This is a genomic window from Micrococcus sp. CH7 (assembly GCF_001595485.1).
Classification (GTDB): Bacteria; Actinomycetota; Actinomycetes; order Actinomycetales; family Micrococcaceae; genus Micrococcus; species Micrococcus luteus.
On sequence record NZ_LOSQ01000021.1, the window covers coordinates 217,941 to 259,920 of the forward strand.

The window sequence follows — 41,980 nt, forward strand, 5'->3', positions numbered from 1 at the left end:
GCGGGCGGACCACTTCTCCCTGCGACGCAGGGTCTGGATCTGGGCCACCACCTCGGGGTCGAGCTGGGCGGGAGAGCGTCGTGGCCGGCAGGAGCGGTCTTGCAGTCCTGCCTCGCCCTCGGCGCGGTAGCGGGCCACCCAGGTGGCCACCGTGGGGCGGCTGACGCGGAACTCGGCGGCGACATGGGCTTGGGGGATCCCGTCGTGCAGGTGGCGGTGGACCATCCTGAGACGGCCGGTGGGGGTCAGGGGTGCGTTAGCGTGGGTCATGAGCGGGCTCTTTCCAGCGGATGGGTTGTTGAGGAACTTCCATCCTGCCGGGCGGGGCCCGCTCGTCTCATCTCAGCCCGGGCCTCGTGCCAAGAACCTCATGACCCACAACATCTAGACGGGTGCGGTCCCGCGCGCGGATGCGGGTGGGCCCGGTCTCAGGCTGCGCCGGGGGCGGTCAAGCCGAGGGCGAGCCAGACGACGACGGCGCCGGCGGCGGCCAGGCCCCAGCTGGCGAGGGAGCCGATGAGGAACTCCTCCGCGCGCGAGCCGGCTCCGCGGTCCGCCGAGATCTCCGGGAAGCGCACGATGCCCTTGGCCGCCATCAGGGCCGCGATCACCGGATAGGCCTGCGCGAGCCCCAGGACGACCATGAGCAGTCGCTCCATGGGCCCGATGTAGCGACCGCCGCGCAGGCCGTCGGCCGCGGGGTCCGTGGGCGCGGCGGACGGCACGGTCGTGGGCTCCGCCGCGGGGTCCTCCGCCTCCTCGTCGCCCCCGTCGGCGGACCGGCCCGCCAGGGCGAGGACCGCGCGGGTGACCCGGTTGCCGGTCTCGGTCAGCGCCACCGCCACCGCCGGCAGCGTGAGGGCCGGTGGCGCGGAGCGCAGGCCCGCGGGCGCCAGGGTCGACTCGAGCACGGCCACCAGGCCGACCGTGGCCACCACCGCGACCACCCCGAGCGGCCGGTCCGGGTGCAGCCACGTCCAGCCCATCAGCAGGCCGAGGGACACCAGGCCGCCGCCCACCGCGACGGCCACGCCGGTCGGCGCCAGCACGGCCACCAGCACCGCGGCGAGGACGGCGGCCACGGCCGCGCCGGCCCGGGCGAGCCACCGCCGCCGGGGGGCGGGCCAGGCGCCGGGCAGGACGGCGTCGAGCAGGTCGTGCAGCCCCAGGGCGAGCAGTGCGAGGGCGGTCACGGCGCGACCTCCGTCGCCGCGGCGGCGAGCTCGGCGTCCAGCTCGAGCAGCCGGCCGATCCCGGACCGCGCGACGGTCTGCGACACCGCGGACTGCGTGATCCGCTCCGCCCGTGCGGCCTCCGCCTGGGTCGCCCCGCCCAGCAGGGCTGCGGCGATCCGGCGTTCGCGGGCCTTGAGCCGGCCGAGGACGTGGTCGCGCAGCAGGGCGAGCCCGTCCACGGCGGCGGTGAGGGACGGGTCCGCGGCACGGAAGGCGGTCGCGGCGCCGGCGGCCCGCTCGTGCGCGTGCTCGACGGCCTCGCGGGCCCGATACCAGGCCGTGCCGTCCTCGATGCCGTCTCCGCCGGCGTCCAGGGCCCGCCGCTGCCCCAGGCCGATCCCGAAGCGCAGGTCGAGGCCCGGGGGCAGGGCGAGCGTGACGCGGACGGTCAGCCGGAGCGCGTCCGGCCAGGTGCGGTGCAGCGCCTGGAACTCGTCGCCGACGCTGGCCCAGGCGGGGCGCAGCGGCGGGACGTCCTGTTCCGCGGCCGCGAAGGCGGCCAGGATCTGCTCCTGCGCGCGCTCCCGGTCCGGGAGGGCGCGGGAGCCGACGATGTCCGCGATCACGGCCGCGACCGGGGGTGCTGCGCTCATGGCGTCACACTATCACTGATATGACGACATTCATCAGTGTTTTCATAACACCCTGGGTCGGCATCATGCCGGGTGGTCACTGCTCCCGCTTCATCTGCCGCAGCTCCTTCTTGAGCTCGCCGACCTCGTCGCGCAGGCGGGCGGCGAGCTCGAACTGCAGGTCCGCCGCCGCCTGGTGCATCTGCTTCGACATCTGCTCGATCAGATCGGCCAGGTCCTTGGCGGGCAGCGACGCCGGGTCCACCGCCGGAGCCTCGGTGCCCTCCCCTGTGGTCGCGTCCCGGTCCAGCGAGCTGAGGCCTCGGTGGCCCATGCCGAAGTCGAACCCGGACTTCACGCCGCCCATGCCCTTGAGGAAGTCGGCGGTGTCCGCGTCCTCCCGGGCCAGCTGGTCCGTGATGTCCGCGATGCGCTTGCGCAGCGGCTGGGGGTCGATCCCGTGCTCCTCGTTGTACGCGATCTGCACGGCCCGGCGCCGCTCGGTCTCGTCGATCGCCCGCCGCATGGAGTCCGTGACGTTGTCGGCGTACATGTGGACCTCGCCGGAGACGTTGCGGGCGGCGCGGCCGATGGTCTGGATGAGGGAGGTGGTGGAGCGCAGGAACCCCTCCTTGTCCGCGTCCAGGATCGCCACGAGCGAGACCTCGGGCAGGTCCAGGCCCTCGCGCAGCAGGTTGATGCCCACCAGCACGTCGAAGGTGCCCTTGCGCAGCTCCCGCAGCAGCTCCACGCGGCGCAGCGTGTCCACATCCGAGTGGAGGTACTCGACCTTCACCCCCGCCTCGAGCAGGTAGTCCGTGAGGTCCTCGGCCATGCGCTTAGTCAGCGTGGTCACCAGGACGCGCTCGTCCTTGGCCGTGCGCACGCGGATCTGCTCGAGCAGGTCGTCGATCTGCCCCTCGGTCGGCTTGACCACCACCTGCGGGTCCACCAGCCCGGTGGGCCGGATGATCTGCTCGACGTAGCCGTCCGCCTGGCCGAGCTCGTAGGCGCCCGGCGTCGCGGAGAGGTACACGGTCTGCCCGATCCGCTCGAGGAACTCGTCCCACTTCAGCGGGCGGTTGTCCATGGCCGAGGGCAGGCGGAAGCCGTGCTCCACGAGGGTGCGCTTGCGGGACATGTCCCCCTCGTACATCGCGCCGATCTGCGGGATGGTCACGTGGGACTCGTCCACCACGAGCAGGAAGTCGTCCGGGAAGTAGTCCAGCAGGCAGTGCGGGGCGGAGCCGGCGGGACGGCCGTCGATGTGGCGCGAGTAGTTCTCGATGCCGTTGCAGTAGCCCATCTGCTGCATCATCTCGAGGTCGTACGTGGTGCGCATGCGCAGCCGCTGCGCCTCGAGCAGCCTGTCCTGGGACTCCAGCTCCTGCAGCCGCTCCCGCAGCTCGTCCTCGATGGTGGTGATCGCCCGGCCCATGCGCTCGTCGCCGGCCACGTAGTGCGAGGCCGGGAAGATGTACATCTCCTCCTCCTCGCGCACCACCTGGCCGGTGAGCGGGTGCAGGGTCTGGATGGACTCGATCTCGTCCCCGAAGAACTCGATGCGCACCGCGAGCTCCTCGTACATGGGGATGATCTCCACGGTGTCCCCCCGCACCCGGAAGGTGCCGCGGTGGAAGTCGACGTCGTTGCGCACGTACTGCATCTGCACGAACCGCCGCAGGAGCACGTCCCGGTCCATCTCCGCACCGCGGCGCAGGGTGACCATCTGCTCGATGTACTCCTCGGGCGTGCCGAGGCCGTAGATGCAGGAGACGGTGGCCACCACGATCACGTCCCGCCGGGTCAGCAGCGCGTTCGTGGCCGAGTGGCGCAGCCGCTCGACCTCCTCGTTGATGGAGGAGTCCTTCTCGATGAAGGTGTCCGTCTGCGGGACGTACGCCTCGGGCTGGTAGTAGTCGTAGTAGGAGACGAAGTACTCGACCGCGTTGTTGGGCAGCAGCTCCCGGAACTCGTTGGCCAGCTGCGCCGCGAGCGTCTTGTTCTGCACCATCACCAGCGTGGGCCGCTGGAGGCGCTCGACGAGCCACGCCGTCGTCGCCGACTTGCCCGTGCCGGTGGCGCCCATCAGGACGACGTCCTTCTCCCCCGCCTCCACGCGCTCGGCGAGCTCGGCGATGGCCTTCGGCTGGTCACCGGAGGGCTGGTAGGGGGAGATGACCTCGAACGGGGCGACGACGCGGTTGATCTTCTGGGCCAGGCTCATGGCAGAACCCTACGTCGCGCCCCGGACACCCCGGCGGTCAGTCCGCCGAGGGCTCAGCCGCGCCGGGGGCGAGGAACCGGTCCCACACCTGGTTCGCCACGGACGCGAGCCGCTCGAGGTCGGCGTCGTTGACGATGACCACGTCCGCGACGGCGCGCCGCTGCTCGTCCGTGGCCTGGGCCGCGATCCGCGCCTCGGCGTCCGCGCGGCTCATGCCGCGGTCCTCCACCATCCGGCGCAGGCGCTCCTCGAGCGGGGCCTCCACCACGATCACGAGGTCGAACGCGTCCGCCTGCCCGGTCTCCACCAGCAGCGGCACGTCCTGGACCACGACGGCGTCCGGCCCGGCCTCGGCGACGATGCGCCGGGCCGCAGCCCGGATCCGGGGGTGCACGATGCGGTTCAGGCGCTGTCGGGCGCCCTCGTCCCCGAAGACGATGCGGGCCATCTCGACGCGGTCGAGCTCACCGTCCGCGGTGATGACGCGGTCCCCGAACTCGTCCTGGACGGCGGCCAGCCCGTCGGTGCCCTTCTCGAGGACCAGCCGGGCGAGGGCGTCCGAGTCCACCAGGAGCGCGCCACGCTCCTGCAGGACACGGGCCACCGCGGACTTGCCGGCGGCGATCCCGCCGGTCAGGCCCACATGGACGCGCGGCCGTTCGGCCACCGGGTCGGTCTCGGTCATACGCGCTCTCCTCGGGCGGCCTCGAGCTGAGGCTGGATCTTGGCCTCCCAGTATGCCCGGACGGCCTCCTGCAGGTCCTCGAGCGAGCCGTCGTTCTCGATCACGGTGTCCGCGATCTCGGCCCGCTCCTCGTCCGCCGCCTCCTCGTCGATGAAGGCCCAGGCCCGCTCGCGGGTCATGTCGTGGGACTCCATGAGCCGGGCGACGCGCACCTCGGCGGGAGCGGAGACGGCCAGCACCTGGTCGAAGTCCTGTCCGGAGCCGGTCTCGGCCAGCAGGGCCAGGTCGACCACCAGCACGGAGTCCTCGCCGATCTCGCGGGCCCGGCGGTTCGCCTCGTCGCGCACCGCCGGGGAGACGATCTCGTACATGCGCGTCCGGGCGGTCGAGCTCTCGGTGGTGAGCCGGTTGAGGGTGCGCGCGTCCAGGGTGCCGTCCGCGCGGACGATGTCCTCGCCGAAGACCGAGCGGAGCTCCTCGAGCACGGGGTTGCCGGGCACGAGGATCTCCCCCATCAGGTCGTCGAACTCCACGACGACGGCGCCCAGCCGCTCGAGCTCCGCGCCGACCTCGGTGCGGCCCGCGGCGATGCCGCCGGTCAGGCCGACGGTGACGAGGGCCTTGGCCGCGTCGATGCGCTGCTGGTGCCACGTCTTCGGGGTGTGCGTGTCGTTCTCCGGCTCGGTGCCGACCTCGAACTCGGGGCGGATCACGAAGTCCGAGACGTCCACGCCGTCCTCGGTGGCGCGGCGGCGGTACTCCTCGACCGGCAGCACCTGCTTCCACTGGCGGGTCCGCATGGGCCGCGCGGCACCCGCGTCCTCGCGCAGGGCCTGCAGCAGCAGTGCGGCCTGCGTGACGGTGATGAGCAGGATGGGCAGGCCGATCACGATGATGACCTCCTGCAGCGCCGCCAGGCCGTTCTCGCCCGCGGTGAGGATGATGGCCGCGCAGACCGCGCCGATGGACACGGCCCAGAACACGGACTGGCGGCGGGGCGCGGCATCCTCGTGGCCATTGGCCATCGCGTCCATCACGAGCGCGCCCGAGTCGATCGAGGTGATGAAGAACAGCGTGATGACCACGAGCGCCACGACCGCGGCCACCGTGTAGAGCGGCGTGCCCTGCAGGTGCTGGAACAGGGCGGCCTGGACGTTGCCGTCGGTGACGATCGTCTGCGTGAGGTCACCGCCCTGGCCCGGCGCCGGCGCGGTGGCGCGGTCCGACTGGAACGCGGAGTAGCCGTAGATGCCCATCCAGATGATGACGAACGCCGTGGGCAGGCCGAGGCCGGCCATGATGAAGGAGCGGATGGTGCGGCCGCGTGAGATGCGGGCGAAGAACATCCCCACGAAGGGCGCCCACGTCACGGTCCAGGCCCAGTAGAAAACGGTCCAGTCACCGGACCACTGGCCCGAGTTGTACGTGTCGTTGTAGGTGGAGAGCACGGGCAGCATGGAGGCGTACTCGCCGATCGCCTGCACGGTGCCGCGGATGACGTCCATGCTGGAGACGGCCCACATCAGGACGTACACGAGCAGGGCGATCGCCAGCAGGATGTTGGCGTAGGACAGCCGCTTGACGCCCTTGTCCATGCCGACCAGCACGGAGGCCGTGCCCACGGCGGTGACGACGGCCAGGATGAGCGCCTGGACCCAGCCGGCCACGGGGGTGCCCAGCACGTAGTTCATGCCCGCGTTGATCTGCAGGGCGCCCAGGCCCACGGACACGCCGAGGCCGAACACGGTGGAGACCACGGCGATGATGTCGATCGTCTTGCCGATGGGGCCGTGGATGCGATCGCCGAGGAGGGGCTGGAAGGCGGAGGACACGCGCGGGGGCAGCTTGCGCTTGTACGTGAAGTAGCCGAAGCACAGGCCCGGGACGAGCAGGATCGCCCACATGTGGATGCCGAAGTGGAAGTTCGCGATCGCCATGGCCTCCGAGGCCGCGCGGTCGGAGAACGGCTCCGTCCCCGCCATGGGCGGGTTGGCGTAGTGGTTCATCGGCTCCGCGATGCCCCAGAACATCAGCACCGCGCCGACGCCGGCGGCGAACATCATGCCGAACCAGGTCAGGCCGGAGTACTCCGGCACCGCGTCGTCGTCGCCGAGCTTGACCCGGCCGTACCGGGTCACGGCGAGGATGAACAGGAACGCCACCAGCAGGGTCAGGCTGAGGGTGTAGATCCAGCCGACGTCGTAGCGCAGCCAGCTCGAGACCACGCCGAAGGCCGCCTGGACCGGGCCAGGGAACAGGCCCATCGCGGCGGTGAAGAGCACGACCGCGGCGGCCGAGCCGAAGAAGATCGCCGGACTCGTGCGGAGCCCCAACGTGTCGTGCAGGCGAGTGAGCGGGGAAGTCATGAGTCTCCCGGGACAGGGTCGTGGGAGGCCCGCGGCGGCACGCGTGCTCGCTCACCGGTGGGCCGGTGCCGGGTGGCACGGTCTTCCACTGTACCGAAGCTCACGTCCGGGCTCGACGGCGTGCCCGTCCTCGGCCAGCCCCTAGGGTGGGGTCATGCCCGATCCCGCCCCCGCCCCGACCGCGCGCTGCACGGTCCTGCCGGCGTCCGCCCGCGACCCCGACGGCTGGCTGGAACGGGAGGTGGAGATCCGCCGCAGCCGCTTCCTCACCTACCTCGGGCGCGTCGAGGACGAGGCGCAGGCGCGCGAGATGGTCGCCGTCCTGCGGCGCCGGCACCACGACGCGCGGCACGTGTGCAGCGCGTTCGTCCTCGGCCCCGCCCGGGACCGGATGCGCTCCAGCGACGACGGCGAGCCCGCCGGCACGGCCGGCGTCCCCATGCTCGAGGCCGTCCTCCAGCGCGAGACCGCGCCGGGCCGGACCGACCTGACGGACGTGTGCGCCGTCGTCGTGCGCTGGTTCGGGGGGATCAAGCTGGGCGCCGGGGGCCTGGTGCGCGCCTACTCGGACTCGGTGTCCGGGGCACTCGACGCCGCCCCGCTGCGCACCCGCTCCCGGCTGGCCCTGCTCGCGGTGGAGGCGCCCCACACCGACGCCGGCCGGTGGGAGAACGAGCTGCGCGCGGCGGGCGTGTCCGTGCTGGAGGCGAGCTACGGCGCCGCGGGGGTCCGCCTGACGGTCGGCGTGCCGGACACCGAGGAGGACCGCGCGGTGTTCGCGGCGCGGCTCGCGGACGTCACGGCCGGCGCGGGCCATGCGGAACGGATGGGAGAGGACTGGGTGGACCATGAGTGAACCGCTGCCCCGGGGGGTCACCCCCGATGTCGCCCGCGGCGGGCTGCCGGACGACCTCACCGCGGGCGTGGACTTCGCGGCGCTGGACCGGTGGCCGCTGCCGCCCGAGCCCGACCGTCAGGCCCACGACGCGGCGGACCTGCTCCTGCTCGACACCCTGGCCGGATGGATCGCGAGCGGGCACGTCCCCGGCCCGGTGGCCGTGCTGGAGGACCGGCACGGCGCCCTGACCCTGCCCCTGCTCACGGCCGGTCACGACGTGCGGGTCCACCAGGACGACGCCTCCGCCGAGCGCTCGCTGGACGCGAACCTCGCCGCGTGGCGCGCCTCCGGTCGCCTCGGCGGGGAGACGGGCGAGCTCGAGCGGACGGCCACCCCCGAGGAGGCGGCCCGGGGAGCCCGGACGGTCCTGTTGCCACTGCCGCGCTCCATCGACGAGCTCGACCGGCTGTCCCGGATCGTGGCGGCCGCCGCCGACCCCGGCGTGGTCCTGCTGGCCGGCGGCCGCGACAAGCACATGAGTCCGCGCATGAACGCGGTGCTCGGCGCGGCGTTCGAGGACGTCGTCGCCGGACGGGGACGCCGCAAGGCGCGCGTGCTCACGGCCCGGGGCCCACGTCCCGGCGTGACCCCCCGGCCGCCGGAGGAGGCCGACCGCGACGTCCCCGGCGTGGGGCGCCTGCACCTGGTGGCCCACGCCGGCACCTTCGGCGGAGCCGCCGCCGACCCGGGCACCCGTCTGCTGCTCACCTCGCTCGCCGACGACCCGCGCCCGCCGGGGCGCGCCGTGGACCTGGGGTGCGGCAACGGGCTGCTCTCGGTCGGGGCGGCGCGGCTGTGGCCGCACGTCACCGTGCTGGCCACCGACCAGTCCGCCGTGGCGGTCGCCTCGACGCTCGCCACGGCCCGCGCGAACCGCGTGGCGGACCGCGTCCGGGCCGTGCGCGACGACGCCCTGACCACGTGGCCGGACGGGACGGAGGAGTGCGTGCTCCTGAATCCCCCGTTCCACGACGGCAACGCCGTGGACCCCTCCGTGGCGCACCGGCTGGTGGCGGCCGCGGCGCGGGTGCTGGAGCCGGGCGGCCGGCTGTGGTGTGTCTGGAACTCGCACCTGCGGTATCGGCCGATGTTGGAGGAGCTCGTCGGGCCGTCTCGGCAGACGGCGCGCGACCGCACGTTCACCGTGACGGTCTCCGAGCGCCGCTGAGCGCGGCCGTCGGGTCCCGTCCGCTCCCCCACGGCCAGCCCCCCGGGACGCGACGACGCCCCGCCCCTCCGGAGGGAGGGACGGGGCGTCGGGTGCTCGGCGCGGGCCGTCAGGGACGGTCACGCACCGCGGCGATCAGTTGCCGGTGAGCTTCTCGCGCAGGGCGGCGAGGGCCTCGTCGGAGGCCAGGGTGCCGCCGTCCGAGGACGGCGCCTCGGAGGAGTAGGACGAGCCGCCCAGGCTCGCACCGGCGTCGGCGCCGGCGGTGGCCTCCTCCTGGAGGGAGCGGCGCACCTGCTCCTTGTGGGCCTCCCAGCGGGCCTGAGCGTCGCCGTACTGCTGCTCCCAGGCGGCGCGCTCGGCCTCGAAGCCCTCCATCCACTCGTTGGTCTCGACGTCGAAGCCCTCGGGGTACTTGTAGTTGCCCTCCTCGTCGTACTCCGCGGCCATGCCGTAGAGCGCCGGGTCGAACTCGGTGCCCTCGGGGTCCACGCCCTCGTTGGCCTGCTTGAGGGACAGGGAGATGCGGCGACGCTCGAGGTCGATGTCGATGACCTTGACGAACAGCTCGTCGTTGACCGACACGACCTGCTCGGCGGTGTCGATGTGGCGCGAGGCCAGCTCCGAGATGTGCACGAGGCCCTCGATGCCGTCCTCCACGCGGACGAACGCGCCGAACGGCACGAGCTTGGTGACCTTGCCCGGCACGACCTGGCCGAGGGCGTGGGTGCGGGCGAAGAGCTGCCACGGGTCCTCCTGGGTCGCCTTCAGCGACAGGGAGACACGCTCGCGGTCCATGTCCACCTCGAGGACCTCGACGGTGACCTCCTGGCCCACCTCGACGACCTCGGACGGGTGGTCGATGTGCTTCCAGGACAGCTCGGAGACGTGCACGAGGCCGTCCACGCCGCCCAGGTCCACGAAGGCGCCGAAGTTGACGATGGAGGACACGGTGCCGTTGCGGACCTGGCCCTTCTCCAGCTTGTGGAGGAAGTTGGAGCGGACCTCGGACTGGGTCTGCTCGAGCCAGGCGCGGCGGGACAGGACCACGTTGTTGCGGTTCTTGTCCAGCTCGATGATCTTCGCCTCGAGCTTCTGGCCGATGTAGGGGGCCAGGTCGCGCACGCGGCGCATCTCCACGAGGGAGGCCGGGAGGAAGCCGCGCAGGCCGATGTCGAGGATGAGGCCGCCCTTGACCACCTCGATGACGGTGCCCTCGACGACGCCGTCCTCCTCCTTGATCTTCTCGATGTCGCCCCAGGCGCGCTCGTACTGGGCGCGCTTCTTCGAGAGGATCAGGCGACCCTCCTTGTCCTCCTTGGTGAGGACCAGGGCCTCGACGGTGTCGCCCACGGCCACGACCTCGTCCGGGTCCACGTCGTGCTTGATGGACAGCTCGCGGGACGGGATGACGCCCTCGGTCTTGTAGCCGATGTCGAGCAGGACCTCGTCGCGGTCCACCTTGACGACGGTGCCCTCGACGAGGTCGCCATCGTTGAAGTACTTGATGGTCGCGTCGATGGCGGCGAGCAGGTCCTCGGCAGAGCCGATGTCGTTGATGGCGACCTGCGGGGCGTTGGAAGTGGTGGTCATGTAGGAGGGACTCCGTTGGGATCGGGGGTCACGTCGGGATCGATGCCGCCGGTGGGCGGCATCCGGGCACCAGAGGGGCCCACCCGGCGTGGGTCGTGATGGACATGTATCAAATGCGCACGAATGTGCTCGTCCAGCGTATCAGAAGCCGACGAGGGTGTGCAGGGGTCGGCTGGGTCGCACAAGCCCGTCGAACGCCTCCGCCGCGCCGGCCCGCAGCTCCGCCACGACACCGGCCTCCGCCAGCACCGCGGCGCCGGCCCCGCGGGAGTGCCCGCCGAGCCAGAGCGCGGAGAACCGGGCAGCGTCGAGCCGGAGTCCCGCGCCCAGGCCCACGGCGTCGGCCGCGGGGCCCAACCGCTCGGCGGCGCCGCGCCCCTGGCGGACGGTGAGCCGCCACGTCCCGTCGATCGCGCCGAACGCGTCCTCGACGGCGACGACGACCTCCCCGTCGCCCGCCCAGCCACGGGCCGCCATGGCGGCGGGCAGGTTCAGGACCCGCAGGTACAGGTCGTCGGAGCCGCGGTGCCGACTCACCCGCCGCTCGTCGACGAAGAGCGCCTCGAGCCAACCGGGCTCGGGCGCGCGGCCCCACTCGATCCGCTCGACCAGGTCCAGCCGGGCCAGGTGGTGGACGAGCCCGCGCCGCGCGTCGGCGGTCGCCGCGAGGAACGCGGTGACGGTGATCGTGGGCGGCTCCTTCTCCCAGCCCTCGAACCGATACAGCGCGACGCCCTGGACCCGCCCGTCGTCGTCGCGGTGGACCGCCGCGTACAGCCCCGAGCCGCGCCCCTCGTTCCGACTCGCCTCGCGGTCCTCCCAGCGCGGCACGCTGAACGAGATCCGCTGGACCGAGCCCGGGGTGGCCGGCAACACCCGCCCGTACAGCTCGTCCACGAGGCCGGGGATCTCCCGCGGCTCCTCGACCGTGACCCGCCCACCGGCCGGGGCGCCCGTGAACGCGGGGGCGCCCGAGACGTCGATCCGCACGGCGTGCCACCGGGTGGCGGCCCCGAAGCCGAAGCGGCCGTAGATGGCGGCCTCGGTCGCGGTCAGGGCGGCCGCGCACAGGCCGGCGTCGCGGGCGTCCGCGAGGGACCTGAGCATCATGGCCCGCAGCACGCCGCGCCGGCGGGCGTCCGGCGAGACGGTCACGTCGGTGATCAGCCACGCGTCGGCGGTGCGGCCGGGCCACGTGGTCAGCGGCTGCACGAAGTCCTCGAAGGTGGCGGCGGGGCGGCGGGCCGCCGGGTCGTCCCCCGGCGCGTAGACGCCGAGCCGGCGCCGTCCGTCGGCCGCGTGGGCCTCGAGCTGCTGGCGGAGCGCGGCGCCCGTGGGCACCGTCTCGTAGAAGCCCCGTTCGACCGCGGCCGCGAAGTGCGATGCGGCGGGGTCCTCGGGGCCGAGGACCCCGAGGTCGCGCAGCGCGAGGCCGTACTCGCCGAGCCGGTCCTCGGCGGCGTCGGCCAGCCGCCGCAGCGACGGACCCTCCGGCGCGTCAGTGTGCGGCGTCATGCCAGCTCCTTCCCTGGCCGACGTGCACGTCGAGCGGCACGGAGAGCTCGGCGGCCCGGCCCATCCGCTCCTTCAGGAGCGCCGTGGCCTTCTCGAGCTCGGCGGCCGGGACCTCGAGGATGAGCTCGTCGTGGACCTGCAGCAGCAGGCGCGAGGCCAGCCCGTGCTCCTCGAGGCCGGCCTGCACGTCGAGCATCGCGCGCTTGATGATGTCCGCGGCCGAGCCCTGGATGGGGGCGTTGAGCGCGGCGCGCTCGGCCATGTCCCGCAGCTGACGGTTGTCCGAGCTGAGGTCCGGCAGGTAGCGGCGGCGCCCCTCGATCGTCGAGGTGTACCCGTCCTGTCGGGCCTGCGCGACGACGTCGCGCAGGTAGTCGCGCACGCCGCCGAAGCGGTCGAAGTAGCCCTTCATGAGGCCGCGCGCCTCATCCACCGAGATCTTCAGCTGCTTGGACAGCCCGAAGGAGGACAGCCCGTAGGCCAGGCCGTAGCTCATCGCCTTCACCTTGGCGCGCTGCTCGGCGGTGACGTCGTCCGGGTCCACCCCGAACACCTGCGAGCCGACGAACGAGTGCAGGTCCTCGCCCTCGCGGAAGGCCTGGATCAGCCCCTCGTCCTCGGACAGGTGCGCCATGATGCGCATCTCGATCTGGGAGTAGTCGGCCGAGAGCAGCACGGCCTGCTCCCCGGCCACCTCGTCCGCCACGAACACCTCACGGATGCGGCGGCCCGCCTCGGTGCGCACCGGGATGTTCTGGAGGTTCGGGTGCAGCGAGGACAGTCGGCCCGTGGCGGCGGCGGTCTGCGAGTAGGTGGTGTGGATGCGGCCGTCCGGGGCGACGGTCTCGAGCAGCCCCTCCACGGTCTGCCGGAGCTTCGTGGCGTCACGGTGGGCCATCAGGTTCTCGAGGAACGGGTGCCGGGTCTGCTCGAGCAGGTCCTGCAGCGAGTCCACGTCCGTGGAGTAGCCGGTCTTCGTCTTGCGCGTGCGCGGCATGTTGAGCCGCTCGAACAGCACCTCCTGCAGCTGCTTGGGCGAGCCGAGGTTGACCTGCATCCCGCCGGTCTCCTCCGCGACGGACGCCCACGCGGACTCCTTGGCGGCGTCGGCGGCGTCGGTGAAGTCCTCGCGCAGGCCGGTCAGGGCGTCGACGTCGACGGCGATGCCGGTCAGCTCCATCCGGGCGAGCAGCCGCGAGAGCGGGATCTCGAGCTCCTGCAGCAGCCGCTGGGCCCCGCGGTCGAGCACCTGGGGCGTGAACTGGGTGGAGAGACGGCGCACCACCCAGGCGGCCCGCACGGCGTCCGCGGCGCGGGCCGCGCGTTCGGCGGCGGCCTGACCCCCGTCGAGGTCGAACGTCCCCTGCGCCCGCTGCTGAGCGGGCTCGCGCGGGGCGGTGAGGGGGGTGTGCAGATGCGCCTCCGCCAGCGCCTCGAGCGAGGTGTCCCGCCGGTCCGGCTGGATCAGGTAGGCCGAGAGCAGCACGTCGTCCACCACGCCGTCCAGGGCCGCGTCCGGGCCGAGCCCGTCGCCCTCGGTGGGCGCGGCCAGCGCCTTGAGGGTGCGCTTGAGGTCGTGCACGGCCTTGGCCAGCCCGCCCTCGCCGAGGGCCTCGCGCACGGCGGCGACCAGCGCCGGGTCCGGGGCGTCGCCGTCGAGGGTGACGTGCAGGCCCGCGTGCTCGCCCACAAGCGCGACGCCGACGGGCGTGCCGAACGTGCCGGGCACGGGCACCTTGCGGCGGGGCAGCAGGGCCGGGCCCTCGACGTCCACGTGGACGCCGAGCAGGTTGCCGGCCTCGGCGGCGAGGAAGGCGCGCACGTCCTCGGCCGTCGTCGCCTCGGTGAACTCCGGGGCGGCCTCGACCTCGGGGGGCGGCGCGTCCTCGCCCACCCGCTCGCCGAACACCTCGAACACGCGCTCCCGGATGCGGTTGAACTGCAGCGCGTCGAACAGCTCCTCCACGGGCTCGCGCTCGGGCATCTCGAGCCGCATCGCCTCGAGCCCGATCGGCAGGTCGAGGTCGCGCACGAGGGCGTTGAGGCGGCGGTTGCGGCGCACGTCCTCGAGATGCTCGCGCAGCGCCTCCCCCTTCTTGCCCGTGATCTCATGCGCGTGCGCCAGCACGCCGTCCAGGTCCCCGTACTGCTTCAGCCATTTCGCGGCGAACCCGGGGCCGACGCCGGGCACGCCGGGCAGGTTGTCCGCGGCCTCGCCGACGAGGGCCGCGAGCTCGGGGTACTGGGCGGGGGCGACCCCGTACTTGGCCATGACGGCGTCCGCGTCCATCGGCGGGATGTCGGAGACGCCCTTCTTGGGGTAGAGCACGGTGGTGCGCTCGGAGATGAGCTGGAACGCGTCCCGGTCACCGGAGACGACGACGGCCTCCCACCCCGCCTCCTCGGCGCGCGCGGACAGCGTGGCCACGATGTCGTCGGCCTCGTAGCCCTCCAGCGTGAGCGTGGGGATGCCCAGTGCCTCCATGACCTTCACGGTCAGCTCGATCTGGCCCGCGAACTCCGCGGGCGTCTCGGAGCGGCCGGCCTTGTACTCCCCGTACTCCTCGGAGCGGAACGTGGGCCCGGAGAGGTCGAACGCCACGGCCACGTGCGTGGGCCGCTGCTGCCGGATCATGGTCAGGAGCATGGCGGTGAAGCCGTACACGGCGTTCGTGTGCTGGCCCGTGTCCGTGGCGAAGTTCTCGGCGGGCAGCGCGTAGAACGCGCGGAACGCCATCGAGTGCCCGTCCAGGACCAGCAGCCGCTGCGGGGCCTCTGGGGTCGGATCTGCCGCCATGGGTGCTCACGTCTCCTCTCGGCGCGCGGCGCGGGGCGCGCCGGTCGCGTGTGCCAGCCTAGTGCTCATGAGTGAGCACACCGAGACCACCCCCGCCGCCTCCGAGCGCGTGTACCGCCCCGGCGTCACCCCCGAGCTGAGCCCCGCCGAGCTGGAGGCGGCCTGCGCCGAGGCCGGTCTGACGCCCGAGCTTGTCACCGCCCTCGGCGGCGCGGCGATCAGCCCCCTGGCCCAGAAGATGGGTCTGCGCTTCCTCGAGCTCACGGCCGAGCGAGCCGTCGCCACCCTGCCCGTCGCGGGCAACGAGCAGCCCGTCGGGCTGCTGCACGGCGGCGCCCACCTCGTGCTCGCCGAGTCCCTGGGCTCGATGGCCGCGAAGATCCACGCCGGGCCGGACCGCAACGTCGTCGGGGTCGAGATCAGCGCCACGCACCACCGGGCCGTCCGCTCGGGCCTCGTGACCGGCACCGCGACCGCCGTCCACCTGGGCGGCACCCTCGTCACCCATGAGGTGGTGATGACGGACGAGCAGGGCCGGCGGCTCTCGACCGCCCGCATCACCAACCTGGTCCTGGCGCCGCGCCCCTGAGGCGGCACGGCCCGCCCCGGGAGACGGGACGGGCCGGGCCGACGTCGCGTGCGGGCGGTCTCAGACCTCGTCCGGCGCGTGTGGAGCGGGCTCGCCGTGCTCGCGCCCCGGGGTGTCCTCGGCGAGCTCGTCGTAGTGCCCGGGGTTCATGGGCACCCCCGTGAGGTAGGCCGAACGGGCCAGGGCCATCGTCGCCACCGACGCCGACCCGAGCTGCAGGACCACGATCAGCACGACCTTGACCACGTTGGCCACCGAGGGCATGTGGAGCAGGGCCCCGACCACGAGCAGGATCATGCCGACGCCGCCGGCCGTGCCGGTGGCGGAGATCCGCGTGTAGGGGTCCGGGAAGCGCACGAGGCCCAGGGCGGCGCCGAGGAAGACGAGCGCGCCCAGCACGATCATGAGCGAGCCGATGACGTTCATCGCGGTGTCCATGGGATGGCCTCCTCAGCGTCGCCCGCGCGTCAGCGCGCGGGCCAGGGACATGCCGGTCAGGAACCCGGTGATCGCGGCGATGAGCACCAGGTCGAACGTGAAGGCGTTGGCCGCCCGGACGCCGAACAGCGTGACCATGCCGGTGACGCTGAACGTGAGCAGGTCGCCGGAGACGGCCCGGTCGGCGTCCAGGGGCCCCACGAGGATCCGGTAGGCGGAGACGACGGCGGCGACGAGCAGCAGGGCGATGCCCACGTCGATCCCGAGCAGGGACCAGTCGTAGTGCAGGTCGGTCAGGCTCACGCGGCCACCCCCGTCCGACGCAGCGCATGGAGCATGCGCCGCTCCATGTCGTGGATGTCCGCGCGCAGGCCGTCCGCGTCGTCAAAGTACAGGCCGTGCACGTAGAGCAGCCGGCGCGCCTCCGGATCGCCCGGCTCGTCGCCGACGGCGCCCGCCCGGCGGGTGCCGAGGGTGAGGGTGCCCGGGGTGAGGGTGATGAGCGAGGACAGGACGGTGACCTCCAGGTCCGTGCGGCAGCTGGTGCGCACCCGGGCGATGCCCGAGCGGGCGTCGTCGCCGGGGGTGATCAGGTCGTGCAAGACCGCGCCCGAGGACGTGACGAGGGCCCACAGGTACCAGAGCACGAATCCGGCCAGGCGCAGCGGCCACGACCACACGCTGGCCGTGCCGTCGCGGAAGTCCTGCGTGCCGTCGTCGTACTGGTGTGCCTGGCTCATCGGCCGATCACCGCCTCCACATACGCATGCGTGTCCGTCAGCCCCTGGGCGGCCGTGTCCGAGACCAGCCACAGGCCCTGCGCGCCCAGGCCGAGCGCGAGGGACAGGGCCGCGGTGAGGACCGTCGGCAGGGCCAGCGAGAAGGGGATCCGGGAGCGGGTGAGGTCCTCGTCCCGGCTGAAGACCACGGGCAGCACACCCGTGGGGGTGTGGACGGCCGCGGGGCCGTCGGGGGTGCCGGCCGGGGCGGCCGCGCCGTCCGCGTGGGCCTCCACGATCGGCAGGGCGGCCGTCTCGAGGCGCTCCCGGTGGTGGCGGGGCATCTCGGGCTCGCCCCAGAACCAGCCGTTCCAGATGCGCAGCAGCCCCCACAGGCTCAGCAGCGACGCGACGAGCACGACGGCCACGACGGCGGTCTGGCCCGCCTCCACGCCGGCGACCACGAGCATGAGCTTGCCCGCGAACCCGGAGAACGGCGGGATCCCCACCAGGGAGAGCAGGCCCGCGAAGTACGCGGCGGCGATCAGCGGCTCACGCCGGGCCAGACCCTGCAGATCCGCCAGCCAGCCGGAGCCGTACCGGACCTCGACGGCGCCCGTCGCGGTGAACAGGGAGGTCATGACGACCATGTGGTGGATCATGTAGAAGATGCCGGCGGCCAGGCCGAGCTGCGTGGACAGGCCGACGCCGACCAGGATGCCGCCGATGCCGCTGACCATCTGCCACGAGAGGATCGCACGGGTGCTCTGCTCCCCGAGGGAGGCGACCGCGCCGATCACGAGCGTGAGCGAGCACAGGATCAGGATGGCCCACAGGTACCGAGGCTCGCCGTCGTAGAGCACGGAGTAGATGCGGTAGATCGCATAGACGCCCACCTTGGTGTGCAGGGCGGAGAAGATCGCGGTGACCGCCGGCGACGTCGAGGGGTACGCCTTGGACAGCCAGCCGTGCAGGGGCACCACGGACGCCTTGATGGACAGGGCGAACAGCACCATGAACCCGGCGACGGCGACCCGTTCGTCCCGTGCCGCCGCGCCGGCCAGCACGGCGAGGTTGACGCTGCCCGTGATGCCGTAGATGAAGCCGACGCCGACCACGAGGATCGTGGAGGTGAACAGGTTCAGCGTGACGTAGAGGCGGGCGCCGTCCACGCGGCGCAGGGGCTCGCGCCGGTTGGCGGAGAGGACGAACAGGCCGTAGGACGGCAGCAGCATGACCTCGATGAACACGAAGAGGTTGAACAGGTCCGCCGTCAGCAGGGCGCCGTTCACCCCGGCCGTGAGGACGAGCAGCAGCGGCGCGAAGTAGACGGAGTTCGTCACGCGGGAGCCGTAGGCGAACAGGGCGCCCACCCACGAGAGCCCGGCGGTGAGGGTGAGCATCAGGCCGGTGAACGTGTCGGCGGCGAACGCGATGGCGATGCCGTCCGGCCAGCCGCCCACGCCCCCGGCCACCACGGTGCCGTCCAGGCTCAGCAGGATGAGCCCGGCGCCGCTGAGCGAGCTCAGCCCGAGCAGCCAGAGCAGGGCCCGGCGGTGCAGCCCCGGACGCTCCCCCGCGATCACGAGCAGGCCGCCGGCCAGCAGGGGGACGGCCACGAACAGCGGCAGGGCCAGGCCCAGGACGTCGAGGCTCATCCGCGCTCCTCCCGGTCGTCATGGCGGTGGCTGCCGTGCAGCACGGGCTGGGGCTGCGTGGCGAGGTGGCGCACGGCGGCGCCCAGCTCGGCGCGCGGGAAGCGGGCGTCCGCGGCGGCGAGCTCGTGCGGGTCGGCGTCCTCGGAGGGGTCGGCCACCTGGTCGTCGGACCGGCCCGTCACGGCGAGCACGAGCAGCAGCACGGTGACGGCGAAGGAGATGACGATCGCCGTCAGCACGAACGCCTGGGGCAGCGGGTCGGCCTGCGCGGCCACGTCCCCGTTCCCGATGAACGGCAGGGCGCGCCGGTCGGTGCCGCCGGCGGCGAGGATGGCGAGGTTGCCGGCGTGGCCCAGCAGCACCATGCCGAGGATCACGCGCAGCAGCTCGCGCTTGGAGAACAGGTAGACCGCGCCGAACATCAGCAGGCCCACGGTGATCGCGACGGTCATCGGGTCGCCTCCTCTCGCGTCGTGGCCGCGCCGGGTGCGGCCTTCTCGGGTGCGTCGCCGTCGTCGGGCGCCTCTTCGACCGTGTCCGGGCCCAGGAGGGTGAACGCGGCGACCACGAGGCCGAGCACGCACAGGTACACGCCCATGTCGAAGACCAGGGTGGTGGACAGTCCGTAGCCGAGGATCTTCACCCCGGAGGCGGCCAGGAAGCCCTCGCCCGTGAGGTAGCCGGTCAGACCGGCGGCGGTGCCCAGGGCCACGCCGCTGCCGATGAGCGTGAGGTAGGGCCACCGCAGGCGCCGGTCGCGGTCGGTGTCGGCCGACAGGTACATGAGGGCGTAGCCCGCACCGGCCACGAGGGCCGCGATGAAGCCGCCGCCCGGCTCGTAGTGGCCGCGCAGCAGCAGCAGGGCGGACATCGCGATGATCACGGGCCCGAGACCGCGGCCGAAGGTGCGCGCGTAGACGAGGTTCTCGTGCACGTGCGCGAGCGGGGAGCGCTCGTCGACGATGCTGCGCAGCGCCCGGACGGGGGCGCGGTTCATCAGCAGCGCCGCGACGGTCAGTCCGGTCACGCCGAGCACCGTCATCTCGCCCAGGGTGTCGAGCGCGCGGAAGTCCACGAGGATCACGTTGACGACGTTCACGCCGCCGGCCTGCTCGTAGGTCTCGGTGAGGTAGTAGCGCGCGATCTCGGACATGTCGCGCCGACCGGTGAAGGCCAGGACGCCGACGGTGGAGGCGACGCCGGCGATCGTCGCGGCCACGAGGGCGCCGGCGCGGCGCGGTGCGGGGTCGCGCCGGAAGCGGCGCGGCAGGCGGCGCAGCAGCAGCACCATCACGCACACGGTGAGGACCTCGACGAGCATCTGGGTCAGGGCCACGTCCACGGCGCCGAGGGTGAAGAACCACAGCGTCACGCCGAAGCCGACGGTGCCCACGACCACCATCGCGGCGATGCGGGTGCGGGCGCGCAGGGTCGCGGCGACGCCCACGGCCACGAGGACGACGAGCGCCCAGTCGTGCCAGCGCGCGGTCTGACCGACCACGTCCGGCAGCTCGTCCACGAGCAGGACCCCGACGACCGCGAGGACGCCGAGCATGACGGACGGGATGAGCAGGTGCGCCCGGGGCGCCATGCCGCCGGAGTGACGCCCGACGACCTCGCCCAGCCGCACCAGGCCGAAGCGGATGTCGTCCACGATGTCCAGGGCCGAGAAGGGCAGACCCGTGCGCGCGGCGACCCGCTCCACGGGGCGGCGCAGCAGCACCAGGACGAGGCCCGTGGCGATCACGGCGGCGGAGAGGAGCAGCGCCGGGGTCACACCGTGCCACAGGGCCAGGTGCGCGTGCGCCTGCGCGCCTGCCACGGCCTGGGCGGCGGCGGAGACGGGGGCGTCCAGCGCCTGCGGGGCGAGGCCGAGCACGACGCCGGCCACGGCCGCCAGCACGGGCATGGTCCAGAAGGCCGGGCCCGCCTCGTGGACCTCCTCGCCGCGGGCGGACTCCCACGGCTGGGCGGTGCCGGCCGGGCTCGCGCCCCACGTGCCGAGCGCGCCGAGGACCAGACGGCCCGAGTAGGCGACGGTGAAGACGGAGGCCAGCGCGATCGCGCCCGTGACCACCGGGGCGGCCCAGGCCGGGCCCGGGGTGCCGAGGGCGGCGTCGAGCAGGCCCTCCTTCGAGACGAAGCCGAGCAGGGGCGGCACCCCGGCCATGGAGACGGCGGCGAGCGTCAGGGCCGTGCCCGTGACCGGCATGCGCACGTGCCTGCCCGCGAGCATGCGCAGGTCCCGGCTGCCGGCCTCGTGGTCCACGATGCCGATCAGCATGAACAGGGCGCACTTGAACAGCGCGTGCGCGACCGTGTGCACGACCGCGGCCGTCAGCGCCGCCGTCGTGCCGATGCCGATGGCGGCGGTCAGCAGGCCGAGCTGGCTCATGGTCGAGTAGGCGAGCAGGCCCTTCAGGTCGTGCTGACGCAGGGCCGTGACCGCGCCGAACAGCGCCGTGATAAGCCCGCATGCGATCAGCAGCGTGGACCACACGGCGTGGCCGGACAGCACGGGGCTGAACACGAGCAGCAGGAACACGCCGGCCTTCACCATCGCCGCGGCGTGCAGGTACGCGGAGACCGGGGAGATGGCGACCATGGAGTCCGGCAGCCAGGCCTGGAACGGGAACTGCGCGGACTTCGTGAAGGCGGCCAGGGCCAGCAGGACGGCCAGCACGGTGCTGGTGGCGGGGTCCTGCCAGATGTCCGAGGCCAGGACGCCGCTGAGCGAGGCCGTCCCGGCGGTGACCATCATGATGGCGACGGCGGCCAGCAGCGCGAGGCCGCCGCCCACGGTCACGAGCAGGGTCCGGATCGCGGGGTCCCGGGCGTGGTCCCCCGAGCGCCCGATGAGGAAGAAGGAGGTGAAGGAGGTGAACTCCCACGCGACGAAGAGGACCACGATGTTGTCGGCGAGCACCAGCAGCAGCATCGACGCCGCGAACGCGGTCATCAGCAGGTAGAAGGAGCCGGGGCGGCTCTCCGCGCGGTCCCGGCTGAGGTACCGGCTGGAGTAGGCGAGGATCGCGGCGCCGATGACGAGGACGATCATGGCGAACACCAGAGCCAGGCCGTTCAGCCGGAGGTCGAGGTCCACCCCGACCGCGGGGATCCACGGATGGTGCTCCGTCCGGACGTCGCCCGTCCACGCCGCGATCAGCACGCCGGCCGCGGCGAGCAGGGGTGCGGCCAGGACCCAGCCCGCGTCCCTGCCCAGCGCGCGGGAGGCCGGGACGGCCGCCACCACCGAGAGGAGGGTCAGCAGGAGGCTGGTCAGGAGCACAGGACACCACTCAGCTCGGGTCGATCGATCACGGACACGGCGCCCACGGCGGGTGGCCGCGCGCCGACGGTGCCCGAAGTGGGACTCGAACCCACACGCCTCTCGGCACCGCATTTTGAGTGCGGCGTGTCTACCGATTCCACCATTCGGGCAGTGCCGCCCGGAGGCGGGACTCGATCACCCTATCAGCGCCCCGACCCGGCGTCCTCGGCCTTCCGGCGACGGTCCCCGCCGCCGCGCCCGCGCCGCGCCCATCGCGCACGGTAGCCTGGTGGACCACCAGCGGCGCCGCACCGACGCCGTCCCGGCCCGCACGAAGGAGCTGCCGTGTCCACGCTGACGCCTCCCGAGGAGACCGGCCTGCGGGCCGTCGTCGCCGAGGACGAGACCCTGATCCGCCTCGACCTGGTGGAGGTGCTCACCGGGGCGGGCTACCGGGTGGTCGCCGAGGCCGGCGACGGCCGCGCCGCCGTCGAGGCCGTGCGCGAGCACCGCCCGGACATCGTGGTGATGGACGTGAAGATGCCCGTGATGGACGGCATCGCGGCCGCGGGCGAGATCGCCGGGGAACGGCTCGCCCCCGTGGTGATGCTGACCGCCTTCAGCCAGCGCGAGCTGGTGGAGCGCGCCCGGACCGCCGGGGCCATGGCCTACGTGGTCAAGCCCTTCACCGAGGCCGACCTGGTCCCCGCCATCGAACTGGCCGTGGCCCGCTTCGACGAGCTGCGCAGCCTCGAGGCCGAGGTGCGGGACCTGGGCGACCGCCTGGAGACCCGCAAGATCGTGGACCGGGCCAAGGCGCTGCTCCAGGAGCGGATGCGCCTGACCGAGGCCGAGTCCTTCCGCTGGATCCAGAAGACCTCCATGGACCGGCGCCTGACCATGCGGGAGGTCGCGCAGGCCGTCATCGACCAGGTCGGCTGAGCGGCGCCCGCGCGCTCGTCAGAGCGGGGAGCGGGCCGGCCAGAAGCCGACCGGCTCGCGCGTCTGCGGCGAGGCGGCGGACGAGCCGCCCGCGGCGTCGTCGCCCACGCGGTGCACGCGCAGCGTGTTCGTGGAGCCCACGGCCCCGGGAGGGGACCCGGCGGCGATGACCACGAGGTCGCCGTGCTGGGCGATGCCCTCCGATGTGAGCGACTGCTCCACCTGGAGGGTCATCTTGTCCGTGGAGTCCTGGAACGGGACCATCTTCGGGTAGACGCCCCACGTCAGGCACAGGATGTTGTGCGTGTGCTCGTGGTGGGTGAACGCGTAGATCGGCTGACGCGGCCGCAGGCGGCTGAGCCGACGGGCCGAGTCGCCGGACTCGGTGAACGTGGCGAGGAACGGGATCTCGAGCTGGTTCGCGACCTCGACGGCGGCCCGGGTGATCGCGCCGCCGCGCGTGCGGGGACGCGAGCCGAGCGGGTGGATGAGCTCCAGGCCGTGGGTCTCGGTGGACTCGATGATCCGGGCCATCGTCTGGACCGTCTCGACCGGATATGCGCCCACCGAGGTCTCGCCCGAGAGCATGACGGCGTCCGCGCCGTCGAGCACGGCGTTGGCGCAGTCCGAGGCCTCGGCGCGCGTCGGGCGCGGGCTGTCGATCATCGACTCGAGCACCTGCGTGGCCACGATGACCGGCTTCGCCCAGCGGCGGGCGAGGTCCACTGCGCGCTTCTGCACCACGGGCACGTCCTCGAGCGGCAGCTCCACGCCGAGGTCGCCGCGGGCCACCATGATGGCGTCGAACGCGTCCACGATGGCCTCGAGGTTCTCCACCGCCTGGGGCTTCTCGATCTTGGCGATGACCGGGACCCGGCGCTCCTCCTCGTCCATGATCTCGTGCACCCGGTCCACGTCCGCGGCGTCCCGCACGAAGGACAGCGCCACCATGTCCACGCCGGTGCGCAGCGCCCAGCGCAGGTCCCGCTCGTCCTTCTCGGACAGGGCCGGCACGTTCACCGCCACGCCGGGCAGGTTGATCCCCTTGTTGTCCGAGACCATGCCCGGCACCTCGACCTCGGCCACCACGTCCGTGTCCGTGACCTCGACGGCGCGCAGGCGCACCTTGCCGTCGTCCACCAGGAGCACGTCACCGGGGGCGACGTCCCCGGGCAGACCCTTGTGGGTGGTGCCGACCAGCTCGCGGGTCCCGGGCACGTCCCGGGTGGTGATGGTGATCCGATCGCCCCTCTCGAGCAGATGCGGGCCGTCGGTGAAGCGGCCCAGGCGGATCTTGGGGCCCTGGAGGTCGGCGAAGATCGCGACGGGGCGGCTCTCCTCCACGCTGAGGCGGCGCACTCGCTCGTAGGACGTCTCGTGGACCGCGTGGTCGCCGTGGCTCATGTTGAGGCGGACGACATCCGCCCCCGCACGGATGATGGCGCGGGTGGTCTCGTCGGAGTCGGTGGCGGGCCCGAAGGTGGCGATGATCTTCGCGTGTCGCATGGGTCCACTCTAGGCGCGGGCGCGCTCCCTGGCCGAGGGGCTAGCCCCGCCGTTCACCTCAGGACGAAGCCGTGGTCGGAGGGCCGGACCGGCGCCGGGAGCATGGTGTCCCCCGAGAGGAACCGGTCCACCTCGGCCGCGACGGCGCGGCCCTCGGCGATCGCCCACACCACGAGCGAGGCGCCGCGCGAGACGTCGCCGCACGCGAACACGCCCGGGGCCTGCGTGGCGTACGTCTCGTCGCGGACCACGAGGCCGCGCTCGAGGGACACGGCGGAGCGGTCCACGAGCTCGTCCAGGTCCGCTCCCGTGAAGCCGAGGGCCAGCAGTACGAGGTCAGCCGGGATCTCGTGCTCGGTGCCGGCCCGCGGGCCGCGGGTGCCGTCGGCCCGGATCTCGGTCTCGGCCACCTTGAGGGCGCGCACCCGGCCCTCCGCGTCGCCGAGGAACTCGACGGTGGAGGCCAGGTAGATGCGCTCGCCGCCTTCGGCGTGCGCGGAGGCGACCTCGAACAGGGTGGGCACGGTGGGCCAGGGCTGGTGCTCGGGGCGCTGCTCCGGCGGCCGCCTGCCGATCGCCAGCGTGGTGACCGAGGCGGCCCCCTGGCGGTGGGCGGTGCCGATGCAGTCCGCGCCCGTGTCGCCGCCGCCGAGGATCACGACGTGCCGGCCCTGGGCACTGATCGGCTCGAGCTCGCCGCCGGCGACCCGCCGGTTGACGGGCACGAGGTAGTCCATGGCCAGGTGGATGCCGTCCAGGCCGCGGCCCGGCAGGGGCAGCTCCCGGCCGACGGGGGCGCCGGTGGCCAGCACCACGGCGTCGTAGCGGCGCTGCAGCGCCTCCCAGCTCATGTCCGTGCCGATCCGCACGCCGGTGCGGAACCGGGTGCCCTCCTCGGTCATCTGGGCGATGCGGCGGTCGATCAGATGCTTCTCCAGCTTGAAGTCCGGGATGCCGAACCGCAGCAGCCCGCCGAGCGCCTCGTCCTTCTCGTAGACCACCACGGTGTAGCCGGAGCGGGTCAGCTGCTGGGCGGCGGCCAGGCCCGCCGGGCCCGAGCCGACGACGGCGACGGTCAGCCCGTTCTGCCGCTGCGGCGGGTGCGGGGTGAGGGAGGGCGCGTCGAAGAGGTGGTCCGCGATCGACAGCTCCACCTGCTTGATGGACACGGCCGGCTGGTTGATGCCGAGCACGCACGAGGCCTCGCACGGGGCGGGGCAGATCCGGCCGGTGAACTCGGGGAAGTTGTTCGTGGCCTCGAGGCGGGCGCCGGCCTCGTCCCAGTCGTCCCGGTACACGAGGTCGTTGAACTCGGGGATGAGGTTGCCCAGGGGGCAGCCTGCGTGGCAGAAGGGCACGCCGCAGTCCATGCAGCGGGAGGCCTCCGTGCGCACGATCGCCTCGTCCTGGCGCACGTGGACGTCCTTGAAGTCCATGATGCGGACGGGGACGGGGCGCGAGGGGCGCGGGACGCGCTCGCGATGCTTCAGGAATCCGCGCGGGTCAGCCACGGGTCACCTCCAGGATTCGGGCCCAGGCGGCGTCGCCGTCGGGGTCGGTGCCGGCGTCCCGGCTCTCAGTTCGGATCTCCTGCACGGCCGCGTAGCGGCGCGGCAGGACGGTGGTGAAGCGCTCCCAGAGCGCCTCGGCGGCCTCGGCGGGGCCGTCCAGCTCGGCGAGCAGGCGCGCGGCCAGGTCCGAGCCGGTGGCGGCCCGGTGCTCCTCGAGCAGCTCGCGGATGAGCGCGCGGTCCGCGCCCTGGGGGCGGCGGAGCAGCAGCTCGTCCTCCTTGACGGCGAGCGGGTTGAGCTGGGCGGGGTCCAGGTCCAGGAAGAACCCGACGCCGCCGGACATGCCGGCCGCGAGGTTGCGGCCGGTGTTCCCCAGCACGAGGGCGGTGCCGCCCGTCATGTACTCGAGGCCGTGGTCGCCGATGCCCTCGACGACGGCGACCGCCCCCGAGTTGCGGACCAGGAACCGCTCCCCCACGCGGCCGTTGAGGAACAGCCGCCCCGAGGTGGCGCCGTAGCCCACCACGTTGCCGGCGATCATGTTCTCCTCGGCCGCGAAGGGGGCCTCGGGGGCGGGTCGCAGGGCCACCGTGCCGCCGGAGAGGCCCTTGCCCACGTAGTCGTTGGCGTCCCCGGACAGGGTGATGCTCACGCCGGCCGGCAGGAAGGCGCCGAGGGACTGCCCGGCCTCGCCGGTCAGCTCGATGCGGATGGTGTCCCGGGGCAGCTCGTCGTCGAGCCGGGCCGCGGTGACGCGGTGGCCCAGCAGGGTGCCCACGGAGCGGTCGGTGTTCACGAGGCGGTCCGTGACGGTCACGGGCGTCTCGGTGACCACGGCGTCCGCCACCTGGTCCAGCCAGCGCTGGTCCGCCTGGTCCTGGAGCCGGTGGTCCTGCTCCGTGAGCCGGCGGCGCGGGGCCTCCTCGGGCACCCCGGCGTCCGAGAGCACGCCGGACAGGTCCAGGCCCTCGGTCTTGAAGTGCCCGATCGCCGCGTCCTTGTGCAGCAGGTCCTGGCGGCCGATCGCCTCGTCCAGGGAGCGCAGGCCGAGCTCGGCGAGCAGCTCGCGCACCTCCTGGGCGATGTACTCGAAGAACGTCACCACGAACTCCGGCCGGCCGGTGAAGCGGGCGCGCAGCTCGGGGTTCTGCGTGGCCACGCCCACGGGGCAGGTGTCCAGGTGACACACGCGCATCATGATGCAGCCCGAGACCACGAGCGGCGCCGTCGCGAAGCCGAACTCCTCGGCGCCGAGCAGGGCCGCGATCACCACGTCCCGGCCGGTCTTGAGCTGGCCGTCCACCTGCACGGTCACGCGGTCGCGCAGCCCGTTGAGCCGCAGCGTCTGCTGGACCTCGCTCAGCCCCAGCTCCCACGGGGTGCCGGCGTGCTTGAGCGAGTTCAGCGGGGAGGCCCCGGTGCCGCCGTCGTGCCCCGAGATGAGCACGACATCGGCCTTCGCCTTGGTCACGCCGGCCGCCACCGTGCCCACGCCGGTCTCGGAGACCAGCTTGACGTGCACGCGGGCCTGCGGGTTGGCTCGCTTGAGGTCGTGGATCAGCTGGGCGAGGTCCTCGATCGAGTAGATGTCGTGGTGCGGCGGCGGGGAGACGAGGGAGACGCCCGGCGTCGAGTGCCGCGTGCGCGCCACCCACGGGTAGACCTTGGCGCCCATGAGCTGGCCGCCCTCGCCGGGCTTGGCGCCCTGGGCCATCTTGATCTGCAGGTCCGTGGCGGTGGACAGGTACAGGCTCGTGACGCCGAACCGGCCCGAGGCGATCTGCTTGACGCGCGAGTTGCGCTCCGGGTCGAGCAGGCGCTCGGGGTCCTCGCCGCCCTCGCCCGAGTTCGAGCGCGCGCCGAGGCGGTTCATGGCCACCGCGAGCGTCTCGTGGGCCTCCTGGGAGATCGAGCCGTAGGACATGGCGCCGGTGGAGAACCGCTTCACGATCGACTCGACGGACTCGACCTCGGAGACCGGCACGCGCTCGCGCCCCTTCGTGGCGAGCCCGAGCAGGCCGCGCAGGGTCATCAGGTCCGCGGACTGCTCGTCCACGCGCCGCGTGTAGTCCTTGAAGATGTCGTAGCGCCGCTCGCGGGTGGCGTGCTGCAGGCGGAACACGGTCTCGGGGTTGAACAGGTGCGGCGGCCCCTCTCGGCGCCACTTGTACTCGCCGCCCACGGGCAGGCCCGAGGTGCCGCGCGGGCCCACGGTGGAGGCGGAGGAGCCGTCCACGGGGAACGCCGTGGCGTGGCGGGCCGCGGACTCGGCCGCGATCACGTCCAGCCCCACCCCGTCCATCGGCGAGCGGGTGCCCGTGAAGTAGCGGTCCACGAAGGACCGGGAGAGGCCGAGCGCCTCGAACGTCTGGGCGCCGCAGTACGAGGCCACCGTGGAGATGCCCATCTTGGACATGATCTTCTGCACGCCCTTACCGAGCCCGTGGATGAGGTTCCGGGTGGCCTCCTGCTCGGTGACGCCGGTGAGCGTGCCGGTGCGCACGAGCTCCTCGGCCGTCTCCATGGACAGGTACGGGTTGACGGCGGAGGCGCCGTAGCCGATCAGCACGGCCACGTGGTGGACCTCGCGCACGTCGCCGGCCTCCACGAGCAGGGAGGTGCGGGTGCGCGAGGCGCTCGCCAGCAGGTGGTGGTGCACGGCCGAGGTGAGCAGCAGGGACGGGATGGGCGCCCACTGCGCGTTGGCGTCCCGGTCCGAGAGGACCACGTACTGCACGCCGCGCTGGACGGCCGCGGAGACCTGCTCGCAGATCTCCTTGAGGCGGGAGCGCATCTCCTCGGCGCCGCCGGCCACGAGGTAGAGCCCCTTGACCTTGAGGGCGCGGCGCGTGCCGTCCTCGGCGCGCACCGCGGCGATGCGGGCGAGCTGCTCGTTGTCCAGCACCGGGAAGGGGATCTCGACGGCGTCCGTCGTCACCTTGCCCGCGGCGAGCAGGCTCGCCTGGGGTCCGATGCACGTGCGCATCGAGGTGACCTGCTCCTCGCGGATGGAGTCCAGCGGCGGGTTGGTCACCTGCGCGAAGTTCTGCGTGAAGTAGTCGAAGAGCAGGCGCGGGCGCGGGGAGAGCGCCGCGATCGGGGTGTCCGTGCCCATCGCCCCGAGGGGCTCGGCGCCGTGCCGCGCCATGGGCTCGATGATCGTGCGCACCTCCTCGTCCGTGTAGCCGAACAGGCGCTGGCGCAGGCGGACGGAGTCGCCGTGGTAGCGGACGGGCTCGCGCTCGGGCAGGTCCTCGATCCGCCGCAGCGAGTCGGCCACCCAGTCCTTCCACGGGGCGGAGGCGGCGATCTCGGCCTTGACCTCCTCGTCCTCGATGATGCGGCCCTGCTCGGTGTCCAGCAGGAACATCCGCCCGGGCTTGACCCGGCCCTTACGGACCACGGTGGCCGGGTCGATGTCCAGGACGCCGACCTCGGACGCGAGCACCACGAGCCCGTCCCGGGTCTCCCAGTAGCGGGCGGGGCGCAGGCCGTTGCGGTCCAGCACCGAGCCGAGCTGCACGCCGTCGGTGAAGGCGATCGCGGCGGGGCCGTCCCACGGCTCCATGAGCATCGAGTGGTACTGGTAGAACGCGCGCCGGTCCTCGTCCATGGTGGTGTGGTTCTCCCACGCCTCCGGGACCATCATCATGATCGCGTGCGAGAGCGGGCGGCCGGCCAGGTGGATCAGCTCGGCCACCTCGTCGAACGAGGCCGAGTCCGAGCCGGAGGCGCTCACGATGGGGAACATCTCCTCGGGCACCTCGCCGAGCAGCGGGTGGCGCAGCTCGCCCTGGCGGGCCCGCATCCAGTTGCGGTTGCCCTTGACGGTGTTGATCTCGCCGTTGTGCGCGATCGTGCGGAAGGGCTGGGCCAGCGGCCACGAGGGGAACGTGTTCGTGGAGAAGCGGGAGTGGACCACGGCCAGGCGGGTCACGTACCGCTCGTCCGAGAGGTCCGGGTAGAACGGCTCGACCTGCGCCGTCGAGAGCATGCCCTTGTAGACGAGGGTGCGCGAGGACAGGGAGGGGAAGTAGACGCCGCTGCGCTGGGCGCGGCGGCGCAGGCGCCAGGCGCGGGCGTCCAGCGAATGGCCGGGGGCCTCGACGTCCTCGCCGGCGGGGACGGCCAGGAAGAGCTGCTCGAAGACCGGCATGACAGCGCGCGAGCCCGGGCCGAGCACGGACTCGTCGGTGGGGACGGGACGCCAGCCGAGCAGGTCGAGGCCCTCGACGACGGCGGCCTCGGCGATCGCCTCCTGCGCGGCGGCGCGGGCGGCCTCGTCCTGGGGCAGGAAGGCGGTGCCGACGGCGTACTCCCCCGCCGCGGGCAGCTCGAAGGAGACGGTGGCGCGCAGCAGGGCGTCGGGGACCTGGGTGATGATGCCCGCGCCGTCGCCGGTGCCCTCGTCCGCTCCCACGGCGCCGCGGTGCTCGAGCGCCCGCAGGGCGGTCAGCGCGTCCTGGACGATCTTGTGGGTGGCCGGGCCGCGCAGGGTGGCCACGGCGGCGAGGCCGCACGCGTCCTTCTCCTGCTCCGGGTCGTAGAGACCCGCCGCCTCCGGCTGGGCGGCGAACGCGCGGAACGGGTCGGCGTGCAGGGTCTTCGATGGGTGCTGCATGGCGCGTCCTTCTCCTGTGGCCGGCCGGAGGGCCGGGGTGAGGAGGAGACGACGCTGGCCCCTGCGATGGTGAGCGGACCCTGCCTCGGGGATCGCCCGGCGGGTCGCGTTGCGCACGAGTGTAGCGAGGAAGGCGACCTGCGCCACATTCTCAGACGCGGATGTCCGAATGCTGGACGCTCAGCGGTCCTCGCGGACCCCCGCGGCCGTGGATCCGGCGCCGTCGTCGGGGCCCTGCCCCGCGACCGCCGCGTCGACGGGCGCGCCCGCGCCGGCCTCGAGGGCGGGGCCGCGGCCGGGCAGCCACACGGAGTCGTCCGAGCGCGGGCCGGCGGCGGCCGGGCCGTGCTTGACCAGGATGACGGCGAGCATCACGAGCGCCAGCAGGAGCATCACGATCGAGGTCCACACGTTCAGGCGCTGGGTCACGCCGAAGAGCGTGACCAGCTCCGCGTCGTCGATGCGCAGCATCTCGATCCACACGCGACCGGCCGTGTACCAGGCGACGTAGGCCCAGACCATGGCGCCGTGCCGCAGCCGCCACCGCCGGTCCACCAGCAGCAGGACGGCGACGCCCAGCAGGTTCCAGAGCGACTCGTAGAGGAACGTGGGGTGGAACAGGGTGTCCGCGGGCACGCCCGCGGGGAAGTTCGGGTGGTCGGCGTCCACGCGCAGGCCCCACGGGGCCGTCGTCGGGCCGCCGAAGAGCTCCTGGTTGAACCAGTTGCCCCACCGGCCCACGGCCTGGGCCAGCAGGATGCCCGGGGCGACGACGTCGGCGAACGCGCTCAGCCGCACCCCGTAGCGCCGGCACGCGATCCACGCGCCCACCGCCCCGAGGGCGATCGCGCCCCAGATGCCCAGGCCGCCGTTCCACACGTACAGGATCTGGATCGGGTCGCCCGTGCCGTCGAAGCCGGGGCCGAAGTACCGGTCCGGCGAGGAGAACACGTGGTAGAGCCGCCCGCCGACGAAGCCGAACGGGATGGCCCACAGGGCCACGTCCAGGACGCGCCCCTCGGGGCCGCCCCGGGCCTTCCAGCGGCGCTCGGCCAGCCACAGCGCCAGGACGATGCCCAGGATGATGCTCAGCGCGTACGCGTGGATCTTCACCGGGCCGATCTCGAAGCCGTCCCAGGTGGGGGCGGGGAACGCGGCCAGGGGTGCGAGGGCGGCGGGGGACGCCAGGGAGGCCAGGGCGGTCATGCTCAGCCCTCCCGGACGGCGCCGGCGGCCAGCTCGCGGGCGAGGGCGCCGACGGCCTGCGGGCCGCCCTCGCCGAGGGCGCGGACCAGGGCGGTGCCCACGATGGCGCCGTCGGCGTACGCGCCGATCTCTCGCACGTGGGCCGCCTGGGAGACGCCCAGCCCGACGCACACGTGCTCGGCACCGGCCTCCTTGGCGCGGCGCACCACGGTCTCGGCCGCGGTGGACACCGCGTCGCGGGCGCCGGTGACGCCCATGACCGACACGGCGTACACGAAGCCGCGGGAGGACTCGACGGTGAGGCGCACCCGCTCGTCCGTGGACGAGGGCGCGGTGAGGAACACGCGGTCCAGGCCGTGGCGGTCCGCGGCCTCCATCCAGGCACCGGCCTCCTCGGGCACGAGGTCAGGGGTGACGAGACCGGCGCCCCCGGCCTCGGCGAGACGGCGCGCGAACTCGTCGACGCCCATGCGGTCCACCAGGTTCCAGTACGTCATCACCAGCACGGCGGCGTCCACGCGCTGCGTGACGCGCCGGATGATCTCGAACACGTCCGCCACGCGGAAGCCGGCCCGCAGCGAGGCCTGGGTGGCGGCCTGGATCACGGGGCCGTCCATCACCGGGTCGGTGTAGGGCAGGCCGAGCTCGATCACGTCCGCGCCGTTCTCGGCGGCGACGACGACGGCCTCCACGCACTCGTCGACGCTCGGGTAGCCCGCGGGCAGGTAGGCGACGAGGCCGGTGCGGCCGGCCGCCTTCGCGGCATCCAGGGCCGCGGCGGTCTTGGAGTGTACGGTCATGCCGGTCACTGCTCCTCTCCGGGGGTCATCTCCTCGAGCGGGTCCTTCTCCTCCGTGGCCGTGCCGAGGCCGAACCAGGCCGCCGCGGTGGCGACGTCCTTGTCCCCGCGGCCGGAGAGGTTCACGATGATGATCCGCTCCTCCCCCTCCGGGGCGTCCGGCCCCACGAGGCCCTCGTCCGCCCAGCGGCGGGCCAGGCGCAGCGCGCCGGCCAGGGCGTGGGCCGACTCGATGGCGGGCGTGATGCCCTCGGTGCGCGTGAGCCGGAGGAAGGCGTCCATGCACTCGGTGTCCGAGACCGGCTCGTAGACGGCGCGGCCCGTGTCGTGCAGGAAGGCGTGCTCCGGGCCGACGGCCGGGTAGTCCAGGCCGGCAGAGATCGAGTGGGAGTCGATCGTCTGCCCGTCCTCGTCCTGCATCAGGTACGTGCGGGCGCCGTGCAGCACGCCGGTGCGTCCGAGCGTGATGGACGCGGCGTGGCGGCCGGTCTCGAGGCCCTCGCCGCCGGCCTCGAAGCCGTAGAGCTCCACCTCAGGGTCGTCGAGGAAGCCGTGGAACAGGCCCATCGCGTTGGACCCGCCGCCCACGCACGCCGCGACGGCGTCGGGCAGGCGGCCGGCCTGGGCCAGGATCTGCTCGCGGGCCTCTTCGCCGATCACGGAGTGGAAGTAGCGCACCATGGCGGGGAACGGGTGCGGGCCCGTGACCGTGCCCATCAGGTAATGCGTGGTGTCCACGGAGGCGACCCAGTCCCGCAGGGCCTCGTTGATCGCGTCCTTCAGGGTGCGGGCGCCGATCGCCACGGGGACCACCTCGGCGCCGAGCATCTGCATGCGCGCCACGTTCAGGGCCTGGCGGCGGGTGTCCTCCTCCCCCATGTACACGGTGCACTCCATGCCGAACAGCGCGGCCGCCGTCGCGGTGGCCACGCCGTGCTGGCCGGCGCCGGTCTCCGCGATCAGGCGCGTCTTGCCCATGCGGCGGGCGAGCAGCGCCTGGCCGATCACGTTGTTGATCTTGTGCGAGCCGGTGTGGTTGAGGTCCTCGCGCTTGAGGAAGATGCGCACGCCGGGGGTGTCCGCGGCGAACCGCGGCACCTCGCTCAACAGAGAGGGCCGGTTCACGTAGTCCCGGAAAAGGGTCCGCAGCTCGGCCTCGAAGGCGGGGTCCTGCCGCGCCTCCTCGTAGGTGCGGGTGAGCTCCTGCAGCGCGGCCATGAGGGACTCGGGCATCCACTGCCCGCCGTAGTCGCCGAAGTAGGGCCCGGCCTGACCCTGATAGGGCCCCTCGAACTCGATCGCGGGCTCGGTGCTCGGACGGTCGGCGCTCATGACGACCACGCTCCTCGGGTCTGGTTCGGTCAGCGGACGGTGAGGGACGCGGCGCGGAACGCGCGCAGCGCCTCCTCGGGGGCGCCGTGGCGCACGAGGGCCTCGCCCACGAGCACGACGTCGGCGCCCGCGGCGGCGTAGGCCTTGATCTGCTCCTCGGACTCGACGCCCGACTCGGCGACCCGGACGACGTCCTCGGGCAGCCCGTCGGCCAGCGCGGCGTAGCGGGCCGGGTCGACGTCGAGGGTCTTGAGGTTGCGCACATTGACGCCGAGGATGCGGGCGCCGGCGGCGACGCCGCGCTCGATCTCCTCGGGCGTGTGGGCCTCCACGAGGGCGTGCATGCCCAGGGACTCGGTGAGCTGCAGGAAGCCGGCCAGCTCGGCGTCGTCGAGGGCGGCCACGATCAGCAGGACCAGGTCGGCCCCGTGGGCGCGGGCCTCGTGGATCTGGTACTCGGTGACGGTGAAGTCCTTGCGCAGGACCGGCAGATCGACGGCGGCACGCACGGCGTCCAGGTCGGCCAGGCTGCCGTCGAAGCGGCGGGCCTCGGTGAGCACGGAGACGGCGCTGGCGCCGCCGCGCTCGTACGCCCGGGCCAGGGTGGCCGGCTCGGGGATCTCGGCGAGCGCGCCCTTGGAGGGGCTCGCCCGCTTCACCTCGGAGATCACCCGGATCCCCGCCGGGTCGGTGCGTCCGCCGTGCAGGGCCGCGTGGGCGTCGCGCGGCGCGGGGGCGGCGGCCACCAGCTCGGCCAGGCGCGCCTCGGGCACGGCACGGCGACGAGGCTCGAGGTCCTCGCGGACGCCGTCGATGATCTCCTGGAGGACGGACACGCGGATCAGTGACCGTGCTGGCCGCGACCCGCGCCGGCCTTGCCGGCGACGATGCCCACGACGACCCCCACGGCCATCAGGGCCAGGCCGATCCACACGACGACGCTCCAGTCGGCGAGCAGGCCGACGCAGCCGGCCACGAAGCCGACGAGCACGAGCGCCACCATGGCCCACGCGCCGGGCGAGTTGCCGTGGCCCGGCAGCTCGAGGTGGGTCGGGTCGTTGAGCACCCGGCCATCCTCGGTGACGACGACGTCCTCGACGGCGCCGCGGCGGGCGGCGCGACGGGTGGTGGGCTCGGTGTGCGCGGTGTTCGCGGTGTGGCTCATGGCTGTCCCTCACTGGTGCGTGGTGTACATGACGACTGTCCCTCATTGTGCCATGCGGGCACGGGGCCGGGCCCGCGTGACCCGGGACGACCCGGGCGGTGCGGGGCGGTCCGAGAGACGGGCACTCACGTGGGGTCGTTGCCGCGGGACAGCTCGTCCCACGCGTCCATCTGGTCCACGCGCCGGCGCTGGGCCGCCTCGCGGGCGGACTGCGCGGGCTGCTCCCCGGCGGCGGCCGGGCCGGGCTCGGAGGCCGCAGGCGCCTTCTCGTAGCGCCGGGACGAACGCCAGCCACGGCCCGCCAGTGCCGCCACGACGCCGCACAGCGCCGCGAGGACGCCGCCGGCCGCCGCGACCCACGGCCACGCCGTCACGGCGTAGTCCTGCGCGAGCGCAGTGGTCCCGGTCGCGTCGGCGACCGCGGCGGCCGCCGTCGTCGCCGGGTCCAGGGCGGCGGTGACCGAGGTCGAGGCGATCACGACCCCGGCCAGCGCCATGAGCACGCCGACGATCACGGCGCCGAGGCGCCGGGCGGTGGTCAGGGCGAGGGCACCGGCCATCACGACCAGGGCCATGGCGGTGGCGACGGGCGCGGCGGCGCCGCCCGACGTCGTCGCCTCGGAGGCGATCCCGCCGGACAGGCCCGTGGCGGTCACCCAGGTGCGGCCCGCCGTGAGCAGCACGAGCCCGCCGGCGGCCAGCGCGGTGAGGACCACGGTGCGGCGGCGCATCACGCCTGCCCCAGCTCGCCCGCGGTCAGCACGGACCGCAGCGGCGCCGTCGCCTTGGTGACGGTCTCGGCGGTCTCGGCGTCGGGATCGGAGTCGGCGACGATGCCGGCGCCGGCCTGCACGTGCGCCTGGCCGCGGTGCAGCGTGGCCGAGCGGATGTTGATCGCCATGTCCATGTTGCCCGCCAGGTCGAAGTAGCCGACGACGCCGCCGTAGGGCCCGCGCTCGGTCGGCTCCCACTCGTCCAGCAGCTGCAGGGCGCGGGGCTTCGGGGCGCCGGACAGCGTGCCGGCGGGGAAGGCGGCGCGGAGGACGTCGAGCGCGTCGACGTCGTCGCGCATGCGGCCCTCCACGTGGGAGACCAGGTGGAGGATGTGGCTGAACGCCTCGAGCTCCATGAACTGGGTGATCTCGACGGTGCCGGGGCGGCACACGCGCGAGAGGTCGTTGCGGGAGAGGTCCACGAGCATGAGGTGTTCGGCCCGCTCCTTCTCGTCCTCCAGCAGGTCCTTGCCGAGGAGGCGGTCGTCCTCCTCGGTGGCCCCGCGCCGCCGTGAGCCGGCGATCGGATGGGTGACCACGCGGCGGTCCCGCACGGTGACGAGCGCCTCGGGCGAGGAGCCCACGATCTCGTACGGCTCCCCGTCCGGGGTCTCGAAGGAGAAGAGGTACATGTAGGGGCTCGGGTTCACCGTGCGCAGGACGCGGTACACGTCCAGACCGGTCGCGTCCGTGGTGACCGAGAAGCGGCGGGAGACGACGGCCTGGAACACCTCGCCGTCGCGGATCGCCCGCTGGGCCTTCCCGACGGCCTCCCGGAAGCCTTCGGCGCCCCACCGGTCCTCGGCCTGGGCGGCGACCTCGTCCGCGTCCGCCTCGAGCCAGCGGCGCGGGACGTCGCTGACCGGGTCCGCGGCCGGGGCGGCCAGGCGCTCGACCATGGCGTCCAGACGGGCGAGCGCGTCGTCGTAGGCGCGGTCCGCGCCGGTGGCCAGGCCGTTGCCGTTCACCGCGTTGGCGATCAGCGTCACGGTGCCGTCCAGGGCATCGTGCACGGCCAGGTCGGTGACGAGGTTCATCGCGAGGTCGGGCAGGCCGAGGTGGTCCTCGGGCGGGTGCGGCAGGCGCTCCCACGCTCGGACCGTGTTCCACCCCAGGAAGCCGGCCATGCCGGAGACGAGGTGCGGCAGAGCGCCTCCGACCTCGGCGCGCACGTCCGTGCGCAGCAGGCGCAGGCACGCGGCGAGCACGTCCAGGGCGCGGCCCTGCGTGGGCAGCCCCTCGGGTGGGGTGCCCTGCCAGTGTGCCTCGCCGTTCCGCGAGGTCAGGGTGACGGATGAGCCGGCCCCGATGAAGCTGTACCGGGACCACGCCGCGCCCGGGGTGGCGGACTCCATCAGGAAGGTGCCGGGGCGGGAGCCGGCCAGGCGCCGGTGGATCGCCAGCGGCGTGAGGCCGTCCGCCAGCACCGTGCGGACCACGGGGATCACGCGGGCGGTGTCCGCCAGACGCAGGAACTCCGCACGGGAGGGAGTGGTGGCGGCGGTCATCGGGCGGCCTCCTCGGGGTCGACGGCGGCCGGCGGCATGACGAGCTCGCGGCCGGTGAAGCAGGTGCGGGTGCCCGTGTGGCAGGCGGGGCCGGTCTGGTCCACGGTGAGCAGCAGGGTGTCGCCGTCGCAGTCCGCGTGGACCGCGCGCACCCGCTGCAGGTGGCCCGAGGTCTCCCCCTTGCGCCACAGCTCGCCGCGCGAGCGGGACCAGTAGGTGGCCCAGCCGGTCTCGAGCGTCGCGCGCAGGGACTCCTCGTTCATCCACGCCATCATGAGCACCTCGCCGGTGCCCTCCTGCTGGGCGATGGCGGGCACCAGGCCCCGGTCGTCGAAGGTCACGGAGGCCACGAGGTCGTCGGGCGGGGAGAGGCTCATGGAGGTCCAGTCTAGGGAGCCGGAGCGGGGCGTGGCCGCCGGGGTAGGCTCCCCCGCACCCTCGGGCCGGCGCCCCCGCGACGACGCGGCCGCCGCGCGGACGGTTCCGTCCGGGGTCAGCGGACGGTGTGCCCCGCCTGCCGCAGGGCGTCCTTGACGCGGGCGAGCATGTCGTCCGGGCCGAAGTGGAACAGGGAGGCGGCGAGCACCGCGTCCGCGCCGGCCGCGACGGCGGGCGGGAAGTGCTCGGGCTCGCCGGCGCCGCCGGAGGCGATCAGCGGCACGCGCGTCACGGCGCGCACGTCCCGGATCATCTCCAGGTCGAAGCCCTCGCGGGTGCCGTCCGCGTCGATCGAGTTGAGCAGGATCTCCCCCACCCCGCGCTCGGAGGCCTCCCGGCACCAGGCGACGGCGTCGATGCCGGTGCCCCGGCGGCCGCCGTGGGTGGTGACCTCGTAGCCGGAGGCGCAGCCCGGGTCCTCCGTGCGCCGGGCGTCGAGGGAGAGCACGAGGACCTGGGACCCGAAGCGGCGGGTGATCTCCGTGATCACCTCGGGCCGGGCCACGGCCGCCGTGTTGACGGAGACCTTGTCCGCCCCCGTGCGCAGCAGCCGGTCCACGTCCTCGACGGTGCGCACGCCGCCGCCCACGGTCAGCGGGATGAAGACCTCCTCGGCCGTGCGGGTCACGACCTCGTAGGTCGTGGCGCGGTCCGAGGTGGAGGCGGTGACGTCGAGGAACGTGAGCTCGTCGGCGCCGGCGGCGTTGTAGCGGCGAGCGAGCTCGACCGGGTCGCCCGCGTCACGCAGGTTCTCGAAGTTCACGCCCTTGACCACGCGCCCGGCGTCCACGTCCAGGCAGGGGATGACACGCACGGCGAGGCTCACGTCGGCTCCTTCGTCTCGGGGGGCTCGGGCGGGACGGCGCGGGCCGTCAGAGGCGGATCGCGTGGATCGCGGAGATCAGGATGCCGCGGGCGCCCAGGGCGTACAGCTCGTCCATGACGCGGTTGGCGTCCGGTTTGCGGACCATGGAGCGCACGGCGACCATCGTCTCGTCCCGCAGCGGGGAGACCGTCGGTGACTCCAACCCCGGGGTGACCGCGGTGGCCGCCTCCAGCAGGTCACGGCGGATGTCGTAGTCGATCATGACCCAGCGGCGGGCCACGAGCACGCCCTTGAGGCGGCGCAGCAGCACGTCGAGGCCCTCGGGGCGCTCCCCCGCGCGGCCGATCAGCACGGCCTCCGAGTCGAGGATGGGCTCGCCGAAGACCTCCATGCCGGCGGCGCGCAGAGTGCTGCCGGTCTCCACGACGTCGGCGATCGCGTCCGCCACGCCGAGCTTGACGGAGGACTCCACGGCGCCGTCGAGGTGCACCACCGTGGCGTCCAGGCCGGTGCGGGCCAGGTAGTCGGAGAGCAGGCCGTCGTAGCTCGTGGCGATGCGCTTGCCGGCGAGCTGCTCGGCGGAGGTGAAGGAGCCGGCGGGGGCGGCGAGACGGAACACGGAGCGGCCGAAGCCGAGCGGCATGATCTCCTCGGCGGTGTCCCCCACCTGCGCGTCGCAGAACAGGTCGCGGCCGGTCAGACCGACGTCGAGGGTGCCCTGGCCGACGTAGACGGCGATGTCCCGTGGGCGCAGGTAGAAGAACTCCACCTGGTTCTCGGGGTCCACGAGGACGAGCTCGCGGGAGTCCCGGCGTTGCCGGTAGCCGGCCTCGGTCAGGATCTCGCGGGCGGACTCGGACAGGGCGCCCTTGTTGGGCACGGCGATGCGCAGCACGCGTCGGTCTCCTCGGGGATGCGGTGGGGCGGGCGGGGAATGGGGCCGGCGGCCTCAGAGGTGACGGTAGACGTCCTCGAGGCTGATACCGCGGGCGATCATCATGGTCTGCACGTGGTACAGCAGCTGAGAGATCTCCTCGGCGGCGGCCTCATCCGACTCGTACTCGGCGGCCATCCAGACCTCGGCCGCCTCCTCGACGACCTTCTTGCCGATCGCATGGACGCCGGCGTCGATCTGGGACACGGTGCCGGAGCCCTCGGGGCGCTCCTGCACCTTGCGCGTCAGTTCCGCGTACAGCTCGTCGAAGGTCTTCACGGGACCACCCTAGCGACCCGGCCCCTCCAGCCCGGACCGCAGTCGGTCATTGTGACGGACGGGACGGCGGGGTCTTCGCCACGCGCTGCACCTGTGAGCCCACGTGGTACGTCCAGGCCGCCCAGCATCCTCCCCCTCCCCGGCCTGCATGCTCTTCCATCCCCCATCGGGACACGAGCGCGAGGCATCGCGGCTCCAGGACGAATCCACGAGACTCGGTCGTCCTCCGGGCGGCCATCCGATCCACCTCCCAGCGGCCCACGCGGTGGGGGGTGAGGGGGGACGGGCTGAACGCGCCCGTGCGGTCCGAACGGACGGCCCGGGCGAGCTCCGACAGGTGGGCACGACACGCTCGTTCCTGACCCCAGCGACGACACCGCTCCTTGCACACCTGTGACACCGCCCGGTAGATCACTGCCCCGAACTCCGCCCGGGCCCACCGCACAGATCTGTTGGGCGACGCACGCATCCATCTCGTGGACTGTCCACGCGTGCTGACCTCGGGTCCAGGTCCCGGAGGCCACTGGTGGGCGGCGCGGCCGCGCCTACGTCGCCGACGGGGAACCGGCATGATTTGGCGAGCGGTCCTGCGGAGGAATCGCCGGCGTGGCCCTCCTCCCCCTCCTAGACGGGGAGCAGAACGCCGTGCTCGGACCCTCGGATTGGACCATGACCCACCATGATGAAGGTGCCCCATTCCGTCCCCCGCGCCGGCGCACCACCGTGCGGGGCGTCGGCCGACTCCCACCGGGGCTGGCCTGCAGGTCCCCGACGGTCTGTCCCACCACGTCATGGACCCTCCTCCACTTCTGTCCAACAGCCCGGGCCGGGGCCGTGACTGACGCGATGGCCTTGTGGGTGGGCGGGGCGGGTAAAGGGGTATACCCGACTTGACGGCGCGGGGCTGGCCCAACGAGGACTCGGCACCGGGGATAGCGCAGCGAATCATCCTCCACCGAACCCGGCGTTCAACACCCTGTGCTGCCGGCCGGTGCGAGGATGGGCGACATGACGGCGACTCCCCCGGCACCACGTCGTGTCTGCATCGTGCTCTTCGAGGGCTTCGAACTGCTGGATGTCTTCGGCCCCGCCGAGCTCTTCGGGCTGGTCCCACAAGTGAGCGTGGAATACGTCGGCCCTCAGCCCGGCCCGGTCACCAGCTCCCACGGCGCCCAGGTCGTCGCAGACCTCGCCTACGCAGACCTCGCCCAGCCCGGCATCCTGCTGGTCCCCGGCGGCCAGGGGACCCGGCGGCTCGTGCACGACCAGGAGTTCCTCACTTGGTTGCGGCATGTGGCCGGCACAGCGCAGATCCTCGCCTCCGTGTGCACCGGTTCGGCTCTCCTCGCCGCGGCCGGTCTGCTCGAGGGTCATCAGGCGACCTCGAACAAACGTGCCTTCACGTGGGCCGCCGGCTTCGGCACGCACGTGGACTGGAAGGCACAGTCCCGGTGGGTCCAGGACAGGAACCGGTGGACGTCCTCTGGTGTAGCCGCAGGCATGGACATGACCGCCGCACTGATCACCGAGCTGCATGGCGAGGCCGTCGCCGAAGCGGCCACACGCCGCGCAGAGTACGAGCCCCACACGGACAGCTCCCGGGACCCGTTCGCCGCCCGCCACGGCTTGAGCTGATCTCTTCCCTTCCGACCCCATGGCGGCGACCCGGACTACCCCGAGCCGTCGTCGTTGCCTCCCACGACCGGTGGCTCCCACATCGTGTCGCACTCCTCTCCCTTCGGGCCTCACCGACATGCGCCGGCGACGTGCCCCAGGGGCATCTTCTCCTGCGCCGGTCCATCCACAGGACCACGCGGACACCTGTCCAGCGCACGCCGGCTGACGTACCAGCGTGGTCCCGCAGGGTCCTCGACAGGGGGTGGTGTCCGCTCGGGGCCGGGCGGGCACCTCCAACTGCTTCCGCCACGGGGTGGGGCCTAGGGCAGCCTGGGGTCGTGCCGGGGCCAACGCAGCGGCGGGGCTCGGGGTGGCCACCGAGCCCAACGCGAACGCCCTCGCGCTGCTGCGCGGGGGCGTCGTGGTCATCGTCCGCTCTCGTGGTCCTCCCGGCACTCCGGGCAGGGGCTCCTTCGGGGGGCATCCGGTCGGCTCAATCGGTCGTTTGTGGCCATCCTGGCTCGCGCCATATGCATGGACACAAGTTCGAGACTGTCCGAGGCAGGGACCAGGTACTTCACTTCGACCGGCGCCGACGAACTGGTTGACATCTCCGGCCCGCCGGGCTCTGCTTGCCCTCATGACGGAACAGGTTCGCCTCCGGCCACTTTCCCCGGGGGATGCACCCGAGATGGCCAGGGTCCTAGGGCGTGTCTGAGAATAGATGCACGAGTCAGCTGAGACCCTGGGGACATGTCCCGGTTCCAGATGCTCTCTGACACCCAATGGGAG

34 protein-coding genes and 1 tRNA gene are annotated in these 41,980 nt (G+C 73.1%); 5 read left to right on the forward strand and 30 right to left on the reverse strand.

Annotated features, from left to right (window positions below):
- The 6 genes from AUV08_RS06680 to coaE (AUV08_RS06705) all read right to left on the reverse strand — a co-directional run.
- A partial coding sequence (locus AUV08_RS06680) for a leucine zipper domain-containing protein (protein ID WP_157571218.1) occupies positions 1-270 on the reverse strand: 270 nt, incomplete at its 3' end.
- Between the two features lie 158 nt (positions 271-428).
- Complete coding sequence (locus tag AUV08_RS06685) at positions 429-1,193, reverse strand: hypothetical protein (RefSeq protein ID WP_061867947.1); 765 nt, start codon at positions 1,191-1,193, stop codon at positions 429-431.
- Positions 1,190-1,828, reverse strand: a complete 639-nt coding sequence (locus AUV08_RS06690) for a SatD family protein (protein WP_044658956.1) — start codon at positions 1,826-1,828, stop codon at positions 1,190-1,192. The genes AUV08_RS06685 and AUV08_RS06690 overlap by 4 nt, the downstream gene beginning before the upstream one ends.
- 76 nt (positions 1,829-1,904) lie before the next feature.
- Positions 1,905-4,034: an excinuclease ABC subunit UvrB gene (uvrB, locus tag AUV08_RS06695; RefSeq protein ID WP_041102707.1), complete on the reverse strand. Its 2,130-nt coding sequence runs from the start codon at positions 4,032-4,034 to the stop codon at positions 1,905-1,907.
- 37 nt (positions 4,035-4,071) lie between these two features.
- Entirely contained in the window at positions 4,072-4,719 is a 648-nt protein-coding gene (gene coaE / locus AUV08_RS06700; protein WP_036315330.1) for a dephospho-CoA kinase, read from the reverse strand.
- Positions 4,716-7,085 (reverse strand): dephospho-CoA kinase, encoded by a 2,370-nt coding sequence (coaE, locus tag AUV08_RS06705; protein ID WP_041102705.1) that lies wholly within the window; start codon positions 7,083-7,085, stop codon positions 4,716-4,718. The genes coaE (AUV08_RS06700) and coaE (AUV08_RS06705) overlap by 4 nt, the downstream gene beginning before the upstream one ends.
- 154 nt (positions 7,086-7,239) lie before the next feature.
- Between coaE (AUV08_RS06705) and AUV08_RS06710 the strand changes: the two genes are divergently transcribed.
- Together AUV08_RS06710 and AUV08_RS12350 are read left to right on the forward strand one after the other, a co-directional pair.
- Entirely contained in the window at positions 7,240-7,941 is a 702-nt protein-coding gene (locus AUV08_RS06710) for a YigZ family protein (RefSeq protein ID WP_061867946.1), read from the forward strand.
- Positions 7,934-9,151: a class I SAM-dependent methyltransferase gene (locus AUV08_RS12350; protein WP_270618442.1), complete on the forward strand. Its 1,218-nt coding sequence runs from the start codon at positions 7,934-7,936 to the stop codon at positions 9,149-9,151. Before AUV08_RS06710 ends, AUV08_RS12350 begins: the two co-directional genes overlap by 8 nt.
- A gap of 135 nt (positions 9,152-9,286) precedes the next feature.
- Here AUV08_RS12350 and rpsA read toward each other — a convergent pair whose 3' ends face one another.
- The 3 genes from rpsA to polA all read right to left on the reverse strand — a co-directional run bounded on the left by rpsA (position 9,287) and on the right by polA (position 15,056).
- Positions 9,287-10,744: a 30S ribosomal protein S1 gene (gene rpsA, locus AUV08_RS06720; RefSeq protein WP_061867945.1), complete on the reverse strand. Its 1,458-nt coding sequence runs from the start codon at positions 10,742-10,744 to the stop codon at positions 9,287-9,289.
- A gap of 141 nt (positions 10,745-10,885) precedes the next feature.
- Entirely contained in the window at positions 10,886-12,259 is a 1,374-nt protein-coding gene (locus tag AUV08_RS06725) for a GNAT family N-acetyltransferase (RefSeq protein WP_061867944.1), read from the reverse strand.
- The gene (gene polA, locus AUV08_RS06730; RefSeq protein WP_036382757.1) at positions 12,243-15,056 is read right to left on the reverse strand and encodes a DNA polymerase I; all 2,814 of its coding nucleotides are present in this window, start codon (positions 15,054-15,056) and stop codon (positions 12,243-12,245) included. The genes AUV08_RS06725 and polA overlap by 17 nt, the downstream gene beginning before the upstream one ends.
- Positions 15,057-15,123: 67 nt before the next feature.
- On the opposite strand from polA, the gene AUV08_RS06735 reads away from it, so the two are divergent.
- Positions 15,124-15,645 (forward strand): PaaI family thioesterase, encoded by a 522-nt coding sequence (locus AUV08_RS06735; RefSeq protein ID WP_036382804.1) that lies wholly within the window; start codon positions 15,124-15,126, stop codon positions 15,643-15,645.
- Positions 15,646-15,705: 60 nt separating this feature from the next.
- On the opposite strand, the gene mnhG is transcribed toward AUV08_RS06735, so the two are convergent.
- The 7 genes from mnhG to AUV08_RS06770 form a co-directional block, all read right to left on the reverse strand.
- On the reverse strand, positions 15,706-16,083 hold the full coding sequence (gene mnhG, locus AUV08_RS06740) for a monovalent cation/H(+) antiporter subunit G (protein WP_036382758.1): 378 nt from the start codon (positions 16,081-16,083) through the stop codon (positions 15,706-15,708).
- A 12-nt stretch (positions 16,084-16,095) separates the two neighbouring features.
- Positions 16,096-16,386, reverse strand: a complete 291-nt coding sequence (locus AUV08_RS06745; RefSeq protein ID WP_080695973.1) for a monovalent cation/H+ antiporter complex subunit F — start codon at positions 16,384-16,386, stop codon at positions 16,096-16,098.
- Positions 16,383-16,823, reverse strand: coding sequence for a Na+/H+ antiporter subunit E (locus AUV08_RS06750; RefSeq protein WP_080695974.1), 441 nt, complete (start codon positions 16,821-16,823; stop codon positions 16,383-16,385). Before AUV08_RS06750 ends, AUV08_RS06745 begins: the two co-directional genes overlap by 4 nt.
- Positions 16,820-18,460 (reverse strand): monovalent cation/H+ antiporter subunit D family protein, encoded by a 1,641-nt coding sequence (locus AUV08_RS06755; RefSeq protein ID WP_061867943.1) that lies wholly within the window; start codon positions 18,458-18,460, stop codon positions 16,820-16,822. Before AUV08_RS06755 ends, AUV08_RS06750 begins: the two co-directional genes overlap by 4 nt.
- A complete protein-coding gene (locus tag AUV08_RS06760; protein WP_036382760.1) occupies positions 18,457-18,912 on the reverse strand; it encodes a sodium:proton antiporter in 456 nt (151 codons plus the stop codon). Before AUV08_RS06760 ends, AUV08_RS06755 begins: the two co-directional genes overlap by 4 nt.
- Complete coding sequence (locus AUV08_RS06765) at positions 18,909-21,749, reverse strand: DUF4040 family protein (RefSeq protein WP_061867942.1); 2,841 nt, start codon at positions 21,747-21,749, stop codon at positions 18,909-18,911. The genes AUV08_RS06760 and AUV08_RS06765 overlap by 4 nt, the downstream gene beginning before the upstream one ends.
- Before the next feature lie 70 nt (positions 21,750-21,819).
- A tRNA-Leu gene (locus AUV08_RS06770) sits at positions 21,820-21,901 on the reverse strand.
- A 175-nt stretch (positions 21,902-22,076) separates the two neighbouring features.
- Between AUV08_RS06770 and AUV08_RS06775 the strand changes: the two genes are divergently transcribed.
- Positions 22,077-22,673 carry an ANTAR domain-containing response regulator gene (locus tag AUV08_RS06775; protein ID WP_010078752.1) on the forward strand — a complete coding sequence of 199 codons (597 nt, stop codon included), beginning with the start codon at positions 22,077-22,079 and terminating at the stop codon, positions 22,671-22,673.
- An 18-nt stretch (positions 22,674-22,691) separates the two neighbouring features.
- On the opposite strand, the gene pyk is transcribed toward AUV08_RS06775, so the two are convergent.
- The 14 genes from pyk to AUV08_RS06845 all read right to left on the reverse strand — a co-directional run bounded on the left by pyk (position 22,692) and on the right by AUV08_RS06845 (position 39,571).
- Complete coding sequence (gene pyk, locus AUV08_RS06780; protein WP_061867941.1) at positions 22,692-24,179, reverse strand: pyruvate kinase; 1,488 nt, start codon at positions 24,177-24,179, stop codon at positions 22,692-22,694.
- A gap of 53 nt (positions 24,180-24,232) precedes the next feature.
- The gene (locus tag AUV08_RS06785; RefSeq protein ID WP_061873151.1) at positions 24,233-25,690 is read right to left on the reverse strand and encodes a glutamate synthase subunit beta; all 1,458 of its coding nucleotides are present in this window, start codon (positions 25,688-25,690) and stop codon (positions 24,233-24,235) included.
- The gene (gene gltB, locus AUV08_RS06790) at positions 25,683-30,311 is read right to left on the reverse strand and encodes a glutamate synthase large subunit (protein WP_061867939.1); all 4,629 of its coding nucleotides are present in this window, start codon (positions 30,309-30,311) and stop codon (positions 25,683-25,685) included. The genes AUV08_RS06785 and gltB overlap by 8 nt, the downstream gene beginning before the upstream one ends.
- Before the next feature lie 180 nt (positions 30,312-30,491).
- Entirely contained in the window at positions 30,492-31,517 is a 1,026-nt protein-coding gene (gene lgt / locus AUV08_RS06795; RefSeq protein ID WP_036382770.1) for a prolipoprotein diacylglyceryl transferase, read from the reverse strand.
- Positions 31,518-31,519: 2 nt separating this feature from the next.
- A complete protein-coding gene (trpA, locus tag AUV08_RS06800; protein ID WP_061867938.1) occupies positions 31,520-32,326 on the reverse strand; it encodes a tryptophan synthase subunit alpha in 807 nt (268 codons plus the stop codon).
- A complete protein-coding gene (gene trpB, locus AUV08_RS06805) occupies positions 32,323-33,648 on the reverse strand; it encodes a tryptophan synthase subunit beta (RefSeq protein WP_061873152.1) in 1,326 nt (441 codons plus the stop codon). The genes trpA and trpB overlap by 4 nt, the downstream gene beginning before the upstream one ends.
- Positions 33,649-33,677: 29 nt before the next feature.
- Complete coding sequence (gene trpC / locus AUV08_RS06810; protein WP_061867936.1) at positions 33,678-34,484, reverse strand: indole-3-glycerol phosphate synthase TrpC; 807 nt, start codon at positions 34,482-34,484, stop codon at positions 33,678-33,680.
- 5 nt (positions 34,485-34,489) lie between these two features.
- A complete protein-coding gene (locus AUV08_RS06815; RefSeq protein WP_061867935.1) occupies positions 34,490-34,813 on the reverse strand; it encodes an HGxxPAAW family protein in 324 nt (107 codons plus the stop codon).
- Between the two features lie 125 nt (positions 34,814-34,938).
- Positions 34,939-35,544, reverse strand: coding sequence for a Trp biosynthesis-associated membrane protein (locus tag AUV08_RS06820; RefSeq protein ID WP_041102692.1), 606 nt, complete (start codon positions 35,542-35,544; stop codon positions 34,939-34,941).
- Entirely contained in the window at positions 35,544-37,094 is a 1,551-nt protein-coding gene (locus AUV08_RS06825) for an anthranilate synthase component I (protein ID WP_061867934.1), read from the reverse strand. Before AUV08_RS06825 ends, AUV08_RS06820 begins: the two co-directional genes overlap by 1 nt.
- Complete coding sequence (hisI, locus tag AUV08_RS06830; RefSeq protein WP_041102690.1) at positions 37,091-37,471, reverse strand: phosphoribosyl-AMP cyclohydrolase; 381 nt, start codon at positions 37,469-37,471, stop codon at positions 37,091-37,093. Before hisI ends, AUV08_RS06825 begins: the two co-directional genes overlap by 4 nt.
- A 116-nt stretch (positions 37,472-37,587) precedes the next feature.
- Positions 37,588-38,358 carry an imidazole glycerol phosphate synthase subunit HisF gene (gene hisF, locus AUV08_RS06835; protein ID WP_041102689.1) on the reverse strand — a complete coding sequence of 257 codons (771 nt, stop codon included), beginning with the start codon at positions 38,356-38,358 and terminating at the stop codon, positions 37,588-37,590.
- Positions 38,359-38,404: 46 nt separating this feature from the next.
- Entirely contained in the window at positions 38,405-39,253 is an 849-nt protein-coding gene (gene hisG / locus AUV08_RS06840) for an ATP phosphoribosyltransferase (RefSeq protein WP_041102688.1), read from the reverse strand.
- A gap of 54 nt (positions 39,254-39,307) precedes the next feature.
- A complete protein-coding gene (locus AUV08_RS06845) occupies positions 39,308-39,571 on the reverse strand; it encodes a phosphoribosyl-ATP diphosphatase (protein WP_041102687.1) in 264 nt (87 codons plus the stop codon).
- Positions 39,572-40,579: 1,008 nt separating this feature from the next.
- On the opposite strand from AUV08_RS06845, the gene AUV08_RS06850 reads away from it, so the two are divergent.
- Entirely contained in the window at positions 40,580-41,206 is a 627-nt protein-coding gene (locus tag AUV08_RS06850) for a DJ-1/PfpI family protein (protein ID WP_041102686.1), read from the forward strand.
- Positions 41,207-41,980: the final 774 nt, after the last annotated feature.

Excerpts from the sequence above, each read along its gene's own strand:
- AUV08_RS06690 (WP_044658956.1), bottom strand. The coding sequence starts at position 1,828 with ATGAGCGCAGCACCCCCGGTCGCGGCCGTGATCGCGGACATCGTCGGC.
- uvrB (WP_041102707.1), bottom strand. The coding sequence starts at position 4,034 with ATGAGCCTGGCCCAGAAGATCAACCGCGTCGTCGCCCCGTTCGAGGTC.
- coaE (WP_036315330.1), bottom strand. The coding sequence starts at position 4,719 with ATGACCGAGACCGACCCGGTGGCCGAACGGCCGCGCGTCCATGTGGGC.
- coaE (WP_041102705.1), bottom strand. The coding sequence starts at position 7,085 with ATGACTTCCCCGCTCACTCGCCTGCACGACACGTTGGGGCTCCGCACG.
- AUV08_RS06710 (WP_061867946.1), top strand. The coding sequence starts at position 7,240 with ATGCCCGATCCCGCCCCCGCCCCGACCGCGCGCTGCACGGTCCTGCCG.
- AUV08_RS12350 (WP_270618442.1), top strand. The coding sequence starts at position 7,934 with ATGAGTGAACCGCTGCCCCGGGGGGTCACCCCCGATGTCGCCCGCGGC.
- rpsA (WP_061867945.1), bottom strand. The coding sequence starts at position 10,744 with ATGACCACCACTTCCAACGCCCCGCAGGTCGCCATCAACGACATCGGC.
- AUV08_RS06725 (WP_061867944.1), bottom strand. The coding sequence starts at position 12,259 with ATGACGCCGCACACTGACGCGCCGGAGGGTCCGTCGCTGCGGCGGCTG.
- polA (WP_036382757.1), bottom strand. The coding sequence starts at position 15,056 with ATGGCGGCAGATCCGACCCCAGAGGCCCCGCAGCGGCTGCTGGTCCTG.
- AUV08_RS06735 (WP_036382804.1), top strand. The coding sequence starts at position 15,124 with ATGAGTGAGCACACCGAGACCACCCCCGCCGCCTCCGAGCGCGTGTAC.
- mnhG (WP_036382758.1), bottom strand. The coding sequence starts at position 16,083 with ATGGACACCGCGATGAACGTCATCGGCTCGCTCATGATCGTGCTGGGC.
- AUV08_RS06750 (WP_080695974.1), bottom strand. The coding sequence starts at position 16,823 with ATGAGCCAGGCACACCAGTACGACGACGGCACGCAGGACTTCCGCGAC.
- AUV08_RS06755 (WP_061867943.1), bottom strand. The coding sequence starts at position 18,460 with ATGAGCCTCGACGTCCTGGGCCTGGCCCTGCCGCTGTTCGTGGCCGTC.
- AUV08_RS06760 (WP_036382760.1), bottom strand. The coding sequence starts at position 18,912 with ATGACCGTCGCGATCACCGTGGGCCTGCTGATGTTCGGCGCGGTCTAC.
- pyk (WP_061867941.1), bottom strand. The coding sequence starts at position 24,179 with ATGCGACACGCGAAGATCATCGCCACCTTCGGGCCCGCCACCGACTCC.
- gltB (WP_061867939.1), bottom strand. The coding sequence starts at position 30,311 with ATGCAGCACCCATCGAAGACCCTGCACGCCGACCCGTTCCGCGCGTTC.
- lgt (WP_036382770.1), bottom strand. The coding sequence starts at position 31,517 with ATGACCGCCCTGGCCTCCCTGGCGTCCCCCGCCGCCCTCGCACCCCTG.
- trpB (WP_061873152.1), bottom strand. The coding sequence starts at position 33,648 with ATGAGCGCCGACCGTCCGAGCACCGAGCCCGCGATCGAGTTCGAGGGG.
- AUV08_RS06815 (WP_061867935.1), bottom strand. The coding sequence starts at position 34,813 with ATGAGCCACACCGCGAACACCGCGCACACCGAGCCCACCACCCGTCGC.
- AUV08_RS06820 (WP_041102692.1), bottom strand. The coding sequence starts at position 35,544 with ATGCGCCGCCGCACCGTGGTCCTCACCGCGCTGGCCGCCGGCGGGCTC.
- AUV08_RS06825 (WP_061867934.1), bottom strand. The coding sequence starts at position 37,094 with ATGACCGCCGCCACCACTCCCTCCCGTGCGGAGTTCCTGCGTCTGGCG.
- hisI (WP_041102690.1), bottom strand. The coding sequence starts at position 37,471 with ATGAGCCTCTCCCCGCCCGACGACCTCGTGGCCTCCGTGACCTTCGAC.
- AUV08_RS06850 (WP_041102686.1), top strand. The coding sequence starts at position 40,580 with ATGACGGCGACTCCCCCGGCACCACGTCGTGTCTGCATCGTGCTCTTC.